This window comes from Archangium sp. (assembly GCF_045802675.1).
Taxonomy (GTDB): Bacteria; Myxococcota; Myxococcia; order Myxococcales; family Myxococcaceae; genus Archangium.
The window spans coordinates 56,806-112,648 of record NZ_JBJMQO010000052.1; the positions used below are offsets into that span (position 1 = coordinate 56,806).

Below are 55,843 nucleotides of genomic sequence, written 5' to 3' on the forward strand. Positions count from 1 at the left end.
GGATCCATGTACGGCAGGTAGCGAGCGCGCACCTTGGCCTGCACGGGCCAGTGGTTGCCCAGGGGAACGGGGGTGCTGAGGAGGGTTTCGAACGTGGGCATCAGCAGCCCATATGGCAACCCATCGCGCGGGTACACCAGGCCCACCGCGGCACCGGGCTCGACGCTCAGGTTCACCAGCGGGGAGAACTGGTGCGTGAGGCCCGGGGCGAACTGGAGCATCGCGTCGCGGCTGCCGGTGGAGAAGGACACGTCCTTGCCGTACAGCGACAGCGTGAACAGGTCCCGGGCGGTGGCGTTGTAATAGGACTGCACGCGCAGCTCGGGGTAGCGCTGCTGCGGGTAGGCCGCGTTGCCCCGGTGCAGCGGCCGCACCGGCGGGTCCAACAGACCGTTGACAATCCAACCGAGCGTGCCGGCAATCGACAGGCGTTTGATGCCCAGCGACGTCCAGAAGCCGGCCGCCGTCTCGGTGTAGATGTAGGCGCTGCCGCTCTCGAAGAGGGAGCTGGCCGAGCCCACCTCGGGGAGGGTGACGGAGCCCGCGCCGCTGTAGTTCTCGAAGGGGAACTTGCCGTAGGTGGTGGTGTGGACGGCGATGAGCGTGAGGTCGCGGCGGATTTTGTAGTCGGCGCGGGTGTAGACGGACTGCAGCAGCTCGAGCGAGGGGGCGATGAACGCCTGGCGCAGGAGGAACTGCGGCTCGTAGACGAGCTTCACCTCGAGCAGGCTGGTGTAGAGGACGCTGTCCAGACGCGGGGCGAGCACCACGTCGTTGAGCACGGGGGCGTTGGCCCGCTCGGTGAGCAGCGGCGTGCGGACGACGGACTCGACGCGGGCCGAGGCCTTGTATTTGATGGCCGGTGCGGAGGCCACCAGCAGCCAGCCGAGGGCCAGTGCGGGCAGCGGCATGCGGCTACTCCACCACGACGACGTCGCCCGTCTTCAGGCGGAAGGTGGGCCCGCTGCCCTCGCTGCGGGTGAGCGCGGGCCAGGTGAAGCGGATGCGCACCGGGGTGGAGTAGCCGGGCTCCTTGCGCAGCACGTAGATGGCGTCGTCGCGCGCGTAGTCGGTGAAGCCGCCGGCCTCGGAGAGCGCCTGCAGGGGCCCGGAGCCCGCGTCGAGCAGCTTCTTGCCCGGGTTGCGCACCTCGCCGAGCACGGCGATCTTGATGGGCTGGGCCTCGTCCACCATGACGGTGACGACGGGGTTGGCCACCAGGTCCTTGAGTTTCACTTCCATGGCGTGGGCGAGCGCGGCGGGTGTCTGCCCCGCGGCGTCCACGTCGTTGAGCAGCGGCAGGCTGATGCGGCCGTCGTCGCGCACGCGGATGCGCGAGGAGATGTCGCGCTGGTTCCACACGTTGACGTTGAGCACGTCGCCCTTGCGGATGAGGTAGTTCTCGTCGCCCTGCCCCTGAACCTGGGGCTCGCGGTAGTCATCCACCCAGACGAAGCGGCCCGGCTGGTAGCAGGCGGACAGCAGCAGGAGGCAGGCCAGCAGCGGAGTACGCGGAGTGTGTCGGCTCATGGCGGAGGGCTTCATGCGGCGCGGGCCTCGGAGGACGGAGGCGGCTCGGAGGAGGAGGACTGGGGCTTGCGGCGGTTGCGCACCTGGCGCACCAGCCCGAGCACCTCGTCCGTGCGCACCGCGCCGGTGAGGAGGATGAGGGACAGGTAGACAATGCCGTCCACCCCCATGCGGGCCAGGCCTCGCGTGAGGTCGCGCGAGTCCAGCCCGAAGCGGCCCAGCAGCAGGTGCACGGCGGTGACGGCGGCGCACGTGCCGAGCGTCTTGCCCAGCACGGCGAGGCTGCGCGAGTCCCAGGCGCGCGAGCCGATGGCATACACGAGGATGAGGGTGACGAGCGTCTCGCAGATGGCGAGCGAGGTGGCGGTGGCGCTCGCGCCGCCCGTGGGGCCCCGCCACGCCAGGAAGGCGCGGATGAGCACCAGGTTGAGCACGAGGTTGAGCGCCGCGGACATGATGGAGGTGCGCGTCACCGTCCAGGTGCGGTTGGCCGCCATGAGCCAGCTGGCGCACACGGTGGCCACGTAGGTGAGCACGAAGACGGGCGCGAGCAGCCGCAGCACGGGCGCGGCCGGCAGGTAGTCCTTCCCGATGAGCAGGTGCACCCACGTCTCCGCCCCGAGCGCCAGCGCCAGCGTCACCGGGACGGACAGGGAGAAGATGCCCTCGAGCCCCCGGCGCAGAATCCGGGTGGACTCCTCGGGCGAGCTCGCCGCGCGCGACATCATGGGCAGCAGCACCCAGCTGAGGATGGGCGAGAGCAGCATCGTCAGGCCGGCGATGCCCCACACGGCGCCGTAGTAGCCCGTCTCGGTGGTGTTGCCGATGAAGCCCAGCAGCATGCTGTCCACGCGGCCGTTGGTGGCGATGACGGCGTCGTTGATGAAGAAGGGCAGGGCGGCCAGCAGCGCGGTGCCGGTGGCGCGCACGTCCAGGTTCATCCGCAGCCCGGCGTGCCGGCGCGTGAGGTGGAAGAGGAGCCCGGCCTTGAAGAGCTCGGCGAGGATGAAGGGCGCGGCCAGCCACGGCAGCGGGGCGCCCAGCCACAGCGCCAGCGCCAGCCCGAAGCCCCAGATGCACTTCATCAGGATGTGGGCGACGGACAGGCCGTCCACCTTCTCGTGGGCGTGCAGCACCGCGGCGAGGATGGCGTTGAGGCGGAAGAGGAACTGGTAGACGCCCAGCAGCAGCACCAGCGAGAGCACCTCGGAGGGCTGCCCGTCCAGGCGCATGACGGCGTACATGGCGCCGAGCAGCACCACGGCCAGCACCCCCTGCAGGAGGAGCGTGCCGGCGAAGAACTCGCTGGCGTGCTCGCGCCGGACGGCCACCTCCTTGCGGATGTAGACGTCCAGGCCCAGCGCGCTGAGGATGAAGAAGGCGGTGGAGGTGTTGCTCGCCCAGTTATACTTGCCGAAGCTCTCCACGCCCAGCATGCGCGGCACCAGCATCTGCAGGCCGAACCCGATGACGTACGTCACCAGCAGCGAGCCGCCCAGCTTCACGGCATTGCGCAGCGTGGTGTGGGCGTCCACCTGGGAAGGCTCGGCGCGCGGGGCGGCCGCCGCGCTCGGCTGGGGCGTTTCGATGACGGAGTCCTCGGGAGGGTACAGCCGCGTGCAGTGAACGACAGCGGTGCTCCCCCGTCAAACAAACGGCTACAGGCTTGTAGGGCAGGCGGGCGGGCTTCTCGTCCTTCGGGAAGTACGGGGAAATGCCCGGTATGAACAGATGGCTGCCGTGGCGCCTGCTGCTTGGCCTGTTGCTGTCCGGATGTGCGGCCGCGGGGCCGTCGCTGCGCGAGGAGGAGACGCTTGAGGCCTCCAGTGTGGAGGCGGAGCGGGAAGAGGCGGGCGCATGCCTCGCCTTCCTGTGTGACGAGGAGGTGTGCGGCTTCTTCCGCTGCGAGGAAGTCGCGGAAGAGGCGGCTTCGCGCGGAGGCGAGGAGGCGGCACCCGGGCGCGTGGTGAAGACGCGCGGCGCGGGCCCGGTGGGTGTGTACCTGCCCGGCTACGGCAACTCGCCCGCGCGATACTGGGGCCGCCCGCTACCGCTGCCCGGAGAAGACAGCGCCGTCTTCATCATCCCGTGGAGGAACCACCACCTCCGCCACCTGCTGCCCAGCCAGCAGAAACTCATCGAGGAGGCCGACGAGAAGCTCAACCGGCCTCACGAGAAGCACCACATCTTTCCGCAGGCCTTCGCGGAGTGGTTCAGGATCAAGGGCATCGACATCCATCAATGGACGATGTTCATCGAAACGGACCTGCACAAACGCATCCATCGCGGTGAAAAGGGAGGGCCCTGGAACGCAGCGTGGAGGAACTTCATCCTCGAGAAGGACAATCAGGGCGGGAAGGTAACGAAGGAAGAAATCTGGAACCACGCATGGGAACTGTGCGTGCGTTTCGGTCTGATGGCCCCTTTGCAGCCGTATTACGGTCGAACGAAGCTGCCGCCTCCCATCGAGTTCTGAGGAGAAGATGAGGTTCTACGAACTGCATTCCGTCCCGGATGAGAGCTCACGGTATACGGGCGACTACTCCATCAACCACAAGTGGGGCTTGCCCGGGGTGCACTGCCCCACGTGTGACGCCAGCTGGGGTTCTATCTCGGAGGCCTATCCGAGCGTGGACCTGTCGGGACTGCCAGAGGCGAAGCAGCTCGAGAAGGCCTGGCTGGAAGAGGACTTCTCGAAATTCGAGCGTCTGCGCGCGATGGTTCGGCCCCTGGTGCCCGCATCGGCGCGGCTGACTCCCGGTACCCGCTTCGGGCCGCTCGTGGGCTCGGCGCGCGGCACCTTCCCCCAGCTCTACCTGCTGTATGCGTGGATGGTGATCATCCGCCGTGAGGCGCTGGAGCAGCTCCAGGCCGAAGGCCTCCGGGGACTGAAGGGCTGCCGCACCGAGCTGCGCTTCCGGCAGCGCAACGCTCCCGAGTTGCTGGAACTGGAGATGGAACTGCACGGCTCGTCCCACCCGGACTGCCTGCCTCCTGGCGGCCGCGAACCGTGTGAGACGTGCGGGGGCTACGATTCGGGTCTGTCGAAACCGCCCCTGCTCGACAAGGCCTCGTTGCCAGAGCACCTGGACCTCTTCCGGCAGCGCGACCGCCACGGCGTCATCATCATCACCGAGCGCTTCGCGGACACGCTGCGCCGGCTCGGCTTCGAGGAGTACGCCCTGCGCGAGCTGCCCGTGCGCTGAGCCCCCCAGCATGGGAGCCCAGCGCCTCTCGGGCCTGGCCCGCTAGCTCGCGCCGCTGCCGGTGATCACCACCGGCACCGTCTTGAGAATCAGGTTGATGTCGTTCTTGAGGCTCCAGTGGTCGATGTACTGCATGTCCAGGTACATCCACTCCTCGAACGAAATCTGGTTGCGGCCCGACACCTGCCAGATGCAGGTGAGGCCCGGGCGCACCGACAGCCGGCGGCGCTGCCACGCGGCGTACTTCTCCACCTCGCTGGGAATGGGCGGACGCGGGCCCACCACGCTCATCTCGCCGCGCAGCACGTTGATGAGCTGCGGCAGCTCGTCGATGGAGTACTTGCGGATGAAGCGCCCCACCCGGGTAATCCGCGGGTCGTTCTTCATCTTGAAGACCGGACCCGTCTGCTCGTTCATCTTCTCCAGCTTCGCCTTCAGCTCCTCGGCGTTGACCACCATGGAGCGGAACTTGAGCATGTGGAACGGCTTGCCGTGCACCCCCACGCGCTTCTGCTTGAAGAACATGGGCCCGCGGCTGGTGAACTTCACCGCCAGCGCCACGCCGATGAGCAGCGGCGAGAGCGCCGCCAGCGCCGCCGCCGAGCTCACGATGTCGAAGAGCCGCTTGAGCGCCATCTGGTGCGGCCGGAAGGCGTGCGTCATGAAGTGCAGGTAGCCGTCCGAGATGGCGTGGTCATCCACCGGCCGCGCCCGGTCGAAGCGCATGTGGTACGCCGGCAGCGCGAACGGAATGCCGAAGTTCTCGCACAGCTTCACCGCGGCCTGCATCTCCGCCGAGTGCTTGAGCATGTTGCCGGCGATGTAGACCTCGTCCACCGGCACCGTGCACAGGATGTGCTCCAGGTCCTTCACGCCGCCCAGCAGCGGCGCCGGCGGAGCCGCCGAGGCCGTCTCGTTGCTGAAGCCCAGGTAGCCGATGACCTTGCGCCGGTGCTTGTTGTTCAGGTCCTCGCCCGTCAGCCGCCCCATCGCCCCCACGCCGACGATGAGCACCTCGTCCAGCGGCTGCTCCTGCACCGACAGCTTGCGGAAGAAGTACAGGCGCAACAGCGCCACCGAGGGCCACAACAACGGCGGGAACATGCTCAGCGCGACGATCCACGACTCGGTGCCCATCACCAGACGCGTGAGGAAGAGCACCACCGTGACGACCATCACCTGGATGGAGATGAGCGCCATGTCATCCAGCCGCTCCCGGTCCGCGAAGCGCGCGTCGTAGAGGCACAGCGCCGTGCCCACCACCAGCCACGCCACCACGCCCACGCCCATGAGCACCCAGACGTCCGTGCGCTCCAGATGGAGGTCGTGCCCCATCATCGTCGTGGAGATGAGCAGCGCCAGCACCACCAAACCCAGGTCCACCACCATGTTCATCTTGGCGGCGAAGCCCGGAGCGAAGCGCGAGGGCGGGGTCTCGGCCTTGGGCGTCACCACCGCGAGCGACTTGTGCGTGGGCGTCTCCGCCAGCAGCGGCGGCGGCGTCTCGGCGGGAGGCAACCCATCGGGTTGGGTCTCCGCGCTCGCCGGCGAAGGGTTGGTGGGAGGCTCGCTGGAGGTCACTTCAACTTGAGATGCGGGTCGCACGGAGACCCTCCCTGGTTCTCATCCGACAGACCCTCATGATAGGGGACCGTGGCGCCGGCAAGAAGCCGGGGATGGCCAACTGTTCAGACGATGTATCCCCCTGGAACTTCGGCGCGCAGCGTAGTGGGTTGTACGGAAATCCGTCAAACTTCCCTGTATTCTTACAGGTTGAATGTACACGATGGGTGATGAGGGCTCGCCCCGGAGTCCGAGCGCACATGCGCTACTTCTGTAGGGGCATGGTGTGTACACGTCGCTAAATGGGACGTGATGGGTCCTCCGCCGGAGTCACCGCCATGCCTTCGCCGACGCCTCCCGAGTCCCCCGCGGTGGTGCTGTCGCGCCGCCAGTACGACGCGGCCCTGTTGGATCTGGACGGCGTGGTGACACGCACGGCGCAGGTGCATGCCGCCGCGTGGGAGCGCCTGTTCAACGCGTTCCTCGCGGCGCGCGCGCACGCTCGCGGCGAGCCCTTCCAGCCCTTCACGCCCGAGGACTACCAGCGCTTCGTGGATGGGCGGCCGCGCCTGGACGGCATCCGCTGCTTCCTGGAGAGCCGGGGCGTGTCACTGCCCGAGGGCTCGCCGGAAGACGGCCCGGAAGCGGAGACGGTGCGGGGCCTGGGCGCGCGCAAGAACGGGTACTTCCTCGAGGCGCTTCAGCACAACGGCGTGCAGGTGTTCCCGCACGCGGTGGGACTGCTGAAGCGGCTGCGGGCCGCGGGCTTCCGCACGGCGGTCGTCTCCGCCAGCCGCAACTGCGAGGCGGTGGTGCGGGCGGCCGGGCTCACGCACCTCTTCGACGCCCGGGTGGACGGAGTGGAGGCGGGGAGGCTCGGGTTGCCGGGCAAGCCCGAGCCGGACACGTTCCTGGAAGCGGGGCGGCGGCTCGGCGTGCCGCCGGAGCGCGCGGTGGTGCTGGAGGACGCCCAGGCCGGTGTTCAGGCGGGCAGGCGAGGGCACTTCGGGCTCGTCATCGGCGTGCGCCGCGCGGGGCCGGTGGGGGCGCTGGTGCGGGCCGGCGCGGATGTGGAGGTGACGGACCTGTCCACCGTGGAGGTGGAGGAAGGAGCGGCGTGAATGCGGCCGATGCGGGAGGTGCCCTCGGCCTTGGCTCGATGGGACGAGCTGCTGCGGCGCATGGAGGGCCAGCAGGTGGCCGTCTTCCTGGACTACGACGGCACGCTGACGCCCATCGTGCCCAATCCCGACGACGCGCGGCTGTCGGACGCCATGCGCGCCACGTTGAAGGCGCTCGCCGGGCGCTACCCGGTGGCCGTCGTCAGCGGGAGGGATCTGCCCGTGCTCCGGGGCTTCGTGCAGCTGGAGGGCGTGTACTACGCGGGCAGCCACGGCTTCGACATCCTGGGGCCGGGCGGGCGGGCCTTCCAGGTGGAGGAGGCGAAGGCGCTGTTGCCCGAGCTGGACGCGGCCGAGCGCGAGCTGGCGGTGGAGCTCGCGGGCATTCCGGGCACGCGGCTGGAGCGCAAGCGCTTCAGCGTGGCGGTGCACTGGCGGCACGTGGAGGAGGCCCGGGCGCCCGAGGTGGAGCGCGGGGTGGACGCGGCGCTCGCGCGCCATCCTCGGCTGCGCAAGGGCGGGGGCAAGAAGGTGTTCGAGACCCAGCCGGACATCGACTGGCACAAGGGCCGGGCGATGGAGTGGCTGCTGCGGGCGCTCGGGCTGGAGCGCGCGTTGCCGGTGTTCGTGGGGGATGACCTCACCGACGAGCATGCCTTCGAGCTGCTGAAGGGACGGGGGCTCGGGGTGGTGGTGCGCGGCGAGGTGGAGCGGTCCACCGCGGCGGATTACGCGCTGGAGGACGTGGAGGAGGTGCGCCGGTTCCTCGAGCAGCTGCTCGGCCGTGCCGGAGGGACGGGCTGATGATGCCGGAGCACTGGCTGTTCTCCTACGAGGGCTACGAGCCGGAGCGCGAGGGCCTGCGCGAGGCGCTGTGCACGCTCGGCAACGGCTACTTCGCCACGCGCGGCGCGGCGCCCGAGTCCGAGGCGGACGACACGCATTACCCGGGCACGTACCTGGCGGGCGGGTACAACCGGCTGAAGACGGACCTCGCCGGGCGCGTGGTGGAGAACGAGGACCTGGTCAACATGCCCAACTGGCTGCCGCTCACCTTCCGGCTCGAGGGCGGCGGCTGGTTCAACCCGCGTGCGGTGACGCTGCTGGAGTACCGGCAGGTGCTGGACATGGCGCGCGGGCTGCTGCTGCGCACGGTGCGCTTCGAGGACCGCAAGGGACGGCGCACGCGCGTGGAGCAGCGGCGCTTCGTGCACATGCGCGACAAGCACCTCGCCGGGCAGGAGCTGGTGCTGGTGGCGGAGAACTGGAGCGGGCGGCTGCAGGTGCGCTCGGCGCTGGACGGACGGGTGGTGAATGGAGGCGTGCCCCGCTACCGGCAGCTCAACTGCAAGCATTCGCGGAGTCTGGTGACGGAGGAGGTGGACGCCGAGACGCTGCTGCTCGAGGTGGAGACGGTGCAGTCGCGCCTGGAGGTGGCCGAGGCGGCCCGCACGCGGCTCTTCGTGGACGGGCAGCCGGCGCGGGCCCGGCGGGGGCTCGCCACCGAGGACGGCTACCTCGCGCATGACTTCACGCTGGAGCTGCGCGAGGGCCAGCGGCTCGCGGTGGAGAAGGTGGTGGCGCTCTACTCGTCTCGCGACCACGCGGTGTCGGAGGCCGCCAGGGAGGCCCTGTACGCGGTGTCGCGGGCGCCCGAGCGCTTCGAGGAGCTGGTGACGACGCACGTGCGCGAGTGGTCGCACCTGTGGCGCCGCAGCGACCTGGAGGTGGTGCTGGCCGAGCCCAATCACATCCACACCACCCTGCGGCTGCACATCTTCCACCTGCTGCAGACGGTGTCGCCCCACACCATCGACCAGGACGTGGGCGTGCCGGCGCGCGGCTGGCACGGCGAGGCCTACCGGGGCCACATCTTCTGGGACGAGCTCTTCGTCTTCCCCTTCTTCAACCTGCGGCTGCCCGCCCTGACACGGGCCCTGCTGCGCTACCGCCACCGGCGGCTGCGGCGCGCGCGCGAGGCGGCTCGCGAGGCGGGCTTCCGCGGCGCCATGTTCCCCTGGCAGAGCGGCAGCGACGGGCGCGAGGAGAGCCAGAAGCTGCACCTCAACCCCCGCTCGGGGCGGTGGGTCCCCGACGTCTCGTGGCTGCAAAGGCATATCAACGCGGCCATCGCCTACAACATCTGGCAGTACTACCAGGCCACCGCCGACTCCGAGTTCCTCTACTTCTACGGGGCGGAGATGCTGCTGGAGCTCGCGCGCTTCTGGGCGAGCATGGCCCGGTGGAATCCCCAGTTGCGGCGCTACGAAATCCAGGGCGTCATGGGCCCCGACGAGTACCACACCGGCTACCCGGAGCGCGCCGGGCCGGGGCTCGACAACAACTCCTATACCAACCTCATGGCGGTGTGGGTGCTGTGCAAGGGTTTGGAGGTGCTCGAGCTGCTGCCCGGCGAGCGCCGCGACGAGCTGCTCGAGACGCTGCAGCTGGGCACGGCCGAGCTCGCCCACTGGGACGACGTGAGCCGGAAGATGCGGCTGGTGTTCCATTCCGACGGCGTGCTCAGCCAGTTCGAGGGCTACGAGCAGCTCCAGGAGTTCGACTGGGAGGCCTACCGCCAGCGCTACGGCGACATCCAACGGTTGGACCGGATCCTCGAGTCGGAAGGGGACTCGCCCAACCGCTACAAGCTGTCGAAGCAGGCCGACGTGCTGATGCTCTTCTACCTGTTCTCCTCCGAGGAACTGCGCGAGCTCTTCGAGCGCCTGGGGTACGCATTCGAGCCGGAGATGATTCCCCGCACGGTGGAGTACTACCTGCGCCGCACCTCCCACGGCTCGACGCTCAGCGGCGTGGTGCACTCGTGGGTGCTGGCTCGCACCGACCGCCCCCGCTCGTGGAAGCTGTTCACCGAGGCGCTCCAGAGCGACATCTCGGACGTGCAGGGCGGCACCACGCCCGAGGGCATCCACCTGGGCGCCATGTCCGGCACGGTGGACCTGATGCAACGCGGGTACACGGGCATCGAGGTGCGCGGCGACGTGCTCCACTTCAACCCCAACCTCCCCGAGGGCATGCAGCGGCTGAAGTTCACCCTGCGCTACCGCCGCAGCATGGTGGAGGTGGAGATCACCCAGGACAAGCTGGTGCTCAACAGCCGGTGGCCCTCCCAGGAGCCGCTGGAGTTCGCCCTGCGCGGCGAGCGCCACCAACTGCTGCCCTGCGAGACGCGCGAGTTCCCCATCTCCCGGCCCGAGGTGACGGCGGAGAGCGCGACGCTGGATGGCGCGGGCCCGTGAGCCGCTGAGCGGGCAGGAGAGCGAGGGGCCGTCTCCCCCTCGGGAAGTCACGCTCGCGGCGCAACGGTTCAACCCGGGTATGCCCCGTTCCCTCCGCTTCCTCGCACCCCTCGCCCTGCTCCTCTCCACCCTCCCGGCCGCCGCGAGCCCCTCGCCCGCGCGCCTCTCCTCCCTTTCCTCCCTGGGTGCTTCTTCACCCCAGGGGCTCGCCGACTCCACCGCGTCCTTCCCCTCCGGTGCGTCGGAGTCCCACAGCGGCCACGGCGCGGGCGGAGGCACCAGCGCCCTGGCCGTGGCACTCGGACTGGCCGGCGTGGTGCTCGTCGCGCGCAAGCGGGCCCCCGCCTACGCCCGTTCTCCCCGCCGCGTCACCACCGCACGGGGAGCGACTCGAAGCCCCGGAAGAGCATCCCGTTACACTTGATGCGCGGCATCCGCGTCTCGTCCAGGCGCAGCGCCGGCAGGCGCTGGAGCAGCTCCTCGAAGGCGATCTCCAGCTCACGCCGGGCCAGCCCCGCTCCCATGCAGTGGTGCGGCCCGAAGCCGAAGCTCATGTGCTTCTGCTGGTGGGGGTCGCGGGTGATGTCGAAGCTGTCCGGGTCCGGGTACGCCGCCGGGTCATGGTTGGCCGCCGCCAGCCCGAGGAACACCACGTCCCCCTTGCGGAGGGTCCTCCCGCGCAGCTCGAAGGTCTCCGTGGCGATGCGGCTCGTGAAGGGCACCGCCGGGCAGTAGCGAATCATCTCCTCCACCGCCGAGGGCAGCAGCTCCGGGTATTTGCGCAGCAGCTCGAGCTGATCGCGGCGCGTGAGCAGCTCGTACAGCCCGTTGCCGAGCTGATCCGTCGTGGTGAGGTACCCCGCCGAGAGGATGAGGCTCGCGTTGGCCACCACCTCCTCCGTGCTCATCCCGCCCTTCTCCGGCGGCACGCTCAGCATCAGGCTGAGGATGTCCTGTCCCGGCTCCCGGCGGCGCTCCTCGACGATGGCCGTCAGGTAGCGGGTGATTTCCCGCTGGCCCTCGTTGGCCCGGCGCGCCAGGTCCACGAAGTTCATCGCCGGCCCCGGGCTGACGAGCTGCGCGCAGGGCTCGGCCCACGTCATGAAGCGCTCGCGGTCCTCCGGGGGAATGCCGAGGAGTTCCATGATGACCCGCGGCGGCATCAGGTAGAAGGCTCCCGCCGCCAGGTCCGTACTCCCCTGGGCCCGCACCTCCTCGAGCAGCGAGACGAAGCTGCGGCGGATGGCCGGCTTCCACGTGTCCATCAGATGCGGGGTGAAGCCCGGGCCCACCTGCCGGCGCAGGCGCAGATGCGCCCCTCCATCCTTCACCGCCATCTCCCGCCGGAGGGTGTCCAGCAGCGCGCTCACCGACTCGGGGCTCAGGCCCATGAAGCGGAACTGGTGCTCCATCACCTGCACGCGATCGGCGCTCAGGCGCGGGTCTCTCAGCCCGTTCATCACGTCGTCGTGCCGGGTGAGCAGCCACGCGTGCACCGCGTCCGACCAGTGCACCGGCTCGTTCTCCCGCAGCTCCTTGTAGAACGGAACCGGCTCGAGCAGGTTCTCCGGATCCACGGGGTTGAGTTGAAGCTTCCGGGCCGCGCTCGCCATGGTTCGCTCTCTTCTCGGCCGCTGCGAATTTCTTCGCTTGCGGGAATGACTTGGATGACGACTCTTCCGCGAATTGATATGCAGTTGCCAAGCCAGGGTCATGCAAGGGATTGGCCGACACAGCGGCGCTGGAAAGCTCCGGGCCCAGGCTGAATTCGTGGGTAGGCCCGGGTGCGGGCCGTGGAGCCAAACCGCCCGTTCCGCCTCGCGCGGGTGGGGTGGAGGCGGACACTCCCGGGTCATGCGCTACCCGTGAGGGCCGTGGTAGAGGGGCGGGCACATGAGCACGCACGGATTGGAGCGGGTGGTCATCCGCGAGGCGAGGCCCGAGGACGACGCGGCCATTGGCGAGCTGCTGGTGGAGGCGTTCATCACCCAGTACGCGAAGAAGCTGCCGGAGGTGCGCTACACGGAGGAGCGCAAGCGCGAGCTGCGCGACGTGGAGGCCAAGCGCGCGGTGGCGAAGGTGTGGGTGGCCGAGCTGGAGGGGCGCGTGGTGGGCACGGTGGCGCTGTGGCCGCCGGGGGCGCCCGGCTCGGAGGCGTGGGTGCCGGGAGCGGCGGACCTGCGGCACCTGGCCACCTCGGTGGACTTCCATGGCAAGGGGCTGTCCACGCCCCTGCTGGACGCGGCCGAGCGGCTCGCGCGCGAGTGGCACGTGCCCGCCATCTGCCTGCACGTGCGCAAGGGCGCCGAGGGCGTGGGGCGCCTGTACCAGCGCCGCGGCTTCGTGCGCGAGCCGGCGGGCGACCTGGAGCTGCCCAGCGTGTCCCTCGAGGCCTACGTCCTGCGCTTCCCCGCCTGAGGCACCGCCCGCCCGCTTCCTCCCTTCCCGCCGGAGTCAGGAGGGGCCAGCGCCGCGCGCATCCCTACATTCAGGGCACACGGGGGACACTCCATGCGCGCGCCGCCCATCTCCGACTACGCCCTGCTGTCCGACTGCCACTCGGCCCTGCTCGTGAGCCGGCGGGGCTCGGTGGATTGGTTGTGCTCCCCCCGCTTCGACTCGCCCTCCGTGTTCGGCCGGATGCTGGGCGCGGAGGCCGGGCACTGGGTGCTGCGGCCGGTGAAGGGCCGCTCACACCGGCGCTACCTCGAACGCACGCTCGTGCTGGAGACGCTGCACTACACGCCCACGGGCATCGCGGTGCAGGTGGAGGCCATGGCGCTCGGCCGGGGCACGCGCGAGCACGAGCTGGGGGCCGACGCGCCCGGCGTGGTGCTGCGCCGGGTGGCGTGCGTGCAGGGCCAGGTGGAATTCGAGACGGACTTCCGGCCCCGGCCCGAGTACGGCCTCGTGCGCCCGCTGCTGCGCGCGGTGGAGGGCGGGGTGCTCGCCCAGGGCGGCGCGGACACGCTGCGGCTGTCCTCGCCGGTGCCCCTGGCCTTCGGGGACTGCGGGGCCCAGGGGCGCTTCACCCTGCGCTCGGGCGAGTCGGTGGGCTTCGCCCTGCAGCACCGCTCGCGGTGGGAGCCGCTTCCGCGCGCCTGGAGCCAGGAGGAGATTGCCGCGTGGCTCGAGGACACCGTACAGAGCTGGCGGAGCTGGTCGGACCTGCACCAGCACTACGAGGGCCCCTGGCGCGAGCTGGTGCACCACAGCGGCCGCGTGCTGCAGGCGCTCACCTTCTACCCGACGGGAGCCATCGTCGCCGCGCCCACCACGTCGCTGCCCGAGTCCGTGGGCGGCGAGCGCAACTGGGACTACCGCTACACCTGGCTGCGCGACGCGAGCCTCACCCTGGAGGCGCTCTGGGTGGCGGCCTGCCCGGACGAGGCCTGGCGCTTCTTCGACTTCCTCACCTCGGCGATTACCCAGATGCAACGGGGGCAGGATTTGCAGATCATGTTTGGCATTGGCGGCGAGCACGACTTGAGCGAGCGCGTGCTGCCGCATCTGCCGGGGTGGCGGGGCAGCTTCCCGGTGCGCGTGGGCAACGGCGCGTGGACGCAGCGGCAGTTGGATGTGTATGGCGAATTGCTCGGGGCGGCGCACCGGCTCCAGGAGTACCTCGGGAAGTTGCACCCGGACGGGATGCGCTTCCTCGTGGCGGTGGCGGACACGGCGGCGGACCGCTGGGCCGAGCCGGACCAGGGCATCTGGGAGATGCGCGACGCGCCCCGGCACCACCTCTACTCGAAGCTGATGTGCTGGGTGGCGTTGGATAGAGCGCTGGACATGCGCGAGCTGCTGGGCGCGGACCCGGAGCGCGTGGACCGCTGGCGGCGCGTGCGCGAGGAGCTCCGCTCGGCCATCCTGGAGCACGGGTGGAACACGCGGGTGGGCGCCTTCACCCAGTCCTTCGACTCGGACGTGCTGGATGCGTCGGTGCTGATGATGCCCATCGTCGGCTTCCTGCCCGCGAGCGACCCGCGCATGCGCGCCACCCTGGAGGCCATCGCCACGCAGCTCACGGATGAACGGGGGCTCGTGTACCGCTACCTCGGGGCGGATGGGCTGAGCGGAGAAGAGGGCACCTTCCTGCTGTGCACCTTCTGGCTGGCACACGCGTACGCGCTCGCGGACGAGGTGGGCCGGGCGCGCGAGACGTTCGCGCAGGCGGTGGAGCACATCAACGACGTGGGGCTGCTGGCAGAGGAGGTCGAGCCCGAGAGCGGCGAGCTGCTCGGCAACTTCCCGCAGGCCTTCAGCCACATCGGGCTGGTGAACGCGGCGTGGGCCATTACCCAGGCCGAGGAGCGCCAGCGCCAGTACGTGGCCGGGCAGGTTCCCGCGCCGGTGTGAGGCGAGGCGGCATCGCGTCCGCCGTGCCGCCCATCTGCTCGCTCCTGAATATCTCTCCCGACCTCCTGGGGTGGGTGGGCGCGAGGCACGTCATACTGCCGGAGTACGCTGGCCACCGCGCCGGCGACTCCCCGGTGCGCACCTCCATGCCCCGCTACCGCCTGTCGCATACCGATGCCGTCGAGTGGCTCCGCTCCCTGCCGGACGCCTCGGTGGACCTCGTCATCACCGACCCCGCCTACGAGTCGCTCGAGAAGCACCGCGCCATCGGCACCACCACCCGCCTCAAGCGCAGCAAGGGCTCCAGCAACCACTGGTTCCGCATCTTCCCCAACTCGCGCTTCCCCGAGCTCTTCTCCGAGTGCTGGCGCGTCCTCAAGCGCGACTCGCACTTCTACCTGTTCTGCGATCCCGAGACGATGTTCGTCGCCAAGCCGCTCGCCGAGGCCGCCGGCTTCCGGTTCTGGAAGCCCATCGTCTGGGACAAGCTGCACATCGGCATGGGGTACCACTACCGCTCCCGCTACGAGCTCATCCTCTTCTTCGAGAAGGGCCGGCGCCGGTTGAGCGACCTGGGCGTGGCGGACGTGCTCCCGGTGCCGCGCGTGTACCGGGGCTACCCCGCCGAGAAGCCCACCAGCTTGAGCGAGGTGCTCATCCGCCAGAGCAGCGAGCCCGGCGGCGTGGTGGTGGATCCCTTCATGGGCTCGGGCTCGGTGGGCGTGGCGGCGGCACGGCTCGGGCGGGACTTCCTGGGCACCGACATCTGTGACGAGGCGCTCGCCGTCACCGAGGCCCGCCTGCGCGCCGAGGGCGCCCTGCCCGAGGAGCCGGTGGAGACGCTGAAGACATTGAAGCCCGTGGAGACAGTGGAGCCCGTGGAGACGCGAGCGATGCGCCTGGCCCGCAGCGGGTGAGCGGCCAGAGAGGCGGGAGGCTCGGATGACTGGACACGAATACGCGGACCTGGTGGCCAGATACATCGTGAAGAACTTCGCCTCGCGTGGGGTGAAGGTGTACCGCGAGGTGAACGTGGGCAAGACGCTCACGGGCAGGGGGCGGCGCGTCGACATCTTCGTGCTCGAGCCCGGCACCGGCACCGCGCTCGCCATCGAGTGCAAGTTCCAGGGCAGCGTCGGCACCGTGGACGAGAAGATTCCCTTCGCCCTCCAGGACCTGGAGAGCATGCGCATCCCCGTCTGCGTCTCCTACGCGGGCGACGGCTTCTCGCAGGGGATTCTGCACATCCTCTCCGCCTCGCCCATCGCCGCGTATTGCCTGCCCGGGGCGAAGTCGCTCGCGCCCTCCAACGACACGCGCGAGCTGGACTGCCTCCTGGCGATGACTTTCAAGTGGTGGGACGTGCTCGTGCGCGGCAAGAAGCGCGTGGCGCTGTGAGCCGACGGCTCAGGATTCGAGCTTTCCGAGCTCGTCATCCAGCAACTTGCCGAGAGCCGCATCGGAGGTCATGCGACCCGCATGTGCGTCGGCGAGGCCCTCGTCGACGGCTTCGAGGAAGCGCGCTCTTTGGGTGAGCCGGTCGAACTCTTCCGGAGAGAGGAGCACGGCGGCTGGCTCGCCACTCTGGGTGATGAGCACCGGGCGCCGGTGCTCCCGCAGGCCACGTATCACCTCCGATGCTCGCGCAGCGAAGTCAGCGAGCGGTAGAACCTCCTCTGTTTCGTGGCGTGGCTTCATGTTCACCCCGGTGGCGTGGGCTGGTGCGTGATGCCAACGCAGCCCCCTCCGGTTTCACTTTGCCCGAACTGGTACGACCATCGGACCAGTTGGGAAAAAATGTGCCCGGCAGCCTCGTCCTACTCCGGCGGCAGGGGCGCGTTGGTGCGGCGCAGGGGCCGCTCGGGCAGGAACAGCGTCAGCAGGAAGCCCAGCACCGAGATGAAGATGGCGATGCGGTAGATGGCTGAAATCGCCTCGGTGAAGCCGTCCTTCAGCGCCTGCCCCACCTCGTCCACCGCCGCCAGCGTCCGCGCCTCCTCGGCTCGCAGCCGCGACATCGCCTCGGCCTTCGCGGGGCCCGCGAGCTTCGCCTCCACCTCCCGCTCCCGCGCCGCGAAGCCTTCTCGCAGGTCCGCCTCCAGTTGCTTCGCCGGGAAGCCCTGGCCGCTCTCCAGGCCCTCTCCGCCGCTCCCTCCCGTGCCCGAGGCCTGGAATTGCTCGCGCACCTCTGGAGGCAGCCGAGCCAGCGCCTTCGCCGTGCCCTCGTTCATCGAGGTGGCCAGCGTGGCCGCGAACACCGTGCCCAGCAGCGCCACGCCAATCGTGGAGCCAATCTGCCGGAAGAAGGTGACGGCCGAGGTCGCCACGCCCACCTGTCCCGGCGGCACCGCGTTCTGGATGGCCAGCGTGTAGAGCGGCAGCGACGGCCCCATCCCCACGCCCACCAGCACCATCTTCGCCGTCACCTCGGCCTGCGTGGATCCGGGCGTGAGCGTGAAGCCCATGAGGGCGTAGCCCACCGTGAGCACCACCAGCGAGCCGAGCATCAACAGCCGGTAGCGGCCGATGCGCGAGACGAGCTGCCCCGCCAGCACGTTGCCCGCCACCACTCCCAGCGTGAGCGGCGTGAGCGTCAGCCCCGAGCGCGTCGCCGACAGCCCCACCACGTTCACCATGAAGAGCGGCAGGAACACCACCGCCGACAGGAACCCCGCCCCGAGGATGAACACCGTCGCGTTGCCCACCGCGAAGATGCGGTTGCGGAACAGGTCCAGGTCGATGAGCGGGTCTCCCGCCCGGCGCTCGGCGAGCACGAAGAGCGCGAAGCCCACCGCCGACAGCGCGAAGAGCCCGAGGATGCGCCCGGAGCCCCACGGGTAGCCGCCCGTCCCGCTCGCGGGCGCCGAGCCGCCCCGGCCCAGGCTGAGCGCGAGCAGCAGCGGCACCACCGCGAGCATCAGCGCGAGCGCTCCAGCCAGGTCGAGCCTCGGGCGCGTCTCTCCCGCCGTGGGGTGCAGCGCGGGCATCTTCAGCAGGATGAAGACGAGCGCCACCACGCCCACGGGCAGGTTGATGAAGAACACCCAGTGCCAGCTGAACGCGTCGGTGAGGAAGCCGCCGAGCAGCGGCCCCACCACGCTGGAGAGCGCGAAGACGGCGCCGGTGAGGCCCTGGTACTTGCCTCGCACGGCGGGAGGGAAGAGGTCCGCCACCACCGTGAAGGCCGAGGTGAAGAGCGAGGCGCTGCCCAGCCCCTGCACCACCCGCGCGAGGATGACGTGGAGGCTGGTGCGCGACAGCCCGCACAGCACGCTGCCGGTGACGAACAGCACGATGCCCACGATGAGGATGGGCTTGCGGCCAAAAATATCCGACAGCTTCCCGTAGATGGGCAGCATCACCGTGGAGGCCACCAGGTACGAGGTGGTGAGCCACGGGTAGTGGGCCGCGTCGATGTGCAGGTCCACCTGCATCGCCGGGCCCGCCGTGGCCACGATGGTCTGGTCGAGCGCCGCCAGCAGCAGGGCGAGCAGCACGCCCGTCATCGTGACGGCCTTCTGGGCTCGGGTGAGCTCGTGGGCGTGGGTGCGCTGGGCCATCCGTGGTTTCCCGTATACCCGCTCGCCCCTGGGAGGGGGCGGGGGTGAGGGGCTGTTGTATGCACGCGAAGGCCCGGGTGACGGCCAGGGCGTTGGGTGGAGGACACGGGAACGGCGCAGTGCGTGTTTCTGCGCGAATGCGGCGCCGTGTAGCGTTTGCGGTCCACACCCGGTCCGCGTGGAGGCGGGCCGGCGAGGAGGAACACCATGCGCGCGGTGCAGCTCGAGCGGTTGGAGGGTCCCGAGGGTCTCAAGCTGGTGGACATGCCGGAGCCCGAGGCGGGCGACCAGGTGCTCATCGACGTGAGGGCCGCGGGGGTGAGCTTTCCGGACCTGCTGCTGACGAAGGGCCAGTACCAGGTGAAGCCGCCGGTGCCCTTCATCCCGGGCGTGGAGGTGGCGGGTGTGGTGCGCAGCGCTCCGGCGGGCGCGGGGGTGAAGGCGGGGGAGCGGGTGATGGCCTTCACGATGTTCGGCGGCTGGGCGGACGTGGTGGCGGCGGCCCCCGAGTTGACGTTCCGCATCCCCGAGGGCTGGAGCTTCGAGGCGGCCGCGGGCACGGTGATGAACTACCACACGGCGCACTTCGCGCTGCACCGGCGGGGCCGGCTGAAGGCGGGCGAGACGGTGCTGGTGCACGGCGCGGCGGGCGGGGTGGGGACGGCGACCATCCAGGTGGCGCGCGGCGCGGGGACTCGGGTGTTCGCGGTGGTGAGCAGCGAGGAGAAGGCCGAGGTGGCCCGGACCGCGGGCGCGGACAAGGCCTTCCTGCTGTCGGGGGACTGGGTGTCGCAGGTGAAGGACGCGACGCGGGGCAAGGGCGTGGACGTGGTGATGGACCCGGTGGGCGGGGACGTGTTCGACCTGAGCCTCAAGTGCCTGGCGCCCGAGGGACGGCTGCTCGTGGTGGGCTTCGCGGGCGGGCGCATTTCCGAGGTGAAGGTGAACCGGCTGCTGCTCAAGAACGTGGACGTGGTGGGCGTGGCCTGGGGCGCGTTCATCATGCAGGAGCCCGCGCTCACGGCGGAGATCGCCAAGGGGCTGGCGGCGCTCGCGGACAAGGGCTTCGTCGAGCCGGTGGTGGGGCAGGTGTTTCCGCTGGAGCAGGCGGCCCAGGCGCTGCGCGAGCTGGACTCGCGCAAGGCCACCGGCAAGGTGGTGCTGCGCGTGCGCGAGGGCTGAGGCGCGCGCTGGCCGCCGCCTACGCCTTCTCGCGGCGCCAGCGGGCCCTCGAGGTGAACACCAGATACAGCCCGCTGAGCACGCACCACGCGACGCCGAGGCCTCGCAGCATGCTGAAGGCCTTGGCTTCGAGCGCGCGCTTGTAGGCCTCCGGGCTCTCGGTCCAGCGCACGAACACGACGCGTCCATCCGGTGGCGCGTACTGCGTGGGCACGGTGCGCTCGTAGCAGGGCAGCTCCCTCGGCGCGATGACCACGCCCCAGCTCGAGGAGGTGCGCCAGGCGTCGAGGCACTCCTGCTTCCCGGCCTCGTCGAAGTCCTCGCAGACCGCCCAGACGCGCACGGGCTCGCCCGGGCGCCACACGGCCGGGAACACCGGCACCACGGCGTGCTCGTACCAAGCGGTGTTCTTGCCCGAATGGATATGGGTGCGGGTGAAGACGTTGCGCGCGTCCAACCGGCCGTCGCGCAGCCGCAGGAGCGTCGCCTCGGAGTGGCTCGCCGCGTCGGCGACCGTGACTTCACGCTGCTCGCCCCAGCTCACCCGGCGGTACTCCACGAGGGGCATCCCCAGGATGAAGCCCAGCATGCTGGCGATCATCGCGGTGATGAACCCGTAGACGACTCCATCCTCCTCCAGGCCCGGAACCCCCCTGCGCCCTCCCTCGTGCAGACCCGCGATGAGCAGCCCGGTCCCCAGGACGATCGCCAGGAACCCCGGCAGGAGCGCCAGGCCGCTGAGGTAACCCAGCAGGCACGACAGGCCGACCACAGCCACGCCCGCGGCCGCCATCACGCCCGCGGCCACCAGGCTCCACAGGACCGAGCGCAGGGGGCCTTCAGGCCGCGGAGACGAGGATGGGCTCAAGGGGGGGGGTTACCAGGAGATGGCGGTGTCGTAGTAGCTGGCCAGCACCAGCTGTCCCCGGTGGTCCGAGTAATTCACCGCATCCGAGGCGAGCTGTCCCCGGGCCACGTCCGCGTCATCGTTCTTCACGGTGTATTGATTGGTGAGGCTGTAGGCCTTCACGAAGAGGAAGTCGATCCGCCAATCGATGGCACCGTGTGCTGTGGTCCAGTGATTCGCCGTCAGGCAGCTGGAGATGGCGCTCTCGGTGGAGTTCGTCGCCGCGCAGGCGCGGTACATCGGGTCCTTGAACTGGAGGTTCGTTCCGCCGCAGCCGCCCAGGTCGGCGTTGGTCCCCTTGTACATGCACTCGAAGTATTGATGGCCCGCGCTGGTGACGTACGCGTCGCGGTGATTGAAGTCCCCCGCGAGCACCTTCATGTGCGCCGAGCCCAGGCCGTTGAGCTTCGCGTTGAACTCCTTGAGGTTGGTCCAGACGCAGTCATCCCCCACGCCCTCGGTCGAGCCCGCGACATCATCGGTGGGCGTATGGACCGCGGCGACGTTGACGTACTTGCCGTTGAGGTCGTCCTTGAGGCGGACCGCGAGCCCCGTCCACAGCGGGCTGCTGGTGTCGCGTGCGCAGACGCCCGTGGCCGGGTTCATCTTGTAGAGCGTCCACATCGTCTCGGTCTGATAGCTGAGACGAGCCACCCTGTAGACCACCGCCGCACCGCCCTGGGCATTGGTGTAGCGGCACGCGTAGTTCGCTCCCGTCACGCTTTCGAGGAAGCTGACGAAGGTGGCGCAGCTCGGATAGCCGGGCGAATTCACCTCCTGGAGGACGATGAGGTCCGGCAGCCGCGGACGGCTGCTGTGGCTCATGTAATAGACGAAGTCCTTGTAGTCGGTGCCCTCGTCGTTCGACGTGCCCGGTGACGACAGGTGCTTCGTGTTCAGGTTGTAGATGAGCAGCTTGTCATCCGTGCCTCCCACCAGCCCCGAGGACACCTCTCCGGACGGCGCTCCCCGCGCCTCCAGCTCCTCGGACGGACCGCAGCCGACGGCCACGAGCGCCAGTCCTCCCACGCAGGCTTGAATCACCCTCTTCATCGCGTCCTCCCTCCGCCCAGGCCCTGCCCGGCGCTTCGTCCTTCGCGAAGGCGAGGCCAACCCTGGCAGTGCATGTTTTCCTGGTATTATCGTTATTTCCTGGAAAGGACAATCTGAGATGGATCCGCCCCGAGTGGGGTAGGCCGGCGTGGTACGAGGAGACCGTTTCCCCGGCCCCCGAGCTCCCTCATGCACCCAGGCTCGCTCCTCCTGGTCCTTCTCCTCGCCGCGGACGCGGTGCCTGCTCCCGCCGCGGACGTCCGGTACGTCTGGGTCCACGAAACGCGGCTGCTCTCCCAGCCCCAGGGCCCTCCCGTTTCCCCGGTGAACGCTCTACCGGTGGGTGAGGCGGTCACCGTGGCTTCCTGCGCCGACGGCCTCTGTGCCGTGACCGTGCCCAGGCTCAACCGGGAGGGCTGGGTACCGGAGGCGAACCTGGGCCGGACACCGCCCACCCAGAAACAGCTCGCGCTGCGAGCCGTGAGCTCGCTCGAGCAGGCGTGCGCGCTTTCGCCGGGCGAGGACTGTCTGATGGCACTCGAGGCGGCGTACCGGGTCGCTGGTGAGAGCGGGAAGGCCGCGGCGGTGGTCGCTCGAAGGAAGACGCGAGCCCTCGAGGAGGCGGCACGACACCCGATTCGCTTCGCTCTCAACGGTATCGCGAGCTCGCGGCCGTTGTTCCGGGACGGTGAGCGGGTGCTCGCGCTCTGTCCCGAGGGCCCCCGGTGGTTTCCGGTGCGGGTGCGGAACCGCGGAGGAGAGGTACAGACGTTCGAGCCCCTGGCGCCGTGCAAGCCCGCGCCGGCTGGGGGTCCCCCTCCGCTTCCGGTCTATGTGATCGCGGGTCTACCCAGGGCGAACGTCCGGGTCGGCACCCTCACCGAGGAATCCCCGGGAGGAATCACGGAGTCTGTCGCGCGTCTCGACGGCCAGGAGCTGCGGACGCCGGGGTATCGGGGGCTGACGGGGGCGGTCTGGCTGTTCGAGCCCACGCGCGCGCGGCGAATGCATCTGGGTTTTGCTCCGGGCGCGCGGTTCAGCTTCGCGGGGGACCTCGATGGCGACGGACTCCTGGATGTCATCGTGTCGTTCTCCGGCGACTACTGTGGCTTCAGCGAGACGCGGTTGCTGCTGTCCTCGAAGTCGACGGTGGCGCCCTTCCCCGCGATTGTCGCCCGGACCCAAGAGCCCACGGAGTGTGACTGATGAGATCGCCTCGGCTCGTGTCCTTCGCGAAGGGGATGGCCACCGCCCTCCTGTTGTGCCGCGCCGCTCCCGTGCTCGCCCAGGGGGACGAGAACGCGGGCGCGCCCTCGCGGACCCCGGAGGCGCTCGCCCAGGACGCACTCCGCGCGCTCCAGAGCGCCTACTCGATGCGACACGAGGCCTCCTTCGCGGAAGCCTCGCGGGTGGCCGAGAGCCTCGTCCGGAAGAACCGCGAGCGGGTGCGTGCTCCCGAGATCGACGCGGTGCTGCGTGCCGAGCAGCAGCGGCTGGCGCTCACGGGAATCCGCATGGCGCTCACCGGGGTGACCAGTGCCCGCGAGCTCCTGCCCGGGATGGAGCTCCGGGACGGCGAGTCCGCGCTCGCCCTGTGCCGGGACTCGCCCAGGGTCCTGCCCGTCGAGGTCCGGAGCTTTCGGATGGAGGGAGCCGGCGGAGTGGGCCGCGAGGTCTCGGTGGCGTGTGACGCCGAGGCCGTCATCGTCGGGCTCCCACCCGCGCCCGTGCGAGCCGCCGAGATCCAGGGCGCGCTCGATAGCGGCATTGGCCGCGGGGTCGCGCTCCTGGACGAGCGCGTGCTGCACGTCAGAGCCAGCGGCGGCTCCACCGAGGGGGTGAGGGTGTCGGAGCAGAAGGCCCGCTCACCGGAGTGGGAGCGGGCGCATCCGGGCAACGCGGGGACCGACGAGGTGCGTGTCGACGTCCCCGGTTTGAAGTCGAATGGCGCCTACCTGCAGCTGGTGTGGGCGGGCGACCTCAATGGCGACGGGCGCCTGGATGCCGTCCTCCGCTTCGCGGCCACCCTCGAGGACAGCGATTCCATCAGCATGGAGGCTGCCGAGGGCTTCGTGTGGCGTCTGGTGCTGTCGAAGGGTCCAGACGCTCCTCCCGCCGTCGCCGCCTGGACCCTCGAGTCCGACTGGTAAGGGCCCCTGGACTACCCGCTGGGCAGGAGGATCCGCGCCGAGGCCTTCTTCGCCGAGGTCTTCTTCGCGGTGGTCTTCTTCGCCGGGGCCTTCTTCGCCGGGGCCTTCTTCGCCGGGGTCTTCTTCGCAGCGGCCTTCTTCGCGGGGGTCTTCTTCGCCGGGGCCGCCTTCACCTGCTTCTTCGCTGCTTTCGCTCGAGTCGCCATGGTGGGGCGGAGTGTACTCGACCTCGGAATGTCCCATGCGCGGACGCTCCCGCCGTCAGTACGGGGAGGACGAGCAGCGCACGTACGGAGGGGTGGACGTGCAGGTGGCGTTCTTCACCGTGGACCAGTTGGCCTGGGGCCAGATGCCCTGGGCCCAATCGGCGATGGTGTTGACCAGGGTGGCGTTCACGCCCATGAACTTGAACTGCGGCAGCAGGTACCAGAGCCGGTTGCCCAGGGTGCTGTCGTAGAAGCCGTTGATGACCTCGGTGGTGCTCGCGCCGCCGCCGTTCCACCAGACGGACGCGGGGTACTGACGCGTCTTGTCCCACCAGGTGGACAGCAGGGCCTCCAGGATGGCTCCGCGCTCCTGGGGGGTGAGCTCCGTCCAGCCCGGCATGAAGTCGGGCGCCACCAGGCGGCTCAGGTCGGACGAGTACTTCGGCAGCCACCCGTCCGAGCCCGGCGAGTTGGGCCCCAGCGTGTTGTCCGAGGTCTGCATCCCCTTCACCATCCAGAGCGTGAGCAGGGCGTTGTTAGGGGCGTTGCTCACGGTGCGCATCTCCTTGATGAAGCCGTGCACATAGCCCCAGTCGAGCGGGCGCTGGCCGTTGCGGTCCGCCCCGTCCGAATGGTTGCCATTGAAGAGGATGAGGGCGAGCTGGTACCACGCCATCGAGTAATAGGTGAACATCGCCGGGGTGTTGTTGGCGATGCCCGGATTGGTCCTCGGCAGCTTGAGCATGTTGGGCGAGGTGTCGAAGCTGGCATTCCTCATCCAACCGCGCGTGTCCCGCGAGGTGGGGTAGAGCTGCTGCTGATGGGACTCGAGGCCGAACTCCTGCATCAGCTCCCACGTCTTCACCATGTGCCAGAGCGCGGTGGAGTAGAGCTTGCGCGAGTAGGTGACATCCAGGCTCGTGGTGGCGTTGGGGGCCCTCGGCGTGACGAACTCGTACAGGTACTGGTTCCACAGCAGGTGGGGGAAGTAGAGCTCCGTCCTGTAATTGCCGTAGCCCGCGGCGCGAATCTTCGCGGCCAGATCGCGCAGGGGAGCGCTCACGCCCGTCGCGGTCCCCTCGCCCGCGTAGGCCTTGTTGAGCTTGTCATTGACGAAGGTATCGCCCCAGGCGTCCTTGGGGTGGACGCTCGGCAGCCAGTGGTTCCAGTCGGGCAGCTGGAAGGCGATGGGCACCTCGCGGGCGCTGAGGTTCGCCGTGGTGGCCACCGCCGCCTTGGTAATCCCCGTGGGGAACATGGCCGGGAGCATGTCCCGGTCCCGCTCGAGCACCGCGTCCACTCCGGCCCCCGCCGACCACTGCTCGACGGGCTTCGCGTCCAGTCCCGGCCCGGGCTGGTACGGGGGATTCCACGGCCGCCCCGGCGTCGGCACGCCCGGCAGCGTGCGGATGTACGAGGCCACCTTGTTGGCCTCCGTGTCCGTCAGGCCGTGGAACTTCGACCGCTCGATGATGGCCAGGTTCGAGTAATTGAAATACTTCAAATCCCTCCCGTCCTGGGCATGGCAGTCCATGCAATGGGCGCGAAGGGTAGTGGTCGTCTTGTACGAGCGCACCAGCGTCTTCGTGCGCCAGAGCTTCTGTCCGTCGGCGATGGAGGTGGCGTCCGTGAGGGGCGCCGTCCAGGTGGCCGGGTTCTCCTGCTCGAAGGTGGAGTCCGGCAGGACGCGGCTCCCATCGGCCCGGAGCAGGTTGAACTTCAGCACCCGGTAGCCGATGGAGCGCTCGTCCGAGGTATTGAAGCGGAAGGTGAGCTGGTTCGTCCCCGCCACGAGCGCCCCCGTGGGCACGCCCAGGTTCAGCTTCAGCGTCGCGTAGGCCCCGCCAATGCCCCCGTAGCTCTTGCCGAGCCCCTCGACCGTCACCGTGGTGTTGTTCAGGTTCACCCAGCTGCCGGAGTTGAACCGGACGCTGCCCTTGTCCGCGTAGCTCAGGTTGTGGAGCTGCATCCACAGCCGCAGCGGCTGCTGCACGTCCTGCGAGGTGAGCGAGAACGTCACGCTCTTCGTCAATCCCTCGCTGCCTAGTACCTCGATGGGCAGACGGACGGGCGCGACGATGGCATTGCCGGCCTCCCGCGTGGTGTCACCCGCGGTCGTGTCACCCGCTGTGGTGTCACCTGCTGTCGTCTCCTCCGGAAGCTCCAGGCCGTCAGGGCCCACGAGACATCCGGTGAACACCAGCGCGAATCCCACCGCGACGCCGCGGAGGAGGTGGAGGGACTTGTGTTGGGTGGTCGACATTGTTGGAGGTGAAATCAACCACCTCGCGCAGGACTCGGAAAAGCAAGCGGGGAAGCAGGTGCCCTCCCGGCAGATCAGACTCCAGGCAGTGTCTGTCTTTGCGCCGCTCGGGGGGAGGGCAGGGCGTGCGGCGCGGACTTCGTGAGCTTCGCCGCCCGGTGCACTAGCATCCCCGCCCCACACACCTCGGAGGGGGCGCACCGATGCTCACCGGACGCATGATGGACTTCCCGCTCACGCTGACCCACTTCCTCGAGCGGGCCCGCACCTACTTCGGCCGCTCGGAGATCGTCAGCCGTCAGCCCGACAAGTCACTCCACCGCTACACCTATGCCGACTTCTACCGGCGCTCCTGCAAGCTCGCCCATGCGCTCGCCCGCCTGGGGGTGAAGCCGGGGGACCGGGTGGCCTCGCTCAGCTGGAACCACCACCGCCACCTCGAGCTCTACTTCGCCGTCCCCTCCATGGGCGCGGTCATCCACACCCTCAACCTCCGCCTCCACCCCAACGACCTCGGCTATATCGCCCGCCACGCCGAGGACCGCATCATCGTCGTGGACCGCTCGCTGCTCCCCCTGCTCGAGAAGTTCATCGCCGCCGTCCCCTCCGTCGAGCACGTCATCGTCATCCCCGATGACGGCCCCGCTCCCCAGGGCCGCCTCGACTACGAGCAGTTGCTCGCCCCCGAGCCGGACTCCTTCTCCTGGCCCCAGCTCGACGAGCGCTCCGCCGCGATGCTCTGCTACACCTCCGGCACCACCGGCAACCCCAAGGGTGTGCTCTACAGCCACCGCTCGTGCGTGCTGCATGCGCTCGCCCTGTGCATGAACGACACGTTTGGCATTGGCGAGTCCGATGCCATCCTCCCCGTCGTCCCCATGTTCCACGCCGCCGCCTGGGGTCTGCCTCATGCGGGGGTCTTCACGGGTTCGAAGATCGTCTTCCCCGGGCCCCACCTCGACCCCCCCTCGCTGCTGGACCTCATGGCCGCCGAGCGCGTCACCCTCGCCGCCGGGGTGCCCACCATCTGGCTCGGCATCCTCGCCCTGCTCGACCAGGAGCCGAAGCGCTGGGACTTGCGCTCCGTGCGCACCATGGCCATCGGCGGCTCGGCGGCGCCTCCCGCCATGATTGAAGGCTTCCTCCACCGCCATGGCCTCGTCGTCACGCACGCCTGGGGCATGACCGAGCTCAACCCCGTCGGGACGCTCGCGCGCCCTCGCCGCCACCACGAGCACGTGTCCCAGGAGCAGCGGCTCGCCCTCCGCGCCACGCAGGGCTATGCCATTCCGCTCGTCGAGGTGCGCCACGTGAGCGACTCGGGCCAGGTGCTCCCCTGGGATGGGGAGACCATGGGCGAGCTCGAGGTCCGTGGGCCCTGGGTCGCATCCTCGTACTACGGCGGCGAGGGCGCGGACCGCTTCACCTCGGATGGTTGGTTCAAGACCGGCGACGTCGTCACCCTGGACTCCGAGGGCTATGTGCGCATCACCGACCGCTCCAAGGACGTCATCAAGTCCGGCGGTGAGTGGATCAGCTCCGTCGCCCTGGAGAACGCCCTCATGGCCCACCCCGCAGTGCTCGAGGCCGCCGTCTTCGCCGCCAGGGACTCCAAGTGGGACGAGCGCCCCCTCGCCGCTGTGGTCCTCAAGCCCGGCCAGTCCGCCACCAAGGAGGAGCTCGCCGCCCACCTCGAGCCCCGCTTCGCGAAGTGGTGGCTGCCCGATGACTACGTCTTCGTTCCCCAGATTCCGCGTACGTCCACCGGCAAGTTCCTCAAGACGAAGTTGCGCGAGGACTTCGGGGACTACCTGGTGAAACAGCAGCGCAAGAGCAACTGAGGCACGGGGTGGGGGCTACACGGACGCTCCGTAACGCAGGGCGTCCCAGCCGACCCTCGTGATGCTCTCGTCTCCCTCGCTCCTCCCGTAGAGGAGCAGGGCCACTCCGTAGTGGAACGCCCGGAAGCGCGCCCGAGCCCACGTCGCCTCGTCGATGTCTCCGTAGGCCTCGCGGAAGGTGGCTCGCGCCTCCGGCGGCAGGAAGGTGAAGGCGATGCACAGGTCCACCGCTGGGTCTCCCAGGTGCACGTCTCCCCAGTCGAGCACCCCTGTCACCGTGTGCCGGGCATCCACCAGCAGGTGTCTGGCATAGAGGTCCCCGTGCACCCAGCACGTGCTCCCCTTCCAGGGCGGGGTGTCCTTCAGCCCTGACACCCAGGCTCGCACCGCCGCTCCGTCCACCGCCACTCCCTCCGCCTCCAGCTTCGCGAGCCGCTCGAGAATCATCGGCGCGCGTTTGTGCAGGTCCGCCCGGCCCAGCTCGTCCCCCGGGCCTCGTGCGCGCGTCTCGCCATCCACCGGAAGCCCATGCAGCGCCGCGAGGAAGCTTCCGAGCACCGGTGCGTTGCGCAGGCGTTCCTCCGGCGTCCACGTCACCGCGCACGCCGTGTCTCCGGGCAGCAGCGCGTAGCCGGCGAATGGGTAGGGGTAGGCGCCCTCGGCACGGCCATGCCACACCGGCTCGGGGATGCGCAGCGGCAGGTGCGGCGCCAGCCGGGGCAGGATGCGGGCCTCGTTCTCCAGCAGCCCCCTCGCTATCTGGCGGCGCGGGAAGCGGAACACCCAGCGCCCGTTCACCGTGTACGCCGCGTTGTCCCAGCCCGTCCCCAGCGGCTCCAGCGTGGCCGGCGCGAGCTCCGGGAACTGGTGCTCCACCAGCCGCGTGGCCTCCTCGTGGGTCAGGCCGACGTCCGCTTCCCAGATGGGCGGCATGGTCCTCCTCCTTCCTGTGGCGGATCGCCACAGTCTCCCAGAATGCCGCACCCGCCCTGTAGCGGAACGCCTCGGCGTTGTCCGCGGGGCCCCATTCTCCCGAGGCCGGTGCTCGTGGCACGGGGGTCGCAATGTCCCGGGCTGTCCTTCTCACGAGGTCAGCACGATGAGGCTCGGCTCCAAGGCGGTGTGGCTCGCGGTGGTGGTGATGGGCGTGGTGGTGGCCTCGAGCGCCGCCCTGCTCAAGCAGCCCGAGTCCGGCCACAGGCTGCTCGTGCCCCTGGGCTTCCTCCTGTTGCAGCTGGCCGCGCTCGCCCTGCCCCTGAAGCGCGCGCGCGAGGTGCCCGCGGAGGTCTCGCCCCACGGCGAGCCCAAGCCGGGAGAGCCCCGGCGCGAGCGGTAGCGGCCTCCGAGGCTCCCGCTCAGTCCGGCAGCAGCAGCTGGTGGTGGCGCAGCGGCTTCGCCACGTTCTTCACCGGGGTCTGCGTCAGCTCGCCATACGTCAGGGATTGGATGAACGGGTCCTGGCTGCCTTCCATGGCCTGCTTCACCGACTCCATGACGAGGGTTTCCCGGAAGCCCGCCAGGGATTGCAGGCGGGCCGTCTGGTTCATGCCTGTGGAGAAGCCCGTGTAGTCCTGATTGGGTCCGAAGAGGCCGCACAGCGTCGGCGCGAGGTTCACTCCCACCGCCACCCCGAGTCCCGCCATCCCCGCGCGCTCGCACATGGCCCGGATCTCCGCGTCCGCGCTCATCGACGCCGTCATGCGCTGGATGTCACAGGCGGCCCGCACCAGCGCCTCGGCCCGCTCGCGCCGCGTGCTGTGGAAGAAGGGCGGGCCGAACAGGCCGATGATGCAGTCGCCCACCATCTTGTCGAACACGCCCCCGTGCCGCCACAGCAGCTCCACCATCCTCGCGCTCCACCGGTCCACGAAGCGGCCGATGCGCGCCGGGCTCTCCAACTGCTCGCACAGCCGCGTGAAGCCGTTGATGTCCGCGAAGAGGATTCCCACCTCCTCGTCCCGGCTCGCCAGGTAGCGCGTCGCGTAGTCCGGCGAGCGCAGCAGCTCGTCGATGGTGTCCGCCGAGAAGAACTGCGAGAGGTGCGTGCGCTCGCGGTTGTAGTCCACCAGCCGCTGGCTCAGCGTCGAGGCCAGCACCCGCACCAGGTCCATCGTGTGGCTGGAGAAACCCTCCTCGCCCGACCACAGCAGGATGCGGCCCAGTTGATTGCTCTGCAGGTGGCCCGAGATGAGCACCGCCTCCATCACCCGCGGCTCGCCCAGCGCCCGCTTGAGGCGCTCGTCCCCGGGCGTGAGTAGCTCCGTGCCGTGCTCGCGCAGCAGCGTGTCCAGGGCGGGGGAGGGCTTGTCGCCCGACTCGTGCTCCAGGTGCCCGTGGCGGTACATGCGGTAGTGCAGCACCGAGTGCCTCACCGCGTCCCGGTACACCAGCATGAAGCCCGGCACCCGCACCCGCTGCGCCAGCGTCAACACCACCTGATCCATGCCCGCCTCGAAGACGGGGTTGGACAGCAGGTGGTTGAGCTGGAGGATGAGCTCCTGCTTCTCGCACGCGGTGTGCACCAGCAGCAGCACCGTGTCGAGCTGCTCGGCCACGATGTCCAGCATGCGCTCGAGCCGCTCGGCCTGCTCGGGCCGGGTGTGGTCTCCCGCCAGGTACAGGCCGATGCGCCCCACCGTCTGGCCCATCACGTCCAGCTCCTGGGAGACCAGCGTGTCCTCGCCCTCGCGCCGCGTGCCGCGCGGGCCGGTGAGCAGCGTGCCCGGGAAGACGCCGCCGAAGTCCCCCGCGTGGAAGGTCTGCTCGACGAGCTCCTCGTTGCGCGTGGTGACGGCGAGGCCCTGTGCCCCCGTCTCCTTCAGCACCGCGGGCAGTACCCGGTGGAACGTCTGGGCCAGTGACAGGTGCTCGCGGATGCACTCCTCGAGCAGCGAGTCCACCTGTCGATTGAGCGTATGCAGCATGCGGAGCTCCTCGAGCTCGGATTCAGTGGCCACCGCCGTGGCCCGTGAGACGGTCATCGTCATCCCCCTGTATGGCTTTGGGCCGCGCTCAGGCGGCGCCCTTGGGCTGGAGCAGCTCGGTGGAGAAGTAGCGCTCCATCCGGTCCGGGAAGAGTGTCACTACCTGCGCCTGCGGGCCCAACCGCTTCGCCGCCTCCACCGCCGCCGCGTAGTTGAGCCCCGACGAGGGCCCCACCGGAAAGCCCCGGCGGATGAGCGCTCGCGCGGTGCACATCGCCACCTCGTCCGACACGTTCAGCTCCACCAGCCCCGGCAGATCCGCGTCCCGGTACAGCTTCGACAGGCCGTCCACCACGCCCGGCACCCGCGAGCTGAAGCTGCAGCACTCCATGTCGCTGCCCAGCCCCGACACCGGCCTCGCCACGAAGGGGCTCACCGGACAGCCCGCCTCGGCGAAGGCCTGGTACAGCCCCACCACCGTGCCGCCCGTGCCCACCCCGCTCACCACCGCGTGCACGAGCCCTCCCGGCACCTGCGAGAGAATCTCCTGCCCCGTCCACACCCGGTGCGCCTCCGCGTTGTCCGGGTTCTCGAACTGGCGCGGCGCGAAGGCCTTGCGCTCGCGGGCGAGCTCCTCGGCTCGCGCGATGGCGCCCCGGATGCCCGAGTCGCGCGGCACCAGCTCCACGTTGCCACCGTAGGCGCGGATGGTGAGCACGCGCTCGCCCGTGACGCCCTCGGGCATCACCGCCGTGAACTTCAGCCCCATCTGCGCCGAGGCCAGCGCCAGCGCGATGCTCGTCGAGCCGCTCGAGGCCTCCACCACCTCGCCACCCGGGCACAGCTCGCCCAGCCGCCACGCCTTCTCCAGCATGTAGCGCGCGATGCGGTCCTTCGTGGAGCCGCTCGGGTTGAGGAACTCGAGCTTGCACCAGATGGTCGGGCCCTCCGCGTCCAGTCGGACGGGGACCAGCGGCGTGGGACCGATGGCCTGGAGGAAACGGCCATCCGCGGGCAGCGGGCGACAGGGGCGGCGAGGGATCATGGCGGAGTCCTGAATCCGCCTCACATATCGTGAAAGTCCCCGCGCCGGGAGTGCTCCCCCCCGCGGACGCACCGCTCCTCCGGCCGGGGGGCGGGCAGGTGGCCCTGGCTCGGTCCACCTTCCCTCGTGCCGGGAGCCTCCGGTTCACTCCTCCATCGGAAGACGTCGTGTGACTTCCAGGACCGTGAGCCGCCTGCGTTCGCTGTCGACGCCATACAGCACGGCGAAGCCCTCGAGGATGGAGGCCCTGGCATCCGCGCCCGGCCCTTGCGTCCCGGGGGCCGGCCAGGGGGACGGATGCATGGACAGCAACTCGTTGGCGAGTGCGTCCAGCTTCGCTCGGATGCGCCCGTAGTCGTCAGCCGGAAGGGTGGCCAGCTGCCTCCAGGCTTCCGGGCTGATGTCCACCGTGTACGCCACGGTGGGGGGGTTCTCTCGGGTGCCTCGCATTCCAGGCAGGCATATAAGCACGGTCCAACCCAGAAACATTGCCGGGTCCTCGACTGACCGGCGGGCGGGCCCAGGCAAGTTCACTGATGGACTCCCACACCAGGGATTCATTGAACGTGCGGCACTTCCAGTGGTTGCGAGGTTCGCGTGGGCCCCAGCGCTCGTACGGAGCGTCGGCGCGCCCGGCTCGAAGGTCCACGCCCTCCCTCTCGTACCTTTACTCCGGCGCCCTCGGACCCCGGCATCGCGCACCGTTCTACGAGTCGTTCTGCTCTGACGCGTGAGCCTCGCCGTTCAGCACGTCGGAGAGGGTCGTGGCCTGCAAGGCCCGGTCTAACCAGCGGTCGAGCGTCTCCACCTCGGTGCAGTCGAGGATGTGCTGCCGGGTGGCTTCGTCGGCGTGAATCCCCCGTCTCGCGAGAATCCGCAGGAGGCTCTCGGCACGCCCCCGGATCAACCCTTCTTCCCTGCCGCGCACCAGCCCCTTCTCCAGACCCTGCGCCAGCCCCTTCTCCAGACCCTTCTGAAGTCCCCGCTCGATCATTTCCTCGGCCCAGCTTCCCATCAGCGCCTCCGTTTGCTGTGCGCCTATCACCGAATGTAGCACCTGCCCCGCGGCTGCACGGGTGGCCTCGTCCCCGGTCCAAAGCAGGTAACGGATGACCACCACCAGATGCTCAGCACCCTCGGGACTGGCCTGCACTTGTGCGAACAGGGCCGTCCACTTGGGGAGACGGTGGGCCAGTTCGTCACTCCGCCCATAGCGCAGCACCAGCCACGCCAGCTGTGCCAGTGGCGGGCCGGGCCGTGCTCTCAGCGCCGTCTCGCGCTCGGCTGTCAGGTCATCGAGCAGGTACTCGAAGCGCGGCACCAACGCTCGCCAATGACTCCGCGCCTCCTCCGTCTCCCCAGGCAGCTCGAAAAGGTCCTCCACCCGGCGAGGTGCCGTCCAGGCGCCCTCCGGCCCGTGATACATGACGAGAGGGATGATGACGGGCAGTCCCTTGCTCTCCGGGTGCTGTTGGCGCCAGCGCTCCACCTGGCGCACCACGTAGCGCAGCATCCGCAACGCCATCCACGGGTCCACCGTCGACTGGTGCTCCAGCAGCACGTACAGCAGCAGCGAGCGGCCCGTGCGCAGGCGCGCGGTGAAGAGCAGATCGCTCTCCGTCTCGCGCAGCTCCGGGTCCACCACACTGCCGGACTCCAGGCGCAGGCTCGACCAGTCCACCTCGGAGACGACATGGGCCGGAAGGACGGCGCGCAGTTCGGCCTCGGCCCGTTCGGGGTGGCCGAAGGTATAGCGGGCGAAGAGGTCATGAAGTCCGGACATGGTGTCCGGCGCCCAAGCACGGAGTGGGCCAGGAGGACCGAGCAGCGAACCCATGGGCCAGGGACGTCCGCGTCTGCGCCGAACATCTCGCCGCCGAGACGCGGAACAGGTCAGACATGGCGAAAGTCGAGTCAGAAGTTCAGGCCGAGGCCTCCGAACGGGCCACCCAGCACGTCCCGGTGCACCTCGCCGTCCACCAGGCCCCGGTCATCCAACAGCAGCCCTCTCCAACCGGCCCGCAGCGTCAACACGCCCAGGTGCACCGCCAGGCCCGCCTGCCCGTCCAACTGCAGGTGCGGAATCGGCACCCACTGCACCCGGCCCTCCAAATCCAACGCCCCCACCAGGCAGCGCTCGAAGGACGCCGCGAGGCTCGGGCCCACGAAGGTGACGTCCGGCGCGCGCGCCGCCGCCACGCCTCCTTCGAAGCGCAACCGCCCGAACTCGCTCACCAGCGGGGCGAACGTCACGTGCGCCTCCATCAACTGCAGGTGGTCCACGCCGTCCGAGCCGTCATCCGCCAGCAGCGCCAGCGCCGTGAAGCGCGTGGACACACCCCAGCGCCGCTCCTCGATGCCCAGGTTGAAGCCCCACGCGCCGCCGTCCCTCAGCCGCTGGCCCTCCGCGCCCAGGCGCACCATGACGGGGTGGCTCGGCTCGTCTGGCTCCGGCTCCTGCGTCGCCACCGGGTACGGGCCGTGCCGACGGTAGTACTCGTTTTCATGGTGCCAGAGCCACGCGTGCCCCAGGAAGAGGATGGCCCGCCGGGGCCCCCTGTCCGGAGGCCCACCCCCGCCGCCATGCGAGCCGCCATGGCCGTCATGGCCATCCGACTCCTGGCCCACCGGGGTGGCGTCGTGGACGCGCTCGTGCCCGCCTCCGCCGCCATGCTCGTGGGGGCTCCACCCACCGCCGTGTCCGGAGCCGTGCGAGCCTCCGGAACTCGAGCCCCCGGGGCCGCCGGAGCCGCGTGAGCCTCCCCCGCCGGACGAGCCCGAGCCCGAGGAGCCGGAGCCCCCCGATTTGCCGAAGCGGGCCTCGGCCGGGGTGGTGCAGACGATGCATCCAGCCGCGAGCGCGGCACACAGCAGTTGCTGGGGAGTCGGCACGGCGGTCCTCCTGGGAAAGCCTTCCCATCCAAGCACTTCACGGCCCGCCCGGCCGCCGACCCAGCCAGGGGGTGACACCTGCACGACAGGGCGAGTGTCCAGGTGGGGAACTCCGCCGGGGCGAGTGTCGTCAGCCGCACGGCGAGGCCCCCGGCCCGGGTGGTGGTAGCCTGTCTCCCACCGTAGGGCCCGCGCCGCTCGGGTGAGGTGACGGATGTTGTTCTTCGACCTGGAAGCCTATGCACCGCCGGATGACCGGACCGCGAGCCGCAGCTCGCTCGTCGTCAATCCCGCGCGGCCGGGTCACCTGCTGCTGGGCGGCTGCTTCTTCAGCAAGCGCTTCGTGGACCCCATCCCCGAGGCGCCCCCCTTCCAGGGCCTGTGGTTGTGGAACTTCGCCTCCGAGGCCGCGCTGCTCTCGGCCATCAAGGCGCGCTTCGAGGAGGAGTGGCGGCTGCAGCGCGAGGAGAACGTGCGCATCCTCGGCAAGCCCGCGGTGGACCTCGTCGTGTGCGGCGCGGGCATCTCCAAGTTCGACCTGCCGGCGCTCTACTGCCGCTGCCTCTTCAACGAGCTGGCCAGCCCCGCCGAGCTCTTCGAGGTCTTCTTCAAGGCCCGCCCCATCGAGCTGGCCAACGAGGCCAGCTTCCTCTTCCCCGAGGAGCCCGTGCTCTACCCCAAGACGACGCGGGAGATGGCCGGGCGGCTGGGCCTGCGCGAGCGCAAGGGCTCCAGCAAGAGCGTCTGGGAGAGCTACGAGGGCCGCGACTACGCCGCCATCGAGCAGCGCACCGAGCAGGAGCTGCGGCTGGTGCTCGACATCTACCAGCGGCTGCAGGGGAGGATTGTCCGCTCCCCCGCGGGCAGAGGGGAGGGGCCATGACGATTCGCGCCAAGGTATTCCTGTTCGCGCTGCTGGCCGTCGGGCTCGTGGGCCTCATGGGCGTCAACCTCTTCATCGGCGCGCGCAAGGGGCAGCGGATCCGCGAGCAGGTGCTGGCCACCCAGGAGCAGCTCGACAGCTACAACCAGCTGCACTCGGTGGCCTGGCCCTACCTCAACCAGCTCGCCCAGGCGCGGCTGGCGGGGGGCGACACCGCGCTGGTGCGGCGCGAGCTGATGGGGCGGGTGGACGCGGAGGTGGCGCGGCTCGAGGACAGCCTGCCGCGCGAGGCCCAGGACGGAGTGGACCACGAGCGCGAGGAGATACGGGCGCTGCGCGAGGCCCTGCGCACATGGGCCGAGTGGGCCGAGTCGCAGGTGCGCGCCCTGCCCGCGGGCTCGTCCGTGGGCTCCACGGTGGAGTGGTTGCTGTACTCGCGCTTCGAGCAGACCGTGGGCCAGCGCATCCAGGACATGGAGGAAGAGGAGCGGGCCGAGCTGCAAGCCAAGGGCCTGCGGTGGGACGAGAACGTGACGCTCTCCCGGCAGATGGCCTTCTTCTTCCCCCTGCTGGGGCTGGTGCTCGTGGTGACGCTCGGCTTCGCCATCCTCACCCCCCTGCGGCGCTCGCTCCAGCAGCTGTCCTCCGCGGCCGAGCGCATCGGGCGGGGGGACTTCGACATCCACACCCCCCACGCGGGCCATGACGAGCTGGGCATGCTGGCGCGCGCCTTCGACCGGATGGCCCGGGAGCTGCGCGACTCGCTGGAGGAGAAGCGGCGGCTCATCCAGGCCGAGGCCGAGGCCTCCGAGCGCGAGGCCCAGCGCTACCAGGCCCTGCTGGAGAAGACGGTGCTCGAGCGCACCGTGGAGCTCGCCGAGGCCAATGACCGCTTGAAGGACAGCCTCTACCAGCTCCAGGCCGCCCAGGAGCAGCTGCTCTTCGCGGACCGGCTCGCCGCGGTGGGGCGGCTGGCGGCGGGCGTGGGCCATGAAATCAACAACCCGCTGGCCTACATCCTCAGCAACCTGCGCTACGTGCACCAGGAGCTGTGCGAGCTGATGGGCACCCCGTCCGAGGAGGCCCGCCAGGAGATGATCGCCGCGCTCTCCGAGGCCAGCGAGGGCGCCGAGCGCGTGCGCTTCATCGTGCAGGACCTCAAGTCCATGGCGCGGGCGGATGACGTGGCGCTCGGCCCGGTGGACGTGGCGGCGGTGGTACGGGCCTCGGCGAAGATGGCCCGGCACGAGCTGCGCGACCGCGCCCGGTTGGTGGAGGAGTGCTCCGGCGTGCCCCTGGTGAAGGCCAACTCGACGCGCCTGGGCCAGGTGTTCCTCAACCTCTTCATCAACGCGGCGCACGCCATTGAACCGGGCCGGATGATGGAGAACGAGGTGCGCGTGGTGGCCCGCGTCTCGGAGCCCGGCCGCGTCACCGTGGAGGTGCGCGACACCGGCGGCGGCATCCCCCCCGAGCACCTGCGGCGCATCTTCGACCCCTTCTTCACCACCAAGCCCAAGGGCGTGGGCACGGGGCTGGGGCTCTCGGTGTGCCACCGCATCATCACCGCGCTCGGCGGGGAGATTCGCGTCGAGAGCGAGCCGGGCCGCGGCACCTGCTTCTTCATCACCCTGCTGGTGGCCGAGGACGCAGGCGGCACCTCCGAGCAGTCCGCCGCCTGACACACGCGCGATTCAAGGGCTTCTCGAACGCGAATGTGAATCCCCATCCTCCCCGCGCAAGCCAGCCGACACTCAGGAGGAGGACCGGATGCCACCGCGTGGAGTGAAGAACCCGAAGCGCCAGCGCCAGTACGCCAAAATCAAGCAGTCCGCCCGCAAGCGGGGCGCGAGCACGGGCCGTGCCGAGGAGCTCGCCGCCCGCGTCGTCAACAAGCAGCGCCGCAAGTCCGGTGAGACGAAGGGCTCCTCCAAGAGCTCCTCCAAGAAGAGCTCCACCACCAAGCGCTCCACCACGTCCAAGGCGAAGAGCCCCTCGCGCCGGGCGAAGCCGGCCCGCTCCACCCGCGGCACCGGCGCCAAGTCCCGCGGCCGTACCTCGGCCAGCGGCCGCACCGGCCGCAAGTCGGGCAGCTCGTCGCGCACGCGGAAGTCGAGCAGCGGCTCCTCGCGCCGCTCGGGCTCCTCGTCGCGCTCGCGCCGGAGCTCCTCGTCGCGCTCGAAGAAGTAGGCGCTCGCGGGTGCCCTCCCCGGGCGAGGGAGCGGTGCCCGTTTCCCCCCGGTGAGCCCGCCTCGCCAGGAGAGCCCTGCGATAAACTGGCATCCTTAATGTCACATTCGGTCCGGCCCCCCTTCTGCACTGAAGGTGCGACGAGAAGGGGGTCCAACCGTGTCGCCTGGTATTGCCGTCTCCGCCGCATCCGCTCTCCGCGCCGCCTCCGAGTCCGAGTCCGAGTCCGAGTCCGAGTCCGAGTCCGAGTCCGAGTCCGGCTCCCAGCCGGAGCCGAGGGCCTTGCGGCAGGTCATCCCGCTGGAGGATGCGCGTCCCCGGCTGCGTGTCGTTCCCTTCCGCGCGGGTGCTCGCCCGGCCCACGAGGCGCGGTCGCCCGGAGAGGGCTGTAGCCAGCACATCGGCCTCTTCGACTCCCGGCGCCCGCCCGGCGAGGACCGCGGCGCGCTCTGGCTGCTCTACGAGGTGCACCCGGGCTCGGCCTGCGCTCGTGGGAAGGCGTCCCTGCACGTGCGCATGTCCGTGTGGCTGCTGCCGGACTCGCCCGAGGACGGCGGCCCCCGCGCGCTCCCCGGCCTGCTGTGCCGCGAGGTGCCCCTGTGCCAGCCCGCGTGTGCCAGTGCCTCCGGCTCCGTGCCGCACGAGGAGCCGCCGGCCACGCCCCGGGGCAGCTATGTCGCCGCGCTGCCCTACGCCGCGGTCCGCGACGGACTCGAGCGGCTGGGCCGAGAGGGCGCGGAGGCCTTCTCGCTCGGCCACCTGTTCCACCGCCGCTTCCGCGTGCTGCTGGAACTGTGCGCGGGCGAGCGGGTGCTCTCGGGCGACGCGTCCGAGGTGGAGCTCCACGATCTGGGCGGCTTCGGCTCGCTCTACCAGCGGGTGCTCGATGGGCTGGTGCGGCCGGACGCGCGCGTGCAGGCCTCGCGGCCAGGCATGGGCGGCGTCTCGGTGGCCCACCACCCCTGGTACCCCGTGCTCACCATCGGCATGGACAAGGCGCGGCTGTACCTGGAGGCCATCGAGAGCGACGTGGCCCGGCACACCACGCACCTGCCGGACCCGCGCTGGCTGGTGCGCGTGGGGCTCTACCTGGAGCTGCTCACCTGCCTGGGCATCCTCGAGGCCGTGCGCGCGGAGGCCGGGGAGCTGCTCTCGCCCGAGGAGCGCCACCAGCTGGAGACGGCCCCGGCGCTCGCCCCCGTGCGTGCGCGGCTGGACGTGGAGGCCTGGCGCGAGGTGTGGGCGCTGCGGCACATCGCCGCGCCCTCGCGCTGGTGGCCCCTGGGCGCGCGCAACCTGCTGCGCAAGCAGCGCGCCACGCTGGCCTTCCTGGAGACGCACCACGAGGACCTGGAGCGGGCGCTGGTGCTGGCGGGGCCGGCGCTGGGCGGCTCGCACGAGACGTGGCTGCGGGTGTTCCGCGACGCGGAGCGGGCGGTGCTGCGCAACGCGGACGCCGTCTTCCCGGAGCTGCGCGCGCTGCCGGACGGCTGGCGCCAGTGGGCCCTGTGGCGCGAGTGCGGCGACTTCGCGGCGCTGGGGCTCGGCCGGGTGCCGGGGTGGCTCAGCCGCTGGGTGGGGGACCGCGATGGCGTGTTCGCCTCGGCCAGCCGCGCGTACCGCCGCTCGATGAACGCCGTGGCGCACCGGGCCCGCGAGCGCGGGTGGATGGACTGGGCCGGCGAGGAGTGCCTCCCCCGCGAGGCCAGCCTCATCGAGTCCTTCCTGGTGGACGGGCGGCGTTTCCCCACTGCCTGTCCGTGTCTCCTGGCCGCCCCTGGCGTTTAAACGCCACCCCTTGTCGCCCTTTTGTCAGTGGAGTGGCGCTATGTGGCGTGCCTCTCCCACCTGTGGTACCTGGGGTGTGCTCATGCCTACTTCGACTCCTCGTGGTTGGTTGCTGGGACTGGCGCTGGGGTCCGCGACGCTCGCCTGGGGCTACGCGTACATGAGCCGCGCCCAGGCCGAGCAGTCCACCCAGCTCGAGGAGCTGCGCCAGGAGCTGACGGCGCTGCGCTCGGAGGTGTCGGCGTGCCGGGTGGAGGGCCAGGCCCTCGCGGCGGGGGTGCGCAAGCGCCTGGCGGCCGCTCCCGCGCGCGGCTCGAGCCAGCTGTCGCCCGAGGACGTGGACCTGATCGCCGCGCGCGTCCTGTCCTTCATGAAGCGCGACGAGCGGCCCGCCGACGAGCGGGTGCTCTCCAACGGCCGGCACTGAGCCCCGTTTCGAGCCCCGCTTCGAGCTCTGTCCGGCGCCGCGGATGACCGGATGCCCGGCGGCCGGCCTCGTGCCGCGCGGGCCCCGTGCGTGAAGAAGCACCCGAGGCCAGAGGTTGACTCCAGGAGGTTACCTCCGGAGTCACCATGGACAGAACGGGCAGTGCAGACCTTCCCCTCCACTCGGGCCGCGTGCCGGACTGGCTCGCCGAGCGCATGGCGCGCATGGGCCGCCTCCTGGTGGAGGCGCTCGTGCTCCACTACGGGCGCCACGAGGTGCTGCGCCGGCTCGCCCACCCCTTCTGGTTCCAGTCGCTCGGCGCCGTCATGGGCATGGACTGGCACTCCTCGGGCGTCACCACCACGGTGCTCGGCGCGCTCAAGCGGGGGCTGACGCCGGGCGGGCGCCAGCTCGGGCTGTACGTGGTGGGCGGCAAGGGCGTGCAGGCGCGCCGCACACCGGATGAGCTGCGCATCATCGGCGACCGGGTGGGCATCGACGCCGACGCGCTCGTGCGCGCCAGCCGCCTCACGGCCAAGGTGGACAGCGCCGCGGTGCAGGACGGCTTCCAGCTGTATGCCCACAGCCTCATCCTCTCGGACGACAACGCGTGGGCGGTGGTGCAGCAGGGGATGAACCCCGACGTCCGCCAGGCCCGGCGCTACCACTGGCTCTCCGAGGGCCTCGGCAGCTTCGTGGACGCGCCCCACGCCGCCATCGAGGGCCTGTCCCAGGGCGTCATCCTCAACCTCACCGACAAGCGCGCCGCACGGGCCCGGGCCGCCCAGGTGGAGCTCGTCTCCCAGGGGCCGGACGTGGTGCTCGGCGCGCTGCGCAAGCTGCGGCCCCGGCCCGAGCCCGTGCCCTACACCCCGCCGCTGCCGCACCTGCAGATGCCCCTGCACGAGGAGGTGACGCGCGACGACGTGCTGCTGCGCCGGCTCCACGGCACGCTGGCCGCCGCGGCCGAGCAGGGCCCTCGCGACTTCGCCGAGCTGCTGCTCACCCCCGGCGTGGGCGCGCGCACCGTGGCCGCGCTCGCCAGCGTCGCCGAGGTGCTTCATGGCTCGCCCGCGCGCTTCACGGACCCCGCGCGCTTCGCCTTCGCCCAGGGCGGCAAGGACCGGCAGCCCTTCCCGGTGCGGCTCGACGTCTATGACGAGACGCTGCGCGTGCTGCGCGCGGCGGTGGACGCGGCGAGGCTCGGCAACGCGGAGAAGCTCGGGGCCATCCGCGAGCTGGACCGGCAGGCGCGCCGGCTCGAGGCCGTGGCCACCGGGCCCTCCTTCGAGCAGCTCGTCGAGGCCGGGTGGACGGACGTCCCCGAGCTGCTGCCCACCGATGCGCCTCCCCGGCGGCGCTCCAGGCGGGCCCGGGCCCAGCTGGAGCTGCCCGGCCTGGACGAGGACCCGCCCGAGGGCTCCCCTCCTCACTCGCGGTGAAGGGTTTCACCCTCCGTGAGACCGCTCCGCTGGAGGGCGGGCGGGCGAGCCCGGGACGCGTGAAGTGGTCGACACCTGTTCATCGTGTGTCCAGGACCAACCCGGGGATCATGGCAGAAATCCGCCTGCTGCCGCCTGCGTCCCCCCCAGGCGAATAGGGAGCCCTCATCGTGTCGAGCCACGCCTCTTCTCCACGACGGGGGCCCTCAGGAATGCCGATCCTCACCCCGCGTGTGGAGGGGCGGGTGCTGGTGGTGGATGACACCGAGGCCAAGCGCTACCTCATCGCGAAGACGCTGAGCCTGGCGGGCATGGAGGTGATGGAGGCCTCGGACGGTCAGGCGGCGCTCGCGGCGGTGGCGGCGCAACCGGACGTGGTGGTGCTGGACGTACGGCTGCCGGACATGAACGGCTTCGACGTGTGCCGCCGGCTCAAGCGCAACCCGGCCACGGCCGCCATCCCCGTCCTCTACATCTCCGCCCTGCTGCGCGACGAGGAGCTGGAGGAGCGGCTCTTCGAGGACGGCGCGGACGGCTACATCCCCCAGCCGATAGAGCCCAAGCACCTGGTGGCGCAGACGTGGGCCCTGGTGCGCATGCGCCGGGCGGAGCAGGCCCGCCAGCGCGAGCGCGAGGAGGCCCTGGCCGAGCAGCAGCGGCTGCAGCGTGAGTTGGCGAGGTCGCAGGCGCGCGCGCGGCGGCTCACCGAGTCCGGCATGGTGGGCATCCTCTACTGGGACCTGGACGGCTCCATCCTCGGGGCCAACGACACCTTCCTCTCCATGGTGGGCTACTCGCGCGAGGAGCTGGAGCGGGGCCTCATCGACTGGCGGACGATGACGCCCCCGGAGTGGGACGCGGTGGACGCCCGGGCCCTCGAGGAGCTGCGCACCCGGGGCGTCAGCGAGCTGTTCGAGAAGCAGTACCTGCGCAAGGACGGCACGCCGGTGGACGTGATGCTGGGGGTCGCCGCGTTCGACGGCGAGCCCCACCGCGGCGTGACGATGGTGGTGGACCTCACCGAGCGGCGGCGGATGGAGCGCCGGCTCGAGATCCTCATGGCGGAGCTGGAGTCGAGCCAGGCGCGGTTGCAGCTGGCGCTCGACGCGGCCGAGCTCGGCACGTGGAGCTACGAGCTGGCCACCAGGGAGCACCACTGGGACGCGCGCGCCCGGGAGCTGCTCGGGTTGTCCGCCGAGACGCCCATGAACGCGGAGGTGTGGCGGGCGGCGGCGCACCCGGAGGACCGGGAGTGGGTGGAGGCGGCGGTGCGGGCCGCGTTGACCGGCGAGCACGGCGGCTTCTTCTCGGCCGAGTACCGGGTGGTGGGGCTCCAGGATGGGGTGCTGCGCTGGCTCTCCGCGCGGGGCCGCGTCCTCTTCGGGGCGGACGGGCGGCCCTGCGGCTTCTCGGGCACGTGGCTGGACATCACCGAGCGCAAGCTCAACGAGCAGCGCGCCGAGGAGCTCCAGGCCACCACCGCCGCCTTCGCGCACGCGCTCACCCCCCAGCAGGTGGCCGACGCGCTGGTGGAGCACGGGCTCAAGTCGATGGACGCCTACGCGGGCGCCCTCAGCCTGGTGGACGGCGGGTACATGCGGGTGCTCAGCCACTTCGGCTACCCGCCCAACATCTCCCGGGACTACGGCCTCGTGTCGCTCACCCATGACACGCCCTCCACCCGGGCGGTGCGCGAGGGCCAGACGTACTGGCTGCAGGCCTCCGACGCCCTGGAGCGCGACTGGCCCGAGTTCGCCCGCACCATCCAGGGCAGCCGCAGCCGCACCTGGCTGAGCACGCCCCTCAAGGACGGGGACAGGGTGGTGGGCGTGCTGGGGTTGAGCTTCGCCTCGCTGCGCACCTTCAGCCCACGGGACAGGGCCCACCTGGAGTCGCTCTGCCAGCTGTGCGCCCAGGCGCTGGCGCGCGCCCTGCTCTTCGAGGAGGAGCGCCGGGCCAAGGACGAGGCACGGCAGCGCGCCGAGCTGGAGCAGCGCTTCCTCGGCGTGGTGAGCCACGACTTGCGCAATCCCCTGCAGGCCATCTCCCTGGGGGCGCGCACGCTGCAGCGTCTGGAGAGGCCCACCACCCCGGAGGCGCTGCTGCGCACGGCGGGGCGCATCGCCAACAGCGCGGACACCATGGGGAAGATGGTGTCGGACCTGTTGGACTTCACGCGCGGGCGGCTGGGCGGAGGCATTCCGCTGGAGCGCTCGCGCAACGACCTGGTGCTGCTGTGCCGCGAGGTCATCGACGAGTTCTCGGTGACGCACCCCACCCAGGGCATCCGCCTGGTGGGAGACGTGCGCTGCGAGGGGCAGTGGGACGGGCCGCGCCTGCGCCAGGTGCTCTCCAACCTGCTGTCCAACGCGCTGAGGCACGCGCGCGCGGGGACGGAGGTGCACGTGGAGGTGAGCGGCGCGCCGGACGAGGTGGCGGTGTCGGTGTCCAACGCGGGCCCGCCCATTCCGTCCGAGCTGGTGCCGGTGCTCTTCGAGCCCTTCCGGCGGGGCATGTCGACGTTCCGGCCCTCGGGGAGCCTGGGACTGGGGCTCTACATCGTGCGCCAGGTGGTGGAGGGGCACGGAGGCCGGGTGGAGGTGAGCACCGGCGAGGAGGGCACCACCTTCACCGTGCACGTGTCCCGGGAGGACGCGTTGCCTTCCGCGGTGAGGGCCGCCGCGCCGGGCCCGTGAGGTGCTCGACAGCCGGGCCCGGGAGTGCCAGGACGGGCCTCGGCGTTTGCTGACAAGTAGTCTTCGCGCACGCCGTCCCTCGAGGCGAGCAGGGAGTCCGCATCGTGTCGAGCAGCAGCAGCCCCACCCCGTCCGCCCCCGTCTCCACCCCCCGCATCGAGGGCCGGGTGCTGGTGGTGGATGACATCGAGGCCAAGCGCTACTTCGTCGTCAAGGCGCTGCGCATGGCGGGCATGGAGGTGCTGGAGGCGGCGAGCGGCCAGGAGGCGTTGACGGCGGCGGCCCTGAAGCCGGACGTGGTGGTGCTGGACGTGCGGCTGCCGGACATGAGCGGCTTCGACGTGTGCCGCCGGCTCAAGGAGGACCCGGCCACCGCCGCCATCCCCATCCTCTACATCTCCGCCCTGCTGCGCGACGAGGAGCTGGAGGCGCGGCTCTTCGAGGACGGCGCGGATGGCTACATCCCCCAGCCGATAGAGCCCAAGCACCTGGTGGCGCAGACGTGGGCCCTGGTGCGCATGCGCCGCGGAGAGCTGGCCCGCCAGCGCGAGCGCGAGGAGTCCCAGGTCGAGCAGGAGCGGCTGCAGCGCGAGCTGGAGCGCTCCCTGGTGCGCGCGCGGCGGCTCACCGAGTCCGGCATGGTGGGCATCTTCCACTGGGACCTGGACGGCTCCATCCTCGAGGCCAACGACACCTTCCTCTCCATGGTGGGCCACACCCGCGAGGAGCTGGAGCGCGGGGAGCTCGACTGGCGGAGGATGACGCCTTCGGAGTGGCAGGAGCAGGACCATCGCGACATGGCGTCCGTGCTCCAGGAGGGCGAGTCGGGGCTGGTGGAGAAGCAGTACCTGCGCAAGGACGGCTCGCGGATGGATGTGATTCGCGGCGGCGCGTTGTTCGAGGGCGAGTCCCGCCGGGGCGTGACGGTGGTGTTGGACATCTCCGCGCGCCGCCGGGCCGAGCGCGAGCTCGAGCGCCTCATGGCCGAGCGCGAGTCCCAGCAGCGGCTGCTCGAGGCCGTGTTGCGGCAGATGCCCACGGGGGTGCTCATCGCCGAGGCGCCCTCGGGACGCACGCTGCTCACCAACGAGCGGCTCACCTCCCTCATCGGTTCCTCCGTGAAGGACTCGGTGGCGGAGTTCCGCGCGGACCTCGCCCAGCACCCGGACGGCCGGCCCTACCAGTTGGAGGAGCTGCCCCTGTCGCGCTGCCTGAGCGAGGGCCAGGAGGTGACGGAGGAGCTGCTCGTGCGCCGCGACGATGGCACCACCCGGCTCACCCGGGCGTGCGCCGCGCCCGTGCGCGATGCGCAGGGGGCCCTCGTCGCCAGCGTGCTCACGGTGGAGGACATCACCGAGCAGACGGCCACCCAGGAGTCGCTGCGCGGGAGCGAGGAGCGGCTGCGCCTGGCGCTGGAGTCCGCCGCGCTCGGGGTGTGGAGCTACGACCCGGCCACGCGCGCGCTGGAGTGGGACGCGCGCACCCGGGAGCTGTTCGGCGTGCCACCCGGCGTCCCCGTGAGCCCCGAGCGGTGGATGGAGGCAGTGCACCCGGAGGAGCGCGAGCGGGTGGGGGAGCTGGCCCGGAGCGCGTTGTCCCGCCAGGACGGCGACGTCTATGAAGCCGAGTACCGCGCGGTGAGGCTCGAGGATGGGGTGCTGCGGTGGGTGGCCTCGAGGGGCCGGGTGTGCACCGGCGCGGATGGGCGGCTGCGCCTGTTGGGCACCGTGCTGGACATCACCGAGAGCAAGCTGGCCGAGCGGCATGCCGAGGCCCTCCAGGCGACCACGGCCGTCTTCGCCCACGCGCTCACGCCCAGGCAGGTGGCGGACGCGCTGGTGGAGCACGGGCTGAAGTCCCTGGAGGCCTGCGCGGGCGCCGTCAGCCTGGTGGTGGGCGAGGAGTTGGTGGTGCTCGGGGCCAGCGGGTACGGCGAGGAGGTGCTGAGCGAGAGCCAGTCCCTGCCGCTGCGGGCGCTGACGCCTCCCACGGAGGTGGCGCGCACGGGGCGCGCGGTGTGGATTGAGTCCCTCGAGGCCTTCGCGCGGGGCTGGCCGCGGGCCGCGGCGTGGGCCCGGGGCAGCCGCAGCCGCTCCTGGGGCACGCTGCCCCTGAAGGCCGGAGAGCGGGTGGTGGGGGTGCTGGCGTTGAGCTTCGCCACGCCGCGCCGCTTCAGCGCCCAGGAGAAGGCGCACCTGGAGTCGCTCTGCGGGTTGGGCGCCCAGGCCCTCGAGCGGGCCCGGCTCTACGAGGAGACGCGGCAGCGCTCCGAGCTGGAGCAGCAGTTCATCGGCGTGGTGAGCCACGACTTGCGCAATCCCCTGCAGGCCATCTCCCTGGGGGCGCGCACGCTGCAGCGCCTGGAGCGGCCCAGTCCGGAAGCGCTGCTGCGCATGACGGGGCGCATCGCCAACAGCGCGGACCTCATGGGGAAGATGGTGTCGGACCTGCTGGACTTCACGCGCGGGCGGCTGGGCGGAGGCATTCCGCTGGAGCGCTCGGCGAACGAGCTGATGCGGCTGTGCCGCGAGGTCATCGACGAGTTCTCGGTGACGCACCCGAGCAGCGACCTCGAGCTGGAGGGGGAGGGTGTCTTCGAGGGGTGGTGGGACGGGCCGCGCCTGCGCCAGGTGCTCTCCAACCTGCTGTCCAACGCGCTCAGGCACGCGCGGGAGGGCACGGCGGTGCGGGTGCGGGTGAGCGGCACGCCGGAGGAGGTGGCGGTGTCGGTGTCCAACGCGGGAGCGCCCATCCCGGCCGAGCTGGTGCCGGTGCTCTTCGAGCCCTTCCGGCGGGGCATGTCGACGTTCCGGCCCTCGGGGAGCCTGGGGCTGGGGCTCTACATCGTGCGCCAGGTGGTGGAGGGGCACGGAGGCCGGGTGGAGGTGGGCACCGGCGAGGAGGGCACCACCTTCACCGTGCACGTGCCGCGCGGCAGCGGGCCCGGCGCGAGGAAGTGAAGGCGGGCCCCCGCGGGGAGGCGGGCGCTCAGGCCGCGCGCGCGGCGGAGGAGGGCAGGCGCGCGAGGGCGCGGTAGACGGACTCGCGCAGGGCGAGGGCGCGCGGGTCGTTCATGAGGTGGAAGCCCGCGCGGTTCATCACGTAGCCGAAGCCCACCTGGGCCTCGGGGTCCGCGAAGCCGAGCGAGCCGCCCGCGCCCGAGGTGCCGAAGGCGCGCGGGTTGGGGCCGAAGCTGAGCGTGGGGCAGTGGCGCGTGTAGCCGAGCGAGAAGGCCGTGTGCGCCTTGAGGACGACGTCCTTGGTGCCGCGGGAGGGGAGGACGGGGGGCGCGGTGAGGGCGGCGAGCGTGGCGGGGGTGAGGCCCAGCTCCGCGCCGCCGGTGGCGAGCGCACCGTAGGCGCGGGCGATGGCGCGCGCGTTGCCGATGCCGCCGGAGGCGGGCAGCTCGAGGGCGTGGAACTCGGGGCGGTCGAAGTCGGAGAGCTGGCGCGAGCGGGGGTTGCCGAGCGCGCGCGCGGTGAGTGAGCCGCTCCAGAGGAAGGAGAGAATCATCTCCCAGGGCAGCGAGTGCTCGTGTTTGAGCACGTGGAGGGAGGGGAGGGCCTGGAGCCGGGCGATGCGCGAGGCGGGCACGTCGCGGGGCAGGCCGATGTGGAAGTCGAGGCCGAGCGGGGTGGCGACCTCGTCCTGGAAGAAGCGCCCGAGGGAGCGGTGCCGGGGGTCGACGCGGCGGATGAGCTCGCCGAGGTACCAGCCGATGGTGAAGGAGTGGTAGCCGTGGCGGGTGCCGGGTTCCCAGGCGGGCTTCTGGCGGGCGAGCACGCGCGCGAGGGCGTCGAGGTCGGCGAGCTTCTGGGCATCCATGTCCTCGTCGAGCGCGGGGAGGCCGGCCTGGTGGGCGAGGAGCTGGCGCACGGTGATGCGGGCCTTGCCGGCCTGGGCGAACTCGGGCCAGTAGGAGGCGATGGGGGCCTCGTAGTCGAGCCAACCTCGGGAGTGGGCCACGGCGGCGGTGAGGGCGGCCATGCCCTTGGTGGTGGAGAAGACGAGGGTGCAGGTGTCCTGCTGCCAGGGCTCGCGGGTGCGGGCGTCCTTCCAGCCGGCCCAGAGGTCCACGACCTTGTGCCCGCGGTGGTAGACGGTGCACGCGGCGCCGAGCTCCTGGCGCTCGGAGAAGTTGCGGCGGAACGCCTCGTGGACCTCCTCGAAGCCGGGGCTGACGGTGCCGTGGAGGACGACGTCCGCGCCGGGACTGGCGCCATACGGAGAGGTGCGCGGAGAGCTCATGGTGGGGGACCTCGGCGGCGGTAACGGGCTCTCGGCAGGAGTAGAGGGCGGGCGGAGAAGCGTCAAGCGGCGTGACCGGACAGGTTGGCAACCTATCGACAAGGGATTACCTTTGCGGTAGGGTGATTCGTATGCGTTATGACCGAATGGTGGTCGCCTATCACGGATGTGATGCGGGCGTGGCCGAGCGGCTTCTCGGTGGGGCGTCGCTCGAACCCAGCCAGAATGCATACGACTGGCTGGGAGAGGGCATCTACTTCTGGGAGTACGGCGAGGACCGTGCGCTCCAGTTCGCCCAGGAGCAGGTGGAGCGGGGCAGGGTCCGGACTCCGGCCTACGTGGGGGCGTTGATTCAGCTCGGCGACTGCTTCGACTTGCTGGACACCCGTTTCACCAGCGAACTGGCGGCGGCCTACGTGCCGTGGATGGAGAGCCAGCCGCCCGAGAAACTGCCATTGCCGCGGAACGCCGGGCCGGCACCCGACTACAAACTCCGCTATCGGGATCGCGCGGTGCTCGATTGGTACCTGGAGTTCCTCGAGCAGGAAGAGGGGCGGCGCTACGACACCGTGCGCTGCGGATTCCTCGAGGGGGAGCCGGTCTTCCCGGGCTCAGGGATTCTCAAGCAGACCCACATTCAACTGACGGTACGCAACCCGAGCTGCATCGTCGGGGTCTTCCGTCCCAACGTGGAGAGGTCATGAGCAGACATTCCATCAGCAAGGAGCGCCGGCTGCGCACCATCACCACCCTGCCGCCTGATCCCGACGCGGAAGCGCGCGAGAGGAGCCTGGCCAGGCTCAGGAGCATGACGAAGCGCGAGTTCTTCGAGTCCCTCGTGCACGCCGGCATCTACACGCCCGAGGGTAAGCTCACCCAGAAGTACGCCGGGGCCTGCGACCTGTATCCCGTGCTGACCGACGAGCAGATGGGGAAGGTTCCCCCGAAGAAGCTCGTCCGGAAGACGGCCCCCAAGACAGCGCCCCGGCGGACCTCGGCGAAGACGGCCGCGCGCGAGTCCACCGGGGCCACGCGCCGGAAGACCGTGAAGAAGGCCTCCCGGCGCTAACTCACCGCCTGCGGCTCACGTCCCCGGCGCGCGCTTGAGCGGGAGGAACTCGGGCCGCCACATCTCCGCCTCGAGCAGGCCCTCGAGATCCTCGGGCAGCTTGCGCATGGCGACTTCCTCCTTCACCGCCTGGCGCATCACGGCGATGCACACCTGCCGGCTCGCCGCGCGCAGCCGGTCCATGCGCGGGTAGAGCGCGCCCTGTGCCAGCCGAGCCCCGTCCGTGTAGTCCGCCAGCGCCAGCGACGCCGCCGTCAGCATGCCGTCCGTCACCCGCTTCGCCCGCGTCAGCAGCACGCCCAGCCCCAGTCCCGGGAAGATGAAGGCGTTGTTGCCCTGTCCCACCGGGTGCGGCGCCCCGTCCCACTCCACGTCCTCGAAGGGGCTGCCCGTGGCCACCAGCGCCTTGCCCTGCGTCCACTTGTAGATGTCCGCCGGCACCGCCTCGCTGTTCGCCGTCGGGTTGCTCAGCGCGAACACCACCGGGTACGGCGTGTTCGCCGCCACCGCCTTCACCACGTCCTCGCCAAAGGCCCCGCGCTGGCCGCTCAGGCCCAGCAGCACCGTCACCTTCGCCTCGCGCACCGTCTCCAGCAGGCTCGGAATGCCGCCCTGCGGCTTCCACCCCGCCACGCGCGAGGGCTCGTGCGCGAACTCCAGCTTGTACGGCTCCAGCCCCTTGCGGTCCTTGAGGATGAGGCCCTTGGAGTCGATGAGGTAGATGCGCTCGCGCGCCTCCTTCGTGCTCATCCCCTCGCGCTCCATGCCGCGCACAATCTGCCGCGCCACGCCCACGCCGCCGGCGCCCGCGCCGTGCACCACGTACACCTGCTGCCCGAGCGTCGTCTGGCTGCGCCGCGTGGCCGACAGCAGGCCCGCGAGCACCACCGCGCCCGTGCCCTGCACGTCGTCGTTGAGCGAGGGCAGCACGTCCCGGTACCTGTCCAGCACGTCGAAGGCCTTCTGCTTGCTGAAGTCCTCCCACTGCACCAGCACGTTGGGGAAGCGCTTCTTGAGGGCCGTCACGAAGGTGTGGATGAAGTCGTCGTACTCCTTGCCCTCCATGCGCGGGCGCTTCACGCCCAGGTAGAGCGGGTCATCCAACAGCTCCTTGCGGTTGGTGCCCACGTCCAGCTCCACCGGCAGCGTCACCGCCGGGTCGATTCCCGCCGCGGCCGTGTACAGCGACAGCTTGCCGATGCAGATGGCCAGGCCGCCGAAGCCCTGGTCGCCAATGCCCAGAATGCCCTCGTTGTCCGTGGCCACAATCAGCTGCACGTCCGGGAAGGGCGTGTTGGCGAGCATCGCGTCGATGTCGCCGATGTTCTCCGGGCTCACCACCAGGCCGCGCGGGTAGCGGTAGATGCGGCTGAACTGCTCCACCGCCTGCGCCACCACGGGGGTGTAGATGATGGGCATCATCTCCTCGATGTGCCGGTTGAGCAGGGCGTAGAAGAGCACCTCGCTGCGGTCTTGCAGGGCGCGCAGGAAGACGTGCTTCTCCAGGTCCGAGCGGAAGGAGCGGAAGTTGGCGTAGGAGCGCTCGATCTGCTCGTCCAGCGTGGAGACGTGCGTGGGCAGCAGGCCCAGCAGGCCAAACTCGCGCCGCTCCTCGAGCGTGAAGGAGGTGACCTTGTTGAGCAGGGGCAGGCGGGTGAGCACCAGCCCCGACAGGTGCGTCTCCAGGTAGGGGCGGCCGTTCGCGTCGAGCTTCTTCTCGTACTGTTTCATGGGGGGAACTTCATGTCTGTGAGGGAGGGACGAACCCTTAACGGCTCGGCCGTCGCCTCAACAAGGCCCCTGTCCGGGCGGGCATAAGTGCCGGTTCGGGTCTCCCATGCATCCTCGGTACGACGCTCCGGGCTGGCGCGTCGCGTCAAACACCCGGCGGCAGCCCCTCCCACTCCCCGAGTCACCGTGCTAGGTGAACGCCGCATGTCGCATCCGCCACTCATCTTCAATCACACGCTCCAGGGACTCTTCGCGCGCACCTTCCACGAGGGGGTGCCCGCGGAGCTCAAGGCGCAGCTGCGCTCGGTGGGGGTGGACCTGGACAAGCAGCTGCTGCCCGCCTACCCGGTGCAGACGTGGTGCCGGTGCGTGGAGCTCAGCGCCCCGGTGGCCTTCCCGCGCGAGCGCCGCGAAATGGCCTGGCGCAAGCTGGGCGAGCGGATGATTGATGGCTACCAGGACTCGATGATTGGCAGCGCCATGTTCTCCATGCTGAAGCTGCTCGGGCCCAAGCGGACGCTGCAGCGCGCGCAGAAGAACTTCCGCACCGGCAACAACTACTCCGAGGTGCGCATCACCGAGGTGGGCCCCACGGTGATGGACCTGTGGTTCAACGAGACGGACGAGCCGCTGCGCCACTTCACCTCGGGCCTGGTGCTCGCGGGCCTGCGCGCCAGCGGCACCGAGCAGCCCCAGGTGGACATCATCGACAAGGACTCCAAGGGCTTCACCGTGCGCGCCTCGTGGAAGCCCAAGGCCTGAGCCCGTCTCCGGGCCTCACTTTTGCGCGGGGCCGCCGTACATCGTCTCGGCGCGGTGGAACATCACCCACGAGGTGATGATGTACTTGTCGCCGGACGTGGGCGTGTTGCCGCGGTGGGTATGGGTGAAGCCGGCGGGGAAGATGAGCAGCCGGCCCGCCTTCGATTGGACCTTCTTCTCCTGGTAGAAGAACTCGGTCTCGCCGCCCCCGGTGACGTCGTTGAGGTAGAACTGGAAGGCCAGCACGCGGTGCAGCGGCTCGCAGGTGGCGTCCTTCGGGTACACCTCCGAGTGCCAGTGCGGATAGCCCCCCGAGCCCCGGAGGTACTTCTGCACCTGGAGGTTGCCGTAGCGGTAGAGCGTGCCGATGAGCCGGTCGATGTTCGGGTCGCCAATCTCCGCGAAGTTCTCCCGCGTGAGCGTCACCACCGCGCCCGTCTTCGGGTGCTTGAGCGCGAGCGAGACGGCGCCCACGAGCGTGTAGAGGTACTTGCGCAGGTAGCTCTTGAGCGGGGGGAAGGCCGCGTCCAGCAGGCGCCGCAGCAGGGCGTCGTACTCGGGGTGCTGGTTGAGGACGAGGTCGTAGCTGTCCTTCTTGGTGAGGTCGACGCCGCCCCCGGTCTGGCCCCGGTACTGGTGGGGGCTCTGCTCGAAGAGCTGGATGACCTCCTGGCACATGCGCGGTGACAGGACGTTGTCGTAGACCTCGATGAAGTCGGTCATGGGGGAGTTCCCGGTGGGCAGTCGCGGCGGAGGGCCTCAGCGGACGCTGATGAGCTCCACGTCGAAGATGAGCACCGAGTTGGGCGGGATGGTGCCGAGATCCCTGTCGCCGTAGCCGAGCTCGGAGGGGATGACGAGCCGGCGCTGGCCGCCCACCCGCATGCCGGCGACGCCCTCGTCCCAGCCCTGAATCACCTCGCCCTGGCCGAGCGTGAAGGAGAAGGTCTGTCCGGTGGTGCGGCTGGTGTCGAAGAGCATCCCGTTGGGGAGCCAGCCCGAGTAGTGCATCTGGAGCTTGCGGCCGGGGGTGGCCTCGGCGCCGGTGCCCACCACCAGGTCCTGCGTGTAGAGGCCCGAGTCGCTGCGGTCCATCGCGTTGAGGTCCACGCCCAGCGACTCCGCGTACGTCACCTGGGTGGGGTCTCCCGAGCTGGAGCTCGAGCCGCAGGCGGAGGTGAGGAGCAGCAGGCTGGTGCACAGCAGCAGCGGGAGTCGTTTCATCGCGGAGGGCCTCTGGGGGGTGGGTAGGGAGTGGGAACCTACCAAGGGTGGGGCGCCTCCTGGGGGTTCAACGCGGGTCGCGCGGGCCTCCGCCCGCCCACTGGTACCCCACGGTGGCGCCCGAGCCGATGAAGCCCAGGGCGATGGCCTTGCGGAACCACATGAGCTTGCTGCGGTTGCCTACCACTTCCTCCAGCAGTCCGTGCACCGCCACGCCCAGCAACATGCCCACGGCCGCGCCGCCCAGCGCGCCGAGGTAGGCGCTGCCCCGGTCCTGGCTGCCGTGGAAGGCCAGCTCGCCCAGGCCCCAGGTGCCCAGGGCCGCGATGGGGGGCGTGAGCGCCAGGCCCACGCCGAAGCTCGCCACGTCCAGCTCCGTCCACCGTCCGCCCGCCTCCGCTGGTTGCAGGAAGAGCAGTCCCCCGGGCAGCGAGCCCGCGAGGCTCCCGGCCGCCGTCTCCGCCGCCGTCACCCACAGCCGCTCTCCGCCCAGGCGGCTCGCGCCGTACACGCCTCCGAGCGGCACCAGCGAGAACGTGCCGTATGCCATCCAGGCGCCAGGGGAGACAGGAGCGTCCGCCATCAGGGCCGCGGCGCGGCTCGCGTTGGGGCGGGCCGGGTCGACGCGCGGGCTGTCCGAGTGGTTCGTCTTGGGCGCCGGCTCGACGGGGATGGACGGGAACTCGACGCCCCCGGCGGGCAGCAGGGCGAGCGCCGCGGGGAGGCCCCGGGCCCGGGCCGCCCAGGGCGCCTCGGGTACGCCGGTGAAGGGACGCGCGAGGGCCAGCGGCGAGCCGAGCAGCACCGCGAGGAACACGGCGGATGTCAGGGTGGACAGCGGGGAAGCGGGCAGGCGCATGGTGTCCCAGACGAGGCCCCTGGTGCCGCCGCCCCGGCCCGGAGTGCTCGGACAGAAGGGGCGCCGCGGCGGGCCCGTGCGGCCCAGAGGGATGGGGCCGCCCTCTCGCTTCGTCCACCCGTCCACCCCGGCCGCCGCGTCCCACCCGACAGAGGGGGTCCTCCCCTGTCCACCCGTGGACGGAGCGTGCCCCCGCCCGGGCCGCCACGGGCGGGCGTGAGCAGCTTGCGCGCGTGAACCTCCGTTGGCCGCTGCTGCTGCTCGCCCTCGTGCTGGCGGGCTGTCCCCTGCCCAATGAGCGCCTCGCGCTGCGCATCCGCGACGACGTGCCGGAATCGCACGAGGGCCTGTCGCTCGCCTGGTACCAGGCGCTGGGCGTGGAGCTGGAGCCGGGCAACCAGGTGGAGCTCGTCCACAACGGCCATGTCTTCGACGTGCTCGAGCAGGAGATTCGCGCCGCGCGCTCCAGCATCCACATCGGCGTCTACATCTGGCGCCCGGGAGACCCCTCGGACCGGCTCATCAAGGCCCTGCGCGAGCGCCACCCCGGCGTGGCCTGCCGCATCCTGGTGGACCCGTTGGGCAGCATCCGCTTCGAGGACGACGTGGGGCCGCAGTTGGTGGCGGCCGGCTGCGAGGTGCGCGTCTTCCGCCCGCTGCAGGGCGCCATCTCCGAGCTGAACATGAAGCGCTTCCAGGCGCGGCTGCACCGTAAAATCGCCGTGCGCGATGGCGTGTCCGGGCTCACCGGCGGCTGGGGCATCTGGAAGAGCTGGGAGGGCAACGGGCAGAAGCCGGACGAGTGGCGCGACGCCAACATCTGGGTGCAAGGGCCGGCGGTGCGCGGGATGCAGCTCGCGTTCGCGCAGAACTGGCAGGAGGCCGGTGGCGGCCTGCTCCCGCCCGAGGCCTTCCCGGACGTCATCCCCTCCCCGGGCGAGGCGCGCGCCGGCTTCGTGCGGCACACGGGCGCGCCGGTGCTCACCAACGCCGAGCGCATGGCGCTGCTGGCCATCGCCTCGGCGAAGAAGCGGCTGTGGATAGCCAACTCGTACTTCATCCCCACCGGGGCCATGCAGGACATGCTCATCGCCAAGGCGAAGGCGGGCGTGGACGTGCGGGTGCTCACGCCGGGGCGCCACCACGACATCCCCCCGGTGCACGAGGGCCAGCGCGCCACCTACGCGCGGCTGCTGGAGAACGGGGTGCGCATCTGGGAGTACGAGGTGTCGATGATGCACTCCAAGACGCTGCTGGTGGATGACCGGCTGTCGGTGGTGGGCTCGACGAACCTGGACCCCCTGGCGCTCAGCGCCGAGGAGGGCTCGCTGGTGGTGGACGACACGACGCTGGCCGCGCGGCTCGCCCAGGACTTCGAGCAGGACATGAGCCACTCGGTTGAAATCCGCTGGGACTCGTGGCGGCGGCGCGGCCTCATCAAGCGGCTGTCCGAGCGGGTGAC

General features: G+C 70.5%; 48 protein-coding genes (2 of these 48 running past the window's edge). 26 read left to right on the plus strand and 22 right to left on the minus strand.

Annotated features, from left to right (window positions below):
* The 3 genes in view from ACJ8AN_RS15695 to ACJ8AN_RS15705 are tightly spaced (at most 11 nt apart) and all read right to left on the minus strand, a layout consistent with a single transcriptional unit that may run on beyond the window.
* Positions 1-911 carry the 5' portion of a hypothetical protein gene (locus tag ACJ8AN_RS15695; protein WP_407756163.1) on the minus strand. Its footprint begins 307 nt before the window's first position, so only the first 911 of its 1,218 coding nucleotides appear in the window; it begins with the start codon at positions 909-911; the stop codon falls past the left edge of the window.
* A gap of 4 nt (positions 912-915) precedes the next feature.
* Positions 916-1,530 carry a polysaccharide biosynthesis/export family protein gene (locus ACJ8AN_RS15700; protein WP_407756164.1) on the minus strand — a complete coding sequence of 205 codons (615 nt, stop codon included), beginning with the start codon at positions 1,528-1,530 and terminating at the stop codon, positions 916-918.
* Positions 1,531-1,541: 11 nt separating this feature from the next.
* Positions 1,542-3,065, minus strand: a complete 1,524-nt coding sequence (locus ACJ8AN_RS15705) for an oligosaccharide flippase family protein (protein WP_407756165.1) — start codon at positions 3,063-3,065, stop codon at positions 1,542-1,544.
* A 188-nt stretch (positions 3,066-3,253) separates the two neighbouring features.
* On the opposite strand from ACJ8AN_RS15705, the gene ACJ8AN_RS15710 reads away from it, so the two are divergent.
* Both ACJ8AN_RS15710 and ACJ8AN_RS15715 read left to right on the plus strand, forming a co-directional pair.
* A complete protein-coding gene (locus ACJ8AN_RS15710; protein ID WP_407756166.1) occupies positions 3,254-4,006 on the plus strand; it encodes a TIGR02269 family lipoprotein in 753 nt (250 codons plus the stop codon).
* Positions 4,007-4,013: 7 nt separating this feature from the next.
* Positions 4,014-4,736 (plus strand): double-CXXCG motif protein, encoded by a 723-nt coding sequence (locus ACJ8AN_RS15715; protein ID WP_407756167.1) that lies wholly within the window; start codon positions 4,014-4,016, stop codon positions 4,734-4,736.
* A gap of 42 nt (positions 4,737-4,778) precedes the next feature.
* Here ACJ8AN_RS15715 and epsZ read toward each other — a convergent pair whose 3' ends face one another.
* Positions 4,779-6,224, minus strand: a complete 1,446-nt coding sequence (gene epsZ, locus ACJ8AN_RS15720) for an exopolysaccharide biosynthesis polyisoprenyl-phosphate hexose-1-phosphate transferase EpsZ (protein ID WP_407756286.1) — start codon at positions 6,222-6,224, stop codon at positions 4,779-4,781.
* Positions 6,225-6,637: 413 nt separating this feature from the next.
* On the opposite strand from epsZ, the gene ACJ8AN_RS15725 reads away from it, so the two are divergent.
* The 3 genes from ACJ8AN_RS15725 to ACJ8AN_RS15735 are packed head-to-tail and all read left to right on the plus strand — an operon-like array spanning position 6,638 to position 10,680.
* On the plus strand, positions 6,638-7,420 hold the full coding sequence (locus ACJ8AN_RS15725; RefSeq protein WP_407756168.1) for an HAD family hydrolase: 783 nt from the start codon (positions 6,638-6,640) through the stop codon (positions 7,418-7,420).
* Positions 7,421-8,224, plus strand: a complete 804-nt coding sequence (otsB, locus tag ACJ8AN_RS15730) for a trehalose-phosphatase (protein ID WP_407756169.1) — start codon at positions 7,421-7,423, stop codon at positions 8,222-8,224.
* Entirely contained in the window at positions 8,224-10,680 is a 2,457-nt protein-coding gene (locus tag ACJ8AN_RS15735; protein ID WP_407756170.1) for a glycoside hydrolase family 65 protein, read from the plus strand. Before otsB ends, ACJ8AN_RS15735 begins: the two co-directional genes overlap by 1 nt.
* A 368-nt stretch (positions 10,681-11,048) precedes the next feature.
* Here the strand turns inward: ACJ8AN_RS15735 and ACJ8AN_RS15740 are convergent, their stop codons facing one another.
* On the minus strand, positions 11,049-12,293 hold the full coding sequence (locus ACJ8AN_RS15740; RefSeq protein WP_407756171.1) for a cytochrome P450: 1,245 nt from the start codon (positions 12,291-12,293) through the stop codon (positions 11,049-11,051).
* Between the two features lie 280 nt (positions 12,294-12,573).
* On the opposite strand from ACJ8AN_RS15740, the gene ACJ8AN_RS15745 reads away from it, so the two are divergent.
* The 4 genes from ACJ8AN_RS15745 to ACJ8AN_RS15760 all read left to right on the plus strand — a co-directional run bounded on the left by ACJ8AN_RS15745 (position 12,574) and on the right by ACJ8AN_RS15760 (position 16,437).
* A complete protein-coding gene (locus ACJ8AN_RS15745; protein WP_407756172.1) occupies positions 12,574-13,098 on the plus strand; it encodes a GNAT family N-acetyltransferase in 525 nt (174 codons plus the stop codon).
* A gap of 93 nt (positions 13,099-13,191) precedes the next feature.
* Entirely contained in the window at positions 13,192-15,039 is a 1,848-nt protein-coding gene (locus ACJ8AN_RS15750; RefSeq protein ID WP_407756173.1) for a glycoside hydrolase family 15 protein, read from the plus strand.
* A gap of 146 nt (positions 15,040-15,185) precedes the next feature.
* Positions 15,186-15,956 carry a DNA-methyltransferase gene (locus ACJ8AN_RS15755; RefSeq protein ID WP_407756174.1) on the plus strand — a complete coding sequence of 257 codons (771 nt, stop codon included), beginning with the start codon at positions 15,186-15,188 and terminating at the stop codon, positions 15,954-15,956.
* Positions 15,957-15,981: 25 nt separating this feature from the next.
* A complete protein-coding gene (locus ACJ8AN_RS15760; protein WP_407756175.1) occupies positions 15,982-16,437 on the plus strand; it encodes a PD-(D/E)XK nuclease superfamily protein in 456 nt (151 codons plus the stop codon).
* A gap of 9 nt (positions 16,438-16,446) precedes the next feature.
* Here ACJ8AN_RS15760 and ACJ8AN_RS15765 read toward each other — a convergent pair whose 3' ends face one another.
* On the minus strand, positions 16,447-16,737 hold the full coding sequence (locus ACJ8AN_RS15765) for a type II toxin-antitoxin system prevent-host-death family antitoxin (protein WP_407756176.1): 291 nt from the start codon (positions 16,735-16,737) through the stop codon (positions 16,447-16,449).
* 119 nt (positions 16,738-16,856) lie between these two features.
* Positions 16,857-18,599 carry an MDR family MFS transporter gene (locus tag ACJ8AN_RS15770; RefSeq protein ID WP_407756177.1) on the minus strand — a complete coding sequence of 581 codons (1,743 nt, stop codon included), beginning with the start codon at positions 18,597-18,599 and terminating at the stop codon, positions 16,857-16,859.
* Between the two features lie 207 nt (positions 18,600-18,806).
* Between ACJ8AN_RS15770 and ACJ8AN_RS15775 the strand changes: the two genes are divergently transcribed.
* Entirely contained in the window at positions 18,807-19,781 is a 975-nt protein-coding gene (locus ACJ8AN_RS15775; RefSeq protein ID WP_407756178.1) for an NADPH:quinone oxidoreductase family protein, read from the plus strand.
* 19 nt (positions 19,782-19,800) lie between these two features.
* On the opposite strand, the gene ACJ8AN_RS15780 is transcribed toward ACJ8AN_RS15775, so the two are convergent.
* Together ACJ8AN_RS15780 and ACJ8AN_RS15785 are read right to left on the minus strand one after the other, a co-directional pair.
* Entirely contained in the window at positions 19,801-20,649 is an 849-nt protein-coding gene (locus ACJ8AN_RS15780) for a hypothetical protein (protein WP_407756179.1), read from the minus strand.
* A 9-nt stretch (positions 20,650-20,658) separates the two neighbouring features.
* Positions 20,659-21,741: an endonuclease/exonuclease/phosphatase family protein gene (locus tag ACJ8AN_RS15785; RefSeq protein WP_407756180.1), complete on the minus strand. Its 1,083-nt coding sequence runs from the start codon at positions 21,739-21,741 to the stop codon at positions 20,659-20,661.
* Between the two features lie 339 nt (positions 21,742-22,080).
* On the opposite strand from ACJ8AN_RS15785, the gene ACJ8AN_RS15790 reads away from it, so the two are divergent.
* Positions 22,081-22,947, plus strand: a complete 867-nt coding sequence (locus tag ACJ8AN_RS15790; protein ID WP_407756181.1) for a hypothetical protein — start codon at positions 22,081-22,083, stop codon at positions 22,945-22,947.
* Positions 22,947-23,891, plus strand: coding sequence for a hypothetical protein (locus tag ACJ8AN_RS15795; RefSeq protein WP_407756182.1), 945 nt, complete (start codon positions 22,947-22,949; stop codon positions 23,889-23,891). The genes ACJ8AN_RS15790 and ACJ8AN_RS15795 overlap by 1 nt, the downstream gene beginning before the upstream one ends.
* A gap of 11 nt (positions 23,892-23,902) precedes the next feature.
* On the opposite strand, the gene ACJ8AN_RS15800 is transcribed toward ACJ8AN_RS15795, so the two are convergent.
* Entirely contained in the window at positions 23,903-24,097 is a 195-nt protein-coding gene (locus ACJ8AN_RS15800) for a hypothetical protein (RefSeq protein ID WP_407756183.1), read from the minus strand.
* 55 nt (positions 24,098-24,152) lie between these two features.
* Positions 24,153-26,360 (minus strand): hypothetical protein, encoded by a 2,208-nt coding sequence (locus ACJ8AN_RS15805; RefSeq protein ID WP_407756184.1) that lies wholly within the window; start codon positions 26,358-26,360, stop codon positions 24,153-24,155.
* A gap of 203 nt (positions 26,361-26,563) precedes the next feature.
* On the opposite strand from ACJ8AN_RS15805, the gene ACJ8AN_RS15810 reads away from it, so the two are divergent.
* Positions 26,564-28,201, plus strand: coding sequence for a long-chain fatty acid--CoA ligase (locus ACJ8AN_RS15810; RefSeq protein ID WP_407756185.1), 1,638 nt, complete (start codon positions 26,564-26,566; stop codon positions 28,199-28,201).
* 15 nt (positions 28,202-28,216) lie between these two features.
* On the opposite strand, the gene ACJ8AN_RS15815 is transcribed toward ACJ8AN_RS15810, so the two are convergent.
* Positions 28,217-29,134 (minus strand): phosphotransferase, encoded by a 918-nt coding sequence (locus ACJ8AN_RS15815; RefSeq protein ID WP_407756186.1) that lies wholly within the window; start codon positions 29,132-29,134, stop codon positions 28,217-28,219.
* A gap of 166 nt (positions 29,135-29,300) precedes the next feature.
* Between ACJ8AN_RS15815 and ACJ8AN_RS15820 the strand changes: the two genes are divergently transcribed.
* On the plus strand, positions 29,301-29,537 hold the full coding sequence (locus ACJ8AN_RS15820) for a hypothetical protein (RefSeq protein WP_407756187.1): 237 nt from the start codon (positions 29,301-29,303) through the stop codon (positions 29,535-29,537).
* Positions 29,538-29,556: 19 nt separating this feature from the next.
* On the opposite strand, the gene ACJ8AN_RS15825 is transcribed toward ACJ8AN_RS15820, so the two are convergent.
* The 5 genes from ACJ8AN_RS15825 to ACJ8AN_RS15845 all read right to left on the minus strand — a co-directional run bounded on the left by ACJ8AN_RS15825 (position 29,557) and on the right by ACJ8AN_RS15845 (position 35,062).
* Positions 29,557-31,182 (minus strand): adenylate/guanylate cyclase domain-containing protein, encoded by a 1,626-nt coding sequence (locus tag ACJ8AN_RS15825; RefSeq protein WP_407756188.1) that lies wholly within the window; start codon positions 31,180-31,182, stop codon positions 29,557-29,559.
* A gap of 31 nt (positions 31,183-31,213) precedes the next feature.
* Positions 31,214-32,170, minus strand: a complete 957-nt coding sequence (locus ACJ8AN_RS15830) for a PLP-dependent cysteine synthase family protein (protein ID WP_407756189.1) — start codon at positions 32,168-32,170, stop codon at positions 31,214-31,216.
* Positions 32,171-32,314: 144 nt separating this feature from the next.
* A complete protein-coding gene (locus tag ACJ8AN_RS15835) occupies positions 32,315-32,620 on the minus strand; it encodes a type II toxin-antitoxin system RelE family toxin (RefSeq protein ID WP_407756190.1) in 306 nt (101 codons plus the stop codon).
* Between the two features lie 256 nt (positions 32,621-32,876).
* Positions 32,877-33,953: an Rpn family recombination-promoting nuclease/putative transposase gene (locus tag ACJ8AN_RS15840; protein ID WP_407756191.1), complete on the minus strand. Its 1,077-nt coding sequence runs from the start codon at positions 33,951-33,953 to the stop codon at positions 32,877-32,879.
* A 131-nt stretch (positions 33,954-34,084) separates the two neighbouring features.
* Entirely contained in the window at positions 34,085-35,062 is a 978-nt protein-coding gene (locus ACJ8AN_RS15845) for a hypothetical protein (RefSeq protein WP_407756192.1), read from the minus strand.
* A 214-nt stretch (positions 35,063-35,276) separates the two neighbouring features.
* Here ACJ8AN_RS15845 and ACJ8AN_RS15850 point away from each other — a divergent pair, with 214 nt between their 5' ends.
* From ACJ8AN_RS15850 to ACJ8AN_RS15885, 8 genes are all read left to right on the plus strand, one after another.
* A complete protein-coding gene (locus tag ACJ8AN_RS15850; RefSeq protein ID WP_407756193.1) occupies positions 35,277-35,945 on the plus strand; it encodes a hypothetical protein in 669 nt (222 codons plus the stop codon).
* Positions 35,942-37,627: an ATP-binding protein gene (locus ACJ8AN_RS15855; protein ID WP_407756194.1), complete on the plus strand. Its 1,686-nt coding sequence runs from the start codon at positions 35,942-35,944 to the stop codon at positions 37,625-37,627. Before ACJ8AN_RS15850 ends, ACJ8AN_RS15855 begins: the two co-directional genes overlap by 4 nt.
* An 88-nt stretch (positions 37,628-37,715) precedes the next feature.
* The gene (locus ACJ8AN_RS15860) at positions 37,716-38,135 is read left to right on the plus strand and encodes a hypothetical protein (protein ID WP_407756195.1); all 420 of its coding nucleotides are present in this window, start codon (positions 37,716-37,718) and stop codon (positions 38,133-38,135) included.
* A gap of 159 nt (positions 38,136-38,294) precedes the next feature.
* Positions 38,295-39,923, plus strand: a complete 1,629-nt coding sequence (locus ACJ8AN_RS15865) for a hypothetical protein (RefSeq protein ID WP_407756196.1) — start codon at positions 38,295-38,297, stop codon at positions 39,921-39,923.
* 82 nt (positions 39,924-40,005) lie between these two features.
* Positions 40,006-40,350, plus strand: coding sequence for a hypothetical protein (locus ACJ8AN_RS15870; protein ID WP_407756197.1), 345 nt, complete (start codon positions 40,006-40,008; stop codon positions 40,348-40,350).
* A 146-nt stretch (positions 40,351-40,496) separates the two neighbouring features.
* Positions 40,497-41,792 (plus strand): DUF763 domain-containing protein, encoded by a 1,296-nt coding sequence (locus tag ACJ8AN_RS15875; protein WP_407756198.1) that lies wholly within the window; start codon positions 40,497-40,499, stop codon positions 41,790-41,792.
* Positions 41,793-42,004: 212 nt separating this feature from the next.
* Positions 42,005-44,488 carry a PAS domain S-box protein gene (locus ACJ8AN_RS15880; protein WP_407756199.1) on the plus strand — a complete coding sequence of 828 codons (2,484 nt, stop codon included), beginning with the start codon at positions 42,005-42,007 and terminating at the stop codon, positions 44,486-44,488.
* Between the two features lie 104 nt (positions 44,489-44,592).
* Positions 44,593-47,448, plus strand: coding sequence for a PAS domain S-box protein (locus ACJ8AN_RS15885; RefSeq protein WP_407756200.1), 2,856 nt, complete (start codon positions 44,593-44,595; stop codon positions 47,446-47,448).
* 28 nt (positions 47,449-47,476) lie between these two features.
* Here ACJ8AN_RS15885 and ACJ8AN_RS15890 read toward each other — a convergent pair whose 3' ends face one another.
* A complete protein-coding gene (locus ACJ8AN_RS15890) occupies positions 47,477-48,736 on the minus strand; it encodes a serine hydrolase domain-containing protein (RefSeq protein WP_407756201.1) in 1,260 nt (419 codons plus the stop codon).
* Positions 48,737-48,867: 131 nt separating this feature from the next.
* On the opposite strand from ACJ8AN_RS15890, the gene ACJ8AN_RS15895 reads away from it, so the two are divergent.
* Together ACJ8AN_RS15895 and ACJ8AN_RS15900 are read left to right on the plus strand one after the other, a co-directional pair.
* Positions 48,868-49,440, plus strand: a complete 573-nt coding sequence (locus ACJ8AN_RS15895) for a hypothetical protein (protein ID WP_407756202.1) — start codon at positions 48,868-48,870, stop codon at positions 49,438-49,440.
* Positions 49,437-49,805, plus strand: a complete 369-nt coding sequence (locus tag ACJ8AN_RS15900) for a hypothetical protein (RefSeq protein WP_407756203.1) — start codon at positions 49,437-49,439, stop codon at positions 49,803-49,805. The genes ACJ8AN_RS15895 and ACJ8AN_RS15900 overlap by 4 nt, the downstream gene beginning before the upstream one ends.
* Before the next feature lie 15 nt (positions 49,806-49,820).
* Here ACJ8AN_RS15900 and ACJ8AN_RS15905 read toward each other — a convergent pair whose 3' ends face one another.
* On the minus strand, positions 49,821-51,536 hold the full coding sequence (locus tag ACJ8AN_RS15905; RefSeq protein ID WP_407756204.1) for an NAD-dependent malic enzyme: 1,716 nt from the start codon (positions 51,534-51,536) through the stop codon (positions 49,821-49,823).
* A 204-nt stretch (positions 51,537-51,740) separates the two neighbouring features.
* Between ACJ8AN_RS15905 and ACJ8AN_RS15910 the strand changes: the two genes are divergently transcribed.
* Positions 51,741-52,298 (plus strand): DUF2378 family protein, encoded by a 558-nt coding sequence (locus tag ACJ8AN_RS15910; RefSeq protein ID WP_407756205.1) that lies wholly within the window; start codon positions 51,741-51,743, stop codon positions 52,296-52,298.
* A gap of 15 nt (positions 52,299-52,313) precedes the next feature.
* Here ACJ8AN_RS15910 and ACJ8AN_RS15915 read toward each other — a convergent pair whose 3' ends face one another.
* The 3 genes from ACJ8AN_RS15915 to ACJ8AN_RS15925 form a co-directional block, all read right to left on the minus strand.
* Positions 52,314-53,021: a 2OG-Fe(II) oxygenase gene (locus tag ACJ8AN_RS15915; protein ID WP_407756206.1), complete on the minus strand. Its 708-nt coding sequence runs from the start codon at positions 53,019-53,021 to the stop codon at positions 52,314-52,316.
* 36 nt (positions 53,022-53,057) lie between these two features.
* Complete coding sequence (locus ACJ8AN_RS15920) at positions 53,058-53,522, minus strand: FKBP-type peptidyl-prolyl cis-trans isomerase (RefSeq protein ID WP_407756207.1); 465 nt, start codon at positions 53,520-53,522, stop codon at positions 53,058-53,060.
* 67 nt (positions 53,523-53,589) lie between these two features.
* The gene (locus ACJ8AN_RS15925; protein WP_407756208.1) at positions 53,590-54,381 is read right to left on the minus strand and encodes a hypothetical protein; all 792 of its coding nucleotides are present in this window, start codon (positions 54,379-54,381) and stop codon (positions 53,590-53,592) included.
* 233 nt (positions 54,382-54,614) lie between these two features.
* On the opposite strand from ACJ8AN_RS15925, the gene ACJ8AN_RS15930 reads away from it, so the two are divergent.
* Positions 54,615-55,843 carry the 5' portion of a phospholipase D-like domain-containing protein gene (locus ACJ8AN_RS15930; protein ID WP_407756209.1) on the plus strand. 25 nt of this gene lie beyond the right edge of the window, so the window shows 1,229 of its 1,254 coding nt (coding positions 1-1,229); the start codon lies at positions 54,615-54,617; its stop codon lies beyond the right edge, outside the window.

What these genes read in the sequence shown, in the direction of transcription:
- ACJ8AN_RS15810 (WP_407756185.1), top strand. Translation starts at nt 26,564, where the DNA reads ATGCTCACCGGACGCATGATGGACTTCCCGCTCACGCTGACCCACTTC.
- ACJ8AN_RS15800 (WP_407756183.1), bottom strand. Translation starts at nt 24,097, where the DNA reads ATGGCGACTCGAGCGAAAGCAGCGAAGAAGCAGGTGAAGGCGGCCCCG.
- ACJ8AN_RS15870 (WP_407756197.1), top strand. Translation starts at nt 40,006, where the DNA reads ATGCCTACTTCGACTCCTCGTGGTTGGTTGCTGGGACTGGCGCTGGGG.
- ACJ8AN_RS15905 (WP_407756204.1), bottom strand. Translation starts at nt 51,536, where the DNA reads ATGAAACAGTACGAGAAGAAGCTCGACGCGAACGGCCGCCCCTACCTG.
- otsB (WP_407756169.1), top strand. Translation starts at nt 7,421, where the DNA reads ATGCGGCCGATGCGGGAGGTGCCCTCGGCCTTGGCTCGATGGGACGAG.
- ACJ8AN_RS15755 (WP_407756174.1), top strand. Translation starts at nt 15,186, where the DNA reads ATGCCCCGCTACCGCCTGTCGCATACCGATGCCGTCGAGTGGCTCCGC.
- ACJ8AN_RS15770 (WP_407756177.1), bottom strand. Translation starts at nt 18,599, where the DNA reads ATGGCCCAGCGCACCCACGCCCACGAGCTCACCCGAGCCCAGAAGGCC.
- ACJ8AN_RS15815 (WP_407756186.1), bottom strand. Translation starts at nt 29,134, where the DNA reads ATGCCGCCCATCTGGGAAGCGGACGTCGGCCTGACCCACGAGGAGGCC.
- ACJ8AN_RS15875 (WP_407756198.1), top strand. Translation starts at nt 40,497, where the DNA reads ATGGACAGAACGGGCAGTGCAGACCTTCCCCTCCACTCGGGCCGCGTG.
- ACJ8AN_RS15895 (WP_407756202.1), top strand. Translation starts at nt 48,868, where the DNA reads ATGCGTTATGACCGAATGGTGGTCGCCTATCACGGATGTGATGCGGGC.
- ACJ8AN_RS15880 (WP_407756199.1), top strand. Translation starts at nt 42,005, where the DNA reads ATGCCGATCCTCACCCCGCGTGTGGAGGGGCGGGTGCTGGTGGTGGAT.
- ACJ8AN_RS15830 (WP_407756189.1), bottom strand. Translation starts at nt 32,170, where the DNA reads ATGATCCCTCGCCGCCCCTGTCGCCCGCTGCCCGCGGATGGCCGTTTC.
- ACJ8AN_RS15700 (WP_407756164.1), bottom strand. Translation starts at nt 1,530, where the DNA reads ATGAGCCGACACACTCCGCGTACTCCGCTGCTGGCCTGCCTCCTGCTG.
- ACJ8AN_RS15915 (WP_407756206.1), bottom strand. Translation starts at nt 53,021, where the DNA reads ATGACCGACTTCATCGAGGTCTACGACAACGTCCTGTCACCGCGCATG.
- ACJ8AN_RS15835 (WP_407756190.1), bottom strand. Translation starts at nt 32,620, where the DNA reads ATGCGAGGCACCCGAGAGAACCCCCCCACCGTGGCGTACACGGTGGAC.
- ACJ8AN_RS15900 (WP_407756203.1), top strand. Translation starts at nt 49,437, where the DNA reads ATGAGCAGACATTCCATCAGCAAGGAGCGCCGGCTGCGCACCATCACC.
- ACJ8AN_RS15795 (WP_407756182.1), top strand. Translation starts at nt 22,947, where the DNA reads ATGAGATCGCCTCGGCTCGTGTCCTTCGCGAAGGGGATGGCCACCGCC.
- ACJ8AN_RS15765 (WP_407756176.1), bottom strand. Translation starts at nt 16,737, where the DNA reads ATGAAGCCACGCCACGAAACAGAGGAGGTTCTACCGCTCGCTGACTTC.
- ACJ8AN_RS15925 (WP_407756208.1), bottom strand. Translation starts at nt 54,381, where the DNA reads ATGCGCCTGCCCGCTTCCCCGCTGTCCACCCTGACATCCGCCGTGTTC.
- ACJ8AN_RS15750 (WP_407756173.1), top strand. Translation starts at nt 13,192, where the DNA reads ATGCGCGCGCCGCCCATCTCCGACTACGCCCTGCTGTCCGACTGCCAC.
- ACJ8AN_RS15735 (WP_407756170.1), top strand. Translation starts at nt 8,224, where the DNA reads ATGATGCCGGAGCACTGGCTGTTCTCCTACGAGGGCTACGAGCCGGAG.
- ACJ8AN_RS15715 (WP_407756167.1), top strand. Translation starts at nt 4,014, where the DNA reads ATGAGGTTCTACGAACTGCATTCCGTCCCGGATGAGAGCTCACGGTAT.
- ACJ8AN_RS15745 (WP_407756172.1), top strand. Translation starts at nt 12,574, where the DNA reads ATGAGCACGCACGGATTGGAGCGGGTGGTCATCCGCGAGGCGAGGCCC.
- ACJ8AN_RS15910 (WP_407756205.1), top strand. Translation starts at nt 51,741, where the DNA reads ATGTCGCATCCGCCACTCATCTTCAATCACACGCTCCAGGGACTCTTC.
- ACJ8AN_RS15760 (WP_407756175.1), top strand. Translation starts at nt 15,982, where the DNA reads ATGACTGGACACGAATACGCGGACCTGGTGGCCAGATACATCGTGAAG.
- ACJ8AN_RS15775 (WP_407756178.1), top strand. Translation starts at nt 18,807, where the DNA reads ATGCGCGCGGTGCAGCTCGAGCGGTTGGAGGGTCCCGAGGGTCTCAAG.
- ACJ8AN_RS15825 (WP_407756188.1), bottom strand. Translation starts at nt 31,182, where the DNA reads ATGACCGTCTCACGGGCCACGGCGGTGGCCACTGAATCCGAGCTCGAG.
- ACJ8AN_RS15920 (WP_407756207.1), bottom strand. Translation starts at nt 53,522, where the DNA reads ATGAAACGACTCCCGCTGCTGCTGTGCACCAGCCTGCTGCTCCTCACC.
- ACJ8AN_RS15850 (WP_407756193.1), top strand. Translation starts at nt 35,277, where the DNA reads ATGTTGTTCTTCGACCTGGAAGCCTATGCACCGCCGGATGACCGGACC.
- ACJ8AN_RS15860 (WP_407756195.1), top strand. Translation starts at nt 37,716, where the DNA reads ATGCCACCGCGTGGAGTGAAGAACCCGAAGCGCCAGCGCCAGTACGCC.
- ACJ8AN_RS15740 (WP_407756171.1), bottom strand. Translation starts at nt 12,293, where the DNA reads ATGGCGAGCGCGGCCCGGAAGCTTCAACTCAACCCCGTGGATCCGGAG.
- ACJ8AN_RS15890 (WP_407756201.1), bottom strand. Translation starts at nt 48,736, where the DNA reads ATGAGCTCTCCGCGCACCTCTCCGTATGGCGCCAGTCCCGGCGCGGAC.
- ACJ8AN_RS15785 (WP_407756180.1), bottom strand. Translation starts at nt 21,741, where the DNA reads ATGAAGAGGGTGATTCAAGCCTGCGTGGGAGGACTGGCGCTCGTGGCC.
- ACJ8AN_RS15840 (WP_407756191.1), bottom strand. Translation starts at nt 33,953, where the DNA reads ATGTCCGGACTTCATGACCTCTTCGCCCGCTATACCTTCGGCCACCCC.
- ACJ8AN_RS15855 (WP_407756194.1), top strand. Translation starts at nt 35,942, where the DNA reads ATGACGATTCGCGCCAAGGTATTCCTGTTCGCGCTGCTGGCCGTCGGG.
- ACJ8AN_RS15820 (WP_407756187.1), top strand. Translation starts at nt 29,301, where the DNA reads ATGAGGCTCGGCTCCAAGGCGGTGTGGCTCGCGGTGGTGGTGATGGGC.
- ACJ8AN_RS15710 (WP_407756166.1), top strand. Translation starts at nt 3,254, where the DNA reads ATGAACAGATGGCTGCCGTGGCGCCTGCTGCTTGGCCTGTTGCTGTCC.
- ACJ8AN_RS15725 (WP_407756168.1), top strand. Translation starts at nt 6,638, where the DNA reads ATGCCTTCGCCGACGCCTCCCGAGTCCCCCGCGGTGGTGCTGTCGCGC.
- ACJ8AN_RS15805 (WP_407756184.1), bottom strand. Translation starts at nt 26,360, where the DNA reads ATGTCGACCACCCAACACAAGTCCCTCCACCTCCTCCGCGGCGTCGCG.